Below are 51,128 nucleotides of genomic sequence, written 5' to 3'. Positions count from 1 at the left end.
CCTCTCCCGGATCGTGTTCAACCACCTCACCACCGACCACCAAGCCCGCGCTGCGACTGGACTCGCAGCCGCCGCTTAACATAGGAGAAACACATGAAGCTGACGACCGTCCTCGTGGCGACCTCCGTGCTGACCCTGGCGGCCTGCACCGCTGGCTCCGGCGACGACCCCGCGACGCGGGACGACGCCCCGGCCAGCGGGCAGTCGACCCAGGACGCCGCGCCCGTGACGGTGTCACCCCACGGTGAGGGGGTCTCCTGCTTCAAGGAGCGCGCCCGCGCCGACCGCGACTGGGCGTGGACCGCCGCGCAGGTCCGCGTGCTCGACGACGACCTCACGGGTGTCACGCTCGGGGTCGAGGGCGAGGGCGTGGAGGTCCGTCAGGCCTACGTCGCTCGGCCCACCAACTTCGGCGGCCGCATCGACCACAGCGGCCTGGCGGCGTGGGCCGACCGGCAGGAGCTCATCAGCATCCGGCAGTACTCCCCCGCCGCCGACCTCGAGGCCGACGACTTCTGGGCCCCCACCGAGGGGGAGAACGTCCAGGTCATGATGCGGCTGCGGTTCGACGACGCCGTGCTCGCCGGCGACACGGTCGCGCGGGTCACCGCGGTCACGGCCGAGTGGCAGGGCGAGGATGCGGACGACACCGGGACGGTGCGCGCGGCGACCAACGAGCGCTGGGCGGTCGCCGCGGACTGCGACGCCGTCGTCGAGGCGGAGTGAGCCGCGGGGCTTCCGTCAGCCGTAGTGGCAGACGTACGAGAGCGCCTCGGTGACCTCGATGGCGAAGGACGAGTCGCCGGGCACCGCGAACGAGTCGCCCGCACCGTAGGAGACCCACTCCTCGGAGCCGGCGAGCTTCACCCGGCAGGCGCCGGTGTGGAGCTCCATCACCTCGGGCGCGCCGGTGCCGAACTCCAACGAGGCCGGCAGGATGACGCCCGCGGACTTGCGGGTGCCGTCGGCGGTGAAGAAGGTGTGGCTCACGCAGGCGCCGTCGAAGTAGACGTTGGCGCGCGGGTCGAGCGTGACGTTCTCGTAGGTAGCGGCGTCGGCCATCGGTACCTCCAGGGGTAGGGGTGCGCGCTCAGTGCGCGGCGTCGGCGTCGGACTCGTCGAGCGTGACCGCGGCGTCGGTGTCGACGCCCTCGGCGATCAGCACGGCCGGGGCGAAGCAGGCCATCTCGGCGGAGTCGGGGAAGTCGCTGGCCGCGCAGAGCAGGGTCAGGCCCTCCTCCAGGCGCCAGATCGCGGGCGCGTCGGTGTCGGCGATCGCCTCGACGCTGGGCGCCTCGACGACCTTGACCTGGGCCTGGGTCTCGAGGTCCGCGATCATCAGGTCTCGCGCCTTCTCCGCTTTGGCGGTGTCCATGCCGAGCGTCGGCAGCACGCCCGAGTGGTCGAGCAGGAGCGCACCGGCGGCACCCACGATCGAGAGCACCGCGAAGGCAGCGATGCGACCCGGACCGCCCGACCTCGAGGTGGGCAGGGTGATGAGGCCGGCGAGCAGCATGAAGCCAAGGGCGAGCAGGACGAGCAGCACGGGACAACTTCCTTCGCGACCGCGCGCGGCGGCCTGTCAGTTCGGGGGGACCGCCGGTGAGCCTAACCGCGCCACCTCACACCCTGGTCACCCGCGCCTGCAGCGACTCGGCGCGGCGGCGGTCGAGCGGGGACGTACGCCGGTCCAGACGCCGGTGCAGCCCCTCGCCCGCCTCATCGGGTCGCCCGGCACGCGTCAGCGCGTGGATCAACGTCTCCTCGACGATCTCGCGCTGGGCCGCGGAGCCGCCCGCGCGCACCAGCACGGGCTCCACGTCGCGGAGCAGCTCGACGGCCCGCGACCAGTTCTCGCGCCCGAAGGCGAGCAACGCCTCCACGACCGGCACGACGACGGTCTGGATGACCTCCTCCCCCGAGCCGGCGCAGTGGTGGCGCAGCAGCTCCAACCGGGCGGTGTCGCCGTCCGCGGCCAGCGCGAAGGCCGAGTGCAACGCCACGAAGGGCGTCGCGGGCCGCAGCAGTAGCGCGTCGTCGAGCCCCGTCAGCACGGGCGCGACCGGCGGCGGCGCGGTCTCGCCGGCGAAGGCGGGCGGCACCGCCAGGCCGGAGGTCGCCGTGTCCCAGTCGGAGACGGCGACCCGCCAGCGCCACAGCAGCGACGCCGAGTCGACGAGCGAGCGCACCCCCGTGACCGTCGGCGGCGCGAGCTGGGAGTAGTAGCGGCCGCGCAGCGCCTCCAGGTCACCGAGCGCCAGGTCGTGGAGCGCGGAGTGCCAGGCGAAGTGGGCGCGGTGGGAGGCCGACCGGCCGCTCTCGCGCACCCAGTGGTCGAGCCAGACCCGCCCGGCCTCGTGCTGCCCGGTCTCGTACATCACGTGGGTCAGCGCGTGCACCGCGTGGCCCGACGACGGCTCGCAGGAGAGCGCCGCCTCGGCGAGCAGCCCCGCCTCCTCGGAGCGGCCCTGGTCCTGCCGGGTGAAGGCGAGGAGCGAGATGTACCACCAGTGGTCGCCGTAGGCCGGGGCCAGTCCCTCGACCAGGTCCCACGCCTCGCGCTGCACGTCGACGACGCCGGAGAAGGCGATCGTCGGCACCGCCGCGGAGACCGCCAGGACGTCGCGGGGATAGGTGGCGACGTGGGACATGAGCGCCTGCGCGCCGCTGCGGCGTACGTCCTGGACGCGGCGGGTGATCACGTCGACGAGCGAGGCCTCGCGGTCGTCGCCCCGCCGGCGCACCGCCTCGTGGGCGGCGGTGAGGGAGGCGGCGACGTCGGTGCGGGCGCCGGACTCGTGGCCCAGCATCGCCAGCGCGGCGTGGGCGAGCGCGAAGGTCGGGTCGAGCTCGGTCGCCTCGCGGATCTTGTCCTCGGCGCCGTCCTGCAGCAGCATCAGCCGCTCGAGGCCCTGGTTGTAGGCCGCCGCCGCCTCGGAGGTGGTCGACAGCGGCAGGCCGAGCGGGTCGCGCGGACGCGCCACCGGGTGGTGGCCGCCGACGACGCGACCGTCCTCGAGCCGGCGCGGCAACGGCGCCACGGCGTCGAGCACCTGCGTCGCGACCGCCAACGCCTGCGACCGGATCTCCGGCACGGCGGTCGACTCCCACAGCTCCCCGCGGCGCAGCGCCCCGAGCGTCCAGATCGGGGCGTCGGAGTAGCCGTTGCCGTCGAGCACCCGACCGTCGTCGGTGCGTACGCCCATGCCTGCGGTCGCCGCCGTCGCCAGGGCCGCGCCGGGTCGGGGCCGCAGGAGGTCGTCGAGGAAGGGGTTGCCGAGCAGCCGCACGTCGCCCTGCGGGCCCGTGCAGTTGACGACCCAGCCGACCTCGCGGGTGGTGCCGTCGGAGAGGGTGACCTCCAGGCCGCCGCGGGGCAGCGGCTCGACCTGGAGGACCTCCGCCGAGGTGGTGAGCAGGCGGTCCTGCCCGGTGAGGGCGGCGAGACGCTCCTCGCTGGTCGAGGCCATCTTGTGGCGGGCGACGCCCCAGGCGCCGGCGTCGCGGGCGAGGAACTCCAGCCGGTCCTCCTCGCTCAGCCGCTGCCACAGGGTGGCCACCTGGAAGCGGAGTCCGTCGACGGCGGGGCGCCAGTCGCCGGTGGCCTCGCGGACCCGCTCGACGTGGGCCAGGGCAGCGGCGCGGACCTCCTCCAGCGTGCTGCCCCAGTCGGAGACGTCGGGGATGGTGGCGAGCCGGGGCACGGGCAGGTGCGCCTTGGGCAGCCGGCCGCTGCGCGAGATCGCGTGGAGCACCCGGTCGGGGCGGGCGTCCCGGCCGGAGAGGCTGAGGACGACGTCGACCATGGTGAGGCCCGTGCCGACGATGAGCACGTCGGCGGGGCCGCTGCGGTCGCGGCGCACCACGTCGAGCGCGCCGGGCGCCCACGGGTCCGCCACGAAGAAGGCGCTGTCCCGCAGCTCCTGCGGCGCCCACGCGTGGCCGACGGAGGGCAGCCCGGTGGCGACGACGAGGGCGGAGCCGGTGACCTCGCGGCCGTCGGCGGTGCGCACCGCGACGCCGTCGGCCGTGCGGCGGACCGCGGTGGCCTGCGTACGCACGTGCTGCAGCGACGCAAGCGGGGCCGCGGCCCGGGCGTCGGCCAGGGTGTCGTCGAGGTAGAGCGCGAAGCGGTGGCGCGGCTGGAAGGAGTAGGGGTCGGCTGCCTCGGGCAGCTCGCGGTCGAGCCAGGCGACGAAGTGGCCGGGGTCCTCCGGCAGGGCGCTCATGCCGGCGGCGGTGACGTTGAGCAGGTGCGCGGCGTCGGGCGTACCGAAGGCGGTGCCGCGGCCCCAGCGGTCGGCGGGGTCGACGAGCACCACGTCGATGCCGGTGGAGCGGCGGCCGGCGGTGCGCAGGAGGTGGAGGGCGGTGAGCGTGCCGGCGGCGCCCGCGCCGACGACGACGACCCGGGGACGGTGACAGGTGGTGACCTCACGTGCAGCCATGCTCGCTCCTGAGAGTAGATCCATGTTGTCGAGAATATAACTAGACTTAATGGCCTACGGAACTGTCGTGGCTCACGCCGCCCGGCGTGTGATCCTCCTTGCAGTGGCCCTTCTGGAGGCGGGCTGCGGGGACGCTCAGACCTAGACTCGAACTCATGTCTGAATCCCCCCAGGGCGACGTCTCCGTCGCGCTCTACGAGAGCTTCACCCAGAGCGTCAGGGACCTCGCCGACACGGCCCTGCGCACGAACGCCGGAGCCGACGAGCTGGCTCGCGCGCAGGCCGAGATCGAGGCGATCACCGCCCGCCTGGCCGCCGACCAGATCCCCGGCACCCACGGCGAGCACTGCTCCACCCCCACCGGCGTCAGCGGCTGGGGCAACACCGTCGTCGGCATCCGCAACGCCGCCGCCATGCCGCTGCGCTTCTCCGTCGCCGGGGACGGCATGCGGTTGTGGGCCGACTTCACGCCCGGCGCGCTCTACGAGGGCCCTCCCGGCCACATGCACGGCGGCGTCATCGCGATGCTGCTCGACCAGGCCCTCGGCGAGCTCTCCATGCGCAGCGGCCACCCGGGGCTGACCGCCAACCTGAGCATCGACTACAAGGCCCCCACGAAGCTCAACACGCCGTTGCGCATCGAGGCGTGGTACGACCGCACCGAGGGCGTAAAGACCTGGACCCGCGGCCACATCACCACCGCCGACGGCACCGTCTGCGCGGAGGCGACCGGCCTCTTCATCCTGCCCCGCTGGGTCCGTGACCTGCCGCCCGAGGAAGTGGCCAAGGCCCACCAGCACGACTGAGCGGAACGCACCCCAGCCACGGCGTCATACGGACGGAGCCCTCCAGGGCTCCCACCGTATGACGCCGTGGCGCGGGGCGAAGGGGACGTACGCGCGTCAGCGGGTGTTGATGCCGCGGGCGTTGGCGTCGGTGAGGCGCTGCTCCTCGGCGGCCTGCTGCTCCAGCTCTCGGCGGCGAGCCTCCTCGCGAGCCTTGTCATACTCCCCCGGCTCGGAGACGAGCGCGGCTGCGCCACCGGCGAGCTGCTCGAGCGCCTGACGGGCGAAGATCTGCTGCACCGTCGTGGTGCGCTCCGAGCGACCCCGGCCCAGGAACGAGATCGTCCAGTGCAGCAGGGCGGTGAGGCGGCCCTTGAAGCCGGTGATGTAGATCAGGTGCACGAAGAGCCACATCAGCCAGGCGACGACGCCGCTGAGGCGGAGCTTGCCGACCATCGCGACCGCACGGAAGCGGCTGATGATCGCCATCGATCCCTTGTCGAAGTACTTGAAGGGGCCCTGGGGCGCCTTGCCCTTGAGGCGACCGTCGATCTCCTTCGCGGCGTACTTCGCGCCCTGGATGGCCACCTGGGCGACGCCGGGGAGGTTGTCGAGGCTGATCATGTCGCCGACGACGAAGACCTCGGGGTGGCCCGGCAGGGTCAGGTCGGGGTTGACGGCGATGCGACCGGCCCGGTCGAGGGGCGCGCCCGTCTGCTCCGACAGGGTCTTGGTCAGGGTGGAGGCCTGCACGCCGGCCGCCCAGATCTTGGCGACGGAGTCGATGCGCTCGGTACGTCCGTCCTTGAAGGCGATCGTGAGGCCGCGCTCGTCGACGTCGGTGACCATCGCGCCGAGGATCACCTCGACGCCGAGCTTCTCGAGCTCGCGCTTGGTCTTGTCGCCCAGCTTGGCGCCGAAGGGCGGGAGCACCTGGGGCGCGGCGTCGACGAGGACGACCCGGGCCTCACGCGAGTTGATGGCCCGGAAGTCGTGCTTGAGCGTGCGGTGCGCCAGCTCGGCGATCTGGCCGGCCATCTCGACGCCCGTGGGGCCGGCGCCGACGACCACGAACGTGAGGTGGTGGTCGACGTTGTCGCCACGGGAGGCGCCGAGCTCGGCCATCTCGAAGGCCCCGAAGATGCGCCCGCGCAGCTCAAGGGCGTCGTCGATCGACTTCATGCCCGGGGCGTACGTCGCGAAGTGGTCGTTGCCGAAGTACGACTGGGTGGCGCCCGCGGCGACCAGCAGGGAGTCGTAGGGGGTCACCGTGCGGCGGCCCAGGACCTCCGAGGTGACCAGCTTCTTGTCGAGGTCGATGCCCACGACCTCACCGAGGAGCGTCTTCGCGTTCTTCTGGCCGGCGAGCACCTCCCGGGTCGGCGGCGCGATGGAGCCCTCGGAGAGGATGCCGGTGGCCACCTGGTAGAGCAGGGGCTGGAAGAGGTGGTGCGTCGTCTTGGCGATCACGGTGACGTCGACGTCGGCGTCCTTCAGGCCCTTGGCGCCGAAGAGGCCCCCGAATCCGGAGCCGATCACCACGACACGGTGTCGCTGCGTGGAAGTGTCGGGGGCGGGGGCCATGGAGGAGCCTTTCTCAGGGTCTGTCCGAGGACGGTCACGGACGGTCCAGCTGCCCGAGGACTCGCACGGTGCATGCCCGCCGCCCGGTCGGAACCGTCGTGCGCACGGGGTCTCCGCGCGCACGCCCTCCAGTCTCCCACCAACCCGATCACACCCAAACTCGACGACACGTCACACTCGTCACATCCCCCAGGGGCCGCAAGGATCAGGTACAAAGGAAGTTGCACCACGGGTTTGCCCGCTTCTCGGGAGGGGTAGACGGGGCGTCAGCATGACTCCGTCGCGCCAGCGGCTTGCCTTGCCAGTCTGTCGAACCACCCGAGGACCCACCACGTGCCACTCAACAAAGAAGCACTCCCCCTGGAGCCCACGCCAGCGTCCGTCACCGCGGCGCGCAAGTGGGTCACCACGGTGTGCCTCGAGCTCGGGCGCGACGACTTGGTGGAGTGCTCGGAGCTCGGTGTCTCGGAGCTCGTCACCAACGCCATCCTGCACGGCGACGCTCCCATCCGGTTGAGCGTCCGAGGCACTCGCGACCACCCGCGCATCGAGGTCCACGACGCGTCGCGCCGGCCTCCTGTCCTGCCGCAGGACCCCTTCCGCGACGGGGCGGCGATCGACCTCGACAACCTGGACGAGATCGACGCCTACCTGGCCACCAACGGTCGTGGCCTGGCCATGGTCGCCATGTCGGCGACCGCATGGGGCGCCGCGATCGAGGCCCACGGCAAGGTGGTCTGGTTCGAGCCGGACACCACGGTCAAGGACCACTACGTCGACCCGGTGATGGTCGGCGTGGAGGATCCGGACTCGGAGTGGGAAAGGCTCCCTGACTCGGTGACGGTGCGTCTGGCCGAGGTCGACGTGCAGCTCTTCCAGTCCATGCTCACGCAGTACGGCAACCTCCGCCGAGAGCTCCGCCTGCTGGCCCTGGCGCACGACGGCGACTACCCGTTGGCTGCTGAGCTGACGCACATGTTCAACGCGTTCGAACGTCAGTTCCCGCCCTCGGCCCTGCCCACGCTCGAGCAGTGGTTGCGCGAGGCCGGACCGGTGACCGACCTGGTCTTCGAGGCCTCCGCGCGCTCGACGCACGTCTTCACCCAGATGCTGCAGATGTTCGAGATGGCTGACGACTTCTGCGAGAGCCAGCGCCTGCTCTCGCTCGAGCGGACTCACGAGCAGATCACGCTGCAGCGCTGGATGCTGGAGGAGTTCCTGCGCCAGACCGACGGCCAGGCGCCCATCCCGTGGCCGCTGGTCGTCGAGAGCTACCAGGAGTCCTCGGCCTCTTGAAGGGGTCCGGATGGCCCCAGTGAACCTCGTCGGTGAGTCGCGCGGCTGACGCCTGCCGCACCCCACCGCTGCCCACGGCACGGGCCGTGGCTCAGGCGTACCCCAGCTCGTGGAGTCGTCGGTCGTCGATGCCGAAGTGGTGGGCCACCTCGTGCACGACGGTGACCTGGATCTCCTCCACGAGGTGGTCCCGGTCCTCGCACATCTCCACCAGCGGACGGCGGTAGAGGAAGATGCGGTCCGGCAGCGCGCCCGCGTGGTTGGCCGGACGCTCGGTCAGGGCCCACCCCTCGTAGAGGCCGAGCAGGTCGGGGTCGTCCGGCGCCTCGTCCTGGACGAGGACCACCACGTTGCGCACGAGGCGCGCGAGCTCCTCGGGCACCTGGTCGAGCGCATCGGAGACCAGCGCGTCGAACTCCGCGGGTGAGACCTCACTGAACTCCACGTCGGCGAGCGTAGCCACCCGCCCGAAGCCCGGCTCCCGTGCCGGCGTCGTCAGAAATGCCGAGAGGCCCTCCTGGCTTCCCAGGAGGGCCTCTCGTTCCTGCGACCCTGACGAGACTCGAACTCGCGACCTCCGCCGTGACAGGGCGGCGCGCTAACCAACTGCGCTACAGGGCCATGGTGCTTCAGTACTGCTTCTCGCTCCTTGCGAAGCGAGTGGAACTCTAACCCATCGTCCGCGTCAGTTCCCAATCGGGGGCCTCCGCGGGGTGAAACGTGTCCGGGTCGTACCCCCAACGGGATTCGAACCCGTGCTACCGCCGTGAAAGGGCGACGTCCTAGGCCGCTAGACGATGGGGGCCAGCAACGCGTCACAGCATAGGGGCACCCGACGCCTGCTCCCAAACGGGCCCGCGCCGCACCGGCCCTGGTTTTCCACACCCGCGGCGGCTCATGTAAGGTTTCACCCGCTTGGGCAGGTAGCTCAGTTGGTACGAGCGTTCGACTGAAACTCGAAAGGTCGGCGGTTCGACCCCGCCCCTGCCCACAAGCACCGAAGGGCCCGACTCCGGTCGGGCCCTTCGGCATTCGCCTGGGCCCGGCACAATGGCCGGGTGCTGCCGCCCTTCGAGATCGTCGCCACCCAGCGACCGGTCGACCTCGTCGCGCCGCGCACCGCGGTGCCGTGCCCGCCCGGACAGCTGCACCCGCTCCCCCGCCCCGCGCCGTACGCCGCCCTGCGCGCCGTCGTGGCCGGCGACGTCGCCGTGCAGGAGCGCGTCGACCTCGTGCTCACCAGCGGCGAGGACCGCTTCGTGGGCTGGTGGGACCCGGTCACCGGAACCGTCGGCCTGGAGGTGGCCACCGCCGGGCGGACGACCCGCCACGTCAGCCGTCGCGCCGGCCACGTCACCCACCGCCCCACCGCCCTGGCCCTCACACTGACCGGAACCCACCTCACCCTCTTCTGCCGGAGCGAGGACGGGTGGCAGGCACGCGCACGTCACGACCTCGCCGGACGCTGCGACACCCACACCGAGGGCTGGGCCGCTGCCCTGCACGCCGGTGCCCCGCAGGCCCCGACCGGACTGCTGCGTGACGTCGTCGCGGGCGGGTTCGGCCAGCTCGGGCTGCGCGACCTGCGGTTCGTCTCCACCGCCCGGGGCGACCTGGTGCGTGACGGGGAGCACCTGCTGCTCAGCGCCACCTCCGCCGGCCCCGGATTCTTCGACACCGCGCACACCAGCCTCTGGCGGCTGCACCCCGAGACCCTCGCCCTTGAGCACCTCAGCGACCTGTGGTTCCGCAGGAGCGGCGAGCAGGGGCGTACGGGCGTCTTCGGCGACCACGCCACCCACGTGGTGCGCGACGGCGACACCTGGCTCGTCGCCACGAGCACCTGGGGCGACTTCGACCGCGCCGCGCGACCGGTGCGGGTGGTGCTCGCCGAGACGACCGCGGACCTGACCTCCGGCGAGCACGTCCTCGACGCCCGCGACCTGCCGCTGCCGACCGACGGCTTCCGCTCGGTCGGCGTGTGGGACCCGCACCTGCTGCGCACCGGCGACGGCTGGCGGGTGGGCTACGTCAGCGCCCGCAAGTACTTCACCTTCCACCCGGTGCTCGCCGCCGGGCCCACCCTCGACGACCTGCAGGTCACCGCCGCCGACACCGGTCGCCGCGCCACCGAGGGCACCACCTGGCTCGAGCTCGACGGCCGGCTCCGGGTGCTGGCCAGCGACGGCCGCGACGGCGCGCGCGGGGCGCGGGAGCGCTTCGTGGTCCTCGACGAGGAGCTGCAGGAGGTCGGGACGCTCGACGCGCCCTACTCGACCAACCTGCCGTGGCCCACGCTCGCCCGCCTCGCCGACGACAGCTGGCTGATGGCGACCTTCGACGGCACTCCCGCCGGCGGGGAGATCCTGGGCTACGGCACCCACGGCGACGTCGTGCTGATGCGCTCGACCCCCGACGTCGGGCCGCCCCCGCAGGACTAGGCTGACGTGACGCGGACCACACACCCCGTGGCCGCGCACAGCTCCCGCCACCCGCGGGACCGAACGCCTGGAGGACTGCATGACCGACGGATCCGTCGACCCCTTCACCAGCGACCACGAGCAAGTGGTCTTCGCCCACGACCCCGAGAGCGGCCTGCGCGCGATCATCGCGCTGCACTCCACGGCCCTCGGTCCCGGGCTGGGTGGCACCCGCTTCCACCCCTACGCCAGCACCGCCGACGCGCTGCGCGACGTGCTCGCGCTCTCGCGCGGCATGACCTACAAGAACGCGCTGGCCGGCCTGGACCTCGGCGGGGGCAAGGCCGTGATCATCGGCGACCCACGCCAGGACAAGTCCGAGGCGCTGCTGCGGGCGTACGGCCGTTTCGTCGAGTCGCTCGGCGGGCGCTACGTCACCGCCTGCGACGTCGGCACCTTCAGCGAGGACATGGACGTCGTCGCGCGCGAGTCGCGCCACGTCACGGGGCGTACGCCCGAGCACGGCGGCGCCGGCGACTCGTCCGTGCTGACCGCGTACGGCGTGCACCAGGGGATGCGCGCGTGCTCGGCGCACCTGTGGGGCACCGAGTCGCTCGAGGGCCGCGTCGTCGGCGTCTCCGGTGTCGGCAAGGTCGGTGTGCACCTGGTCGGCCACCTGGTCGACGAGGGCGCCAAGGTGATCGTGACCGACGTGTGGGAGCCGTCGCTCGACCGGATCCGCGACCTGCACCCAGAGGTGGGAGTGGCGTCGTCGACGGAGTCGATGCTGGCCGGGGAGGCCGGGGACCTGGAGATCTACGCCCCCTGCGCCTTGGGCGGCGCGGTCACCGCGGAGGTCGCCCGCACCACCGGGGCGCGCATCATCTGCGGCGCCGCCAACAACCAGCTGGCCGACGACGACGTGGCCCGAGTGCTCACCGAGCGCGGCGTGCTCCACGCCCCCGACTTCGTGGTCAACGCCGGCGGCGTCATCCAGGTCGCCGACGAGCGCGAAGGGTTCGACTTCGAGCGCGCCAGGCGCCGCGCGCACCGCATCGGCGCCACCACCCTCGAGGTCCTGGAGCAGGCGCACCGCGAGGGGGTCACGACGACCGAGGCCGCCGAGCGGCTCGCCGAACGTCGCATCCACGACGTGGCTCGTCTGCGCAGGATCCACCTGCGCAACGGGTGAGTCTGGGGCTCACCCGGACGAACGGGCGGGACGTGCGCGCCTCGCGGCTGGGGACCCGTGGGTCTCTGGTCGCGAAGCGCTCACGTCCCGACGTTCAGTCGCGAGGGTCTGCGTAGTCCGTCCAGTCGTCGACGAAGTCGTCCGACTCGTCCCGGTCGCCACTGCCCTTGTCACCGTGCAGCTCTCGTGCCAGCGCCCCGAAGTCCGTCTCGTGAGTGCGGTACTTCAGGTCGCGAGCGACCTTCGTCTGCTTAGCCTTAGCTCGGCCGCGCCCCATAGGGTCCGACCCCCTCGCACGCTTGGCCGGGGCTCCCGGCGCGAACGCCATGGCACCCGGTCTCTTGTCTGGATACTCGTGGGGGTAACGCTACCTGTTCAGTGGTTGTTCCTGCACACCCCATCGACAATTGGGTCCACCGCCCTGCTCCGGAGCCCGTAGAAAGGCCTCCTCGGCGGGGTCGGCGGCTGCCATACTCCCTACATGACACGGGGGTGGCGGGGTCGAGCCGCGCTGGTGGCAGTCGCAGTGGCTGCCCTGACGGGGACGGCTGGGTGCTCGACCTGGGCGGACCTGACCGCTGAGGCGGAGCCGCCCGAGCTGCGGGCGACGTGGACGATCCCCGGTCTCGACATGAACCCGGAGCACGTCGGCCCCCACCACTGGGCCACGCTGCCGATGCGGCGCAACGGCGTCGGCTGGGGCACCACCTGGACGGCAGGGGCGGTGGCCATGGTCGACGCGCGGACCGGGAAGGCGACCCATCGCCGGCTGCCCGGCGATGGCCGACCCTGCGCCTTCCCCAGGACCATCTCGCCCGACGGCCTGGTGGTCGTGACGCTCCCGTCCGGTAGGGGTCGCATCAACGCCTGCAACCGGGTCATGGGTCTCGATGCGGCCACCGGTCGACCGCGGTGGGTCACCGACGACGTGGACCTCTCCCCGCTGGCCCTGCCCCGGCGCGAGCGCCACGTGGTCCTGGGTGCCGACGACGACGTGGTGGCCCTGGCCCGCATCGACGGGGACGCCGTGTGTCTCGACAGCAGTCACGGTGGGCCCGTGGAGAGCGATGACGCGGCCTGTCGCGCGCTGGCCGACCGGCTCACCCACGCCGACCTGCCCGCCCTCACCGACCTCGACGGGGAGCCGGTGCCCCTCACCGCCGACGGCCTGTCGGACACGACCGAGATCGGCCGCACCGACGAGGTGCTCCTGGTCGAGACGCTCGTGCCCGACGACACGGCCCGCGGCGCGATCGAGGTGGTGCGGGCCCACGACCTCGAGACCGGCGAGACGCTGTGGGAGAAGTCCGACCTCGAGCTCGATCCCCACGGCGACGCCACGACCTGGAATCGGCGTGAGCGCTACTTCGTGGCGCCGTCGGGGATCGCCCGCGTCTCCTACGACTACGTCGAGGGCCCTTCCGAGGATCCCGAGGAGCTCACCGCGAGCGAGGACGCGGAACTGGACTACGACCTCACCGAGTCGCAGGTCAGCGTGGAGGAGCTGACCACGACGCCGATGGTCATCACGGCCGTGGACCCGCGCACCGGGGAGGACCTTGAGACGGTCGCCACGATGGAGGGGGCCTGGTTCGCCGGCCAGTTCAGCGACATGACGGTCGCCCTGACCGACCAGGAACAGCTCTTCCGCTCCACCATCTCCGGCTTCGAGCTGCCGCGATGGTGAACGGGTCCGCACGTCGTCCGGGGCGGCCCACCCAGTGAGGAAGGACGCCTCCCCGGGGCGGCCTGGTCACCAGCCGGGGTGCTGGCCCGTCAGGGTGACCTTGCCGGCCTCGTCGGCGCCCGCCTCACGGACCTCGCCGGCGACCCACGCCCGGATGCCGAACTCGGCCAGGCCGGCGATCGCGGCGTCGACGTCGGCAGGCGCGGTCAGCGAGACCATGCCGACGCCCTGGTTGAGGGTGGCCTCCAGGTCGGGCTGCGGCACGCTGCCGACCTGACGCACGAGGTCGAAGATCGGCTGCGGCGTCCAGGTGCCGCGGTCGATCGTCGCGGTCAGCTCCTTCGGCATCACGCGCTCCAGGTTGGCCGCGAGGCCGCCGCCGGTGACGTGGGACATCGCGTGGGTCTCGGTGCGCTTCGCCAGGTCGAGGCAGGCCTTGGCGTAGATGCGGGTCGGCACGAGCAGCTCCTCGCCGAGGGTGGTGCCGAGCTCGTCGACGTGGCGGTCGAGCTCCCACTTCGCCGTGTTCAGCAGCACGTGGCGCACCAGCGAGTAGCCGTTGGAGTGCAGGCCCGAGGCCTCCATCGCGATGACGACGTCCCCGGCGCGGACCCGGTCGGCGCCCAGCAGGTCATCGGCCTCGACGACACCGGTCGTCGCACCCGCGACGTCGTACTCGTCGGGCGCCAGCAGGCCCGGGTGCTCGGCGGTCTCGCCACCGACCAGCGCCGTGCCGGCCAGGACGCACGCCTCGGCGATGCCCTTGACGATCGCGGCGATGCGCTCGGGCACGACCTTGCCGGTCGCGATGTAGTCGGTCATGAAGAGCGGCTCGGCACCGCAGACCACGAGGTCGTCGACGACCATGCCGACGAGGTCGTGGCCGATGGTGTCGTGCACGTCCATCTTCTGCGCGATCGCGACCTTGGTGCCGACACCGTCGGTGGAGGTGGCCAGCAGGGGCCGCTTGTACTTCGTCAGCGCGGAGGCGTCGAAGAGTCCGGCGAACCCGCCGAGACCGCCGAGCATCTCGGGGCGACGGGCCTTCTCGACCCACTCCTTCATCAGGTCGATGGCGCGGTCGGCGGCCTCGATGTCGACGCCGGCGGCGGCGTAGGCGGTGGGGGCGTCGGTCACGTGGGCTCCTGGTCGGTGCGGGTTCGGGCGCGGGTGGGGGCGTACGTCACGGGCGGTCGAGCGCGTCGGTGGCACCGCCGCCGGCCAGCGAGACCGCCAGCCCGTCGACGTCAGTGGCGACGATCGACGCGGCGTCGACCGGCGACTGCTCGAGCAGGCTCTTGCCGCCGAGGGTCGGGTCGGGCAGGGGGATCGGGTACTCGCCGTCGAAGCACGCGCGGCAGAGGTTCTGCTTCGGCACCGTGGTGGCGTCGACGAGGTCGTCGAGGTCGATGTAGCCCAGCGAGTCGGCGTCGATCGAGCGCTGGATCTCCTCGAGCGTCAGGCCGTTGGCGATCAGCTCAGCCCGGGTCGCGAAGTCGATGCCGTAGAAGCAGGGCCACTTCACCGGCGGCGACGAGATGCGTACGTGCACCTCGCGGGCTCCGGCCTCGCGCAGCATCCTGATCAGGGCGCGCTGGGTGTTGCCCCGCACGATCGAGTCGTCGACGACGACCAGGCGCTTGCCCTCGATCACGTCGCGCAACGGGTTGAGCTTGAGGCGGATGCCGAGCTGACGGATCGTCTGCGAGGGCTGGATGAAGGTGCGCCCGACGTAGGAGTTCTTGACGAGCCCGACCCCGTAGGGGATGCCGGACTCCTCGGCGTAGCCGATGGCCGACGGGGTGCCGGACTCCGGCACCGGGATGACCAGGTCGGCCTCGGCGGGGAACTGACGCGCCAGGCGACGGCCGATCTCGACGCGCACGCTGTGGACGCGCTTGTCGTTCATCAGGGTGTCGGGGCGCGCCAGGTAGACGAACTCGAAGAGGCAGTGCTTGGGGGCGGCCTCGGCGAAACGGTTGGTGCGCAGGCCGTCCGCGTCGACGGCGATCATCTCGCCGGGCTCGACCTCACGGATGAAGGAGGCACCGACGATGTCGAGGGCCGCGGTCTCGGAGGCGACCACCCAGCCCCGCTCGAGGCGTCCGAGCACCAACGGCCGGATGCCCTGCGGGTCGCGCGCTGCGTACAGCGTGTGCTCGTCCATCCAGACGAACGAGAAGGCACCCTTGACCTGCGGCAGCAGCTCGAGGGCGCGCTCCTCGACCGTGATGCCGGGATGGTCGGCGAGCAGGGCGGTCACGACGCTGGTGTCGTTGGTGGAGACCGGCATCCGCTGGTCGGGCTCGACGCCCTGGGCCAGCAGCTCGGCCAGGTCGGCGGTGTTGGTCAGGTTGCCGTTGTGTGCCAGCGCCAGCGACCCGTGGGGCGTGGGGTGGAAGGTGGGCTGGGCGTTGTGCCACGTGCTCGCGCCGGTCGTGGAGTAGCGGGCGTGACCGATGGCCAGGTGTCCGTTGAGGGAGTTGAGCGTCGCGTCGTCGAAGACCTGCGACACCAGACCCATGTCCTTGTAGACGAGGATCTGCTTGCCGTTGCTGACCGCGATGCCGGCGGACTCCTGGCCGCGGTGCTGCAGGGCGTAGATGCCGAAGTACGTCAGCTTGGCGACGTCCTCACCGGGCGCCCACACGCCGAAGACACCACAGGCGTCCTGGGGACCTTGGTCCTGGGGGTCGATGGCGGCCGACAGTCTCCCGTCGCCGCCCTTGCGCATGTTGCTGGCCTGGCCCACGTCTCCCAGTGTAGGGCCGCGTCGGCCGGACGGCTCCCGCCATCGACGACCTCGGACGCACGCGTGGGCGCGAGGAGACGAAGGTCACCCGCATCTCGGCACCACACCCGTTACGTCGGCCCGAAATTCGTATCCCAAATTGGGTATGTCGCCATGTGGCCGCCGCTACTGTGGACTACCAGGACGAGCGTCCGGGCACTCGGGTCCCTGCACGCAGGTCGCGTGGCACAGCACGTGCAACGCGCCAGGAACGACGTACACACCGCCACGCACGTGGCACCGAGGACACCGAGGGGGGAGCATGCGGAGCCCGCACGACGACGCGGCAGTCGCCGACACGCTGCACACCATCCTCTCGAGCGTCACCGACCTGCTCGGGTTCGAGCTGGCGACCATCAGCCTCGTCCAGCCCGACGGGGCACTGGAGACCGTGGCGGTCGCGGGCACTTCCGAGGCGCAGCTTGCCCTCATGGGCCACCGCATCGAGTCCTCCGTGGTCGAGAGCGAGTTGGCCGACGCCGAGGAGTGGGGGCCGCTGCGCTTCATGCCCCACGACCGCATGCGCCTGCCGGCCGAACGGTTCGTGTGGGTGCCCCAGGACGTGGAGCCCACCGACGACCCGACCCGGTGGCACCCCCTCGACGTGCTCGTCGCCCCGCTCCGCGACGAGGAGGGACGGCTGCGGGCCCTGATCTCCGTCGACTCCCCCGAGGATCGGCTGCGGCCCGCCGGCGAGGACCGCAAGAACCTCGAGCGCTTCATCGACCAGACCCGCCCGGCGGTGCTCAACCTCATCGAACGCTCCGAGCTCGCGGCCCAGCTGCGGCTCGCCGACGCGGCGCGCCTGGTGGTGCGCGAGGCCAGCTCGGAGCTCTCCATCCAGAGCATCATCGACGTCACGCAGCACGCCATCACCCGTTGCTTCGACGCCTTCGGGATGTGGATCCAGACCTTCGACGAGGACGGCGACGGCAAGGGCGTGATCCACGCCTCCAACGGTGCCGAGATCCGACTCTCGGAGGACATCCGCCGCATCGCCCGGCCCGCCGCCCGCATGATGTGGGACGCCCAGCTCGTCGCGGTGATCGGCCAGGACTCCGTGCGTCCGGCCGTGCTCACCCCCGAGCACGAGAACCAGATCTTCGACTTCATGCGGACCATCGAGGTGACCTCGATGCTCTTCATTCCTCTCGGCGCCGGCAAGGAGTGCCTGGGCAACCTGGTGCTGACCCGGCACGACGACGCCCGCGCCGACTGGTCCGACATGGAGCAGCGCGTCGCCCTCGACATCGGCCACGACCTCGGCCGAGCACTGCTCAACGCCCGCGCCTTCGAGCGGGAGCGTCGTCTCGTCGATGAGTTGCGCGAGCTCGACTCCTACAAGTCGCGGCTCGTCGCCACTCTGGCCCACGAGCTGAAGAACCCCCTGACCTCGATCCTCGGACACACCGAGATCCTCGGAGCCTCTCCTGACCTGGGTGCGGCGGAACGCACCTCGGTGGGGGCCGTCGAGCGCGGGGCGGCTCGCATGCAGCGCCTCGTCGACGACCTGCTGACGCTGGCCCACGCCGGCGACCCGCACACGCCCTTCACCCCCACCCCCGTCGACCTCCACGCAGCTGTGCTCGAGGCGGTCGACCTGCTCCGGGTCACCGTCAACCACAAGGCGCTCGACGTCGTCGTCGAAGCGCCCGAGGACAGCATCAAGGTGTTGGCCGAGCCCGACGGCGTCGAGCAGATCCTCTCCAACCTGATCAGCAACGCCACCAAGTACACCCCCGAGGGCGGGCGCGTCACCGTGCGCCTCACCCCGATGAAGCGGTACGTCCGGCTCGAGGTCAGCGACACCGGCCTGGGCATCTCGCCCCGCGACCAGGAGCAGCTCTTCTCGGAGTTCTTCCGCTCCACCAACCCCGAGGCCGTGGCACTGCCCGGCACCGGTCTGGGTCTGGCCATCGTGCAGCGCATCGTCGAGCGCCACCGGGGTCGGATCCACTTCACCTCCGAGCTCGGCGAGGGCACCACCTTCACGGTGACGCTCCCCCGCGCCTGACTCGCGGGCGGCCGCGGGAAATCTCATGATGCGGACCCGACGGGTGCGGACGCTCTCGCCGCACCCCTAAGGTGCCGATCACTGTGTTCGAGGACACAGGACCGGGAGGGACACGCAGAGCGTGCCGGTCGCACACCATCAATGGGAGGGACCCCACAGTCATGCCTGAATTCACGCCCAGTCGGCGTAGCGTCATCCGGACCGCCGCGTGGTCCGTTCCTGCAATCACCGTGGCGACCGCCGCGCCGGCGTTCGCCGCCTCGTCGCCTGGAAGCGACCCGGTGTACACCACAGTCACGAAGGACTTCCTCTTCAGTTCCACCAACACCCTGGGGACGTTTGACATCCCCGTGACCGTTGTCGCTGAGAACGTGCCGGTGCTGGCTCCCGCTGGCGCCACCCTTCTCCCCATTACCACCACATCGACTGTGACGATCCCGGCACAGGTTGCACAAGGTCTCGCCTACCTGATCCTTGGAGACTTCAGCAATCCGGCCGCGAAGATTGGTGGGACCTCAGAGTCCACGGTGACGCTCAGCGGGGCAATCAACGAAGACCGCACCACCGACTTGACGATTCCCACGGTGCCGTACGTGACTGGCCAGCCACTCATCACCATCGCTTCCGGCACCAGCGACTCCTTGGTTCTGCCTGCTGGCGCCACGGGTCAGGTCACCATGACCATTGGCTCGCCCAAGTCGATCCTCATGGGCTACAACGCCGACGACACCTCGACGGGTAAGCCTCCGTACAACTCGGTCCTGGACAAGCTGCCCGGCGAGGACTACACGCTGGCTGTGTACACGATCGAGTGACGTTCTCGCTCACACGAGCGCCCCTTGTCGATGACAAGGGGCGCTCGTGATTGAGCGCTTAAGAGGTCCCGACCGGGGCCAGCCTCAGCCCCGAGCGAGGTTCTTCAACAGCAGCATCTCGGCCAGCAGCACCTTCTCCCACTCGGCCAGGTGCAGGCCCTCGTTGGCGCCGTGGGCCCGGGTGTCGGGGTCCTCGACCCCGGTCACGAGCACGCTGGCCTCGGGGAAGGTCTCGAGGAACTCGGCGATGAAGGGGATCGAGCCCCCGACGCCCATGTCGACCGGCGCGGTGCCGCCCCAGGCCTCGGTGAAGGCGGCGCGCGCGGCGTCGTAGGCCGGGCCGGTGGCATCGATCTGGGTCGCCTCGCCGGTGTCGACGACGGTCATGTCGAGCGTCGCGCCCCACGGCACGTGCTTCTCCAGGTGCGCCTGCAGCGCCGCGAGCGCGTTGGCGGAGGTGTCGGCGGGAGACGTACGCAGGCTGAAGCGCGCGCGGGCGGCCGGCACCAACGTGTTGGAGGCGCCCTCGACCTGCGGGGCGTCGAAGCCGGTGATCGCCAGGGCCGGCTTGGTCCAGAGGCGTTCCACGACCGGACCGGAGCCGATCCACTCGACGCCGGGCGCACCGCCGGACTCGGCGCGCAGCCGCTCCTCCGGGTAGTCGACATCGGCCGCCGGCGACGACTTGAGGCCCTCGACGACCAGGTCTCCGGCGTCGTCGAAGCACGAGGAGATCAGCCGGCTCAGTGCCGTGATCGCGTCGGGCACGAGGCCGCCCCACATGCCGGAGTGGACGGCGTGCGAGAGCGTACGCACCTCGACGTCGAGGCGGACCAGGCCGCGCAGGCTGGTGGTCAGGGCCGGCACGCCGATGTCCCAGTTGCCCGAGTCGGCGATCACGATGACGTCGGCGGCGAGCTCGTCGCGGTGGGCCTGCAGCAGCGCGGGCAACGACTCCGAGCCCATCTCCTCCTCGCCCTCGACGAAGAGGACGAGGTTGACCGGCAGGTCGTCGCCGAAGGCGCGAGCCGCCGCGAGGTGGGTGATCACCCCGGCCTTGTCGTCGGCCGATCCGCGACCGTAGAGCCGGTCCCCCCGCTCGGTCGGCTCGAAGGGCGGGGAGTCCCAGTCGGCCGGGTCGTTCTCGGGCTGCACGTCGTGGTGGGCGTAGAGCAGCACCGTCGGCGCGCCCTCCGGCCCCGACTTGTGAGCGATGACCGCGGGCGCGGACCCGTCGTCGTTGGCGGAGACGATCTTCGTCTCGAAGCCCTCGGCGGCGAAGAGGTCACGCACGGCCTCGGCGCTGCGCTGCACCTCGCCGGCCCGCGAGGGGTCGGCGGAGACGGACTCGATGCGGACGAGGTCCTCGAGGTCGCGACGCAGGCCGGGCAGGAGTTCGGTGAGGCGGGCGCGGAGCTGGTCAGTCATGCTCGCCACCTTACGGGCGCCGGTGCGCCCGGTCAGGTGAGCCCTAGGCGATGCGCCCGGGCAGCATCTGGAAGAGCTCGGTCACCGTCTCGGTGGTCTCGAAGCCCAGTCGGCGGTAGACGTTGATCGCGGGGCCGTCGGGGTCGGCGACGATGACGAGCTGTCGGGCGCCGGGGCGGGCGAGCGCCCACTGGCCCATGCGGTGGATGAGCGTCGAGCAGATCCCGCGGCCGCGCTGGCGGGAGTGGGTGAGCACGGCGCGGTAGCGGTAGACGCCGTCGCCGGTGTCGTAGATGCCGGCGCTGGCGGCGAGCCGTCCGTCGACGAAGACACCCCACCGGCGCCCGAGGCCGGCGTCGACGAGCCGCTGCTCGGCGCGAGCCCGGGCGCGCAGGTAGTCGCGGGACTCGCGCTGGCGCCCCTCCTGGCCCATGGCGCCGAGCTCGAGGTCGACCCACTTGTCCCACTCGTCGGAGGTGAGCGGTCGGATGCCGCCCTCCACGAACGGCCGTTCGGGCGCGACGAGCCGCTCGGCGGTCATCACCTCGGCCACCCCGGCCTCCATGCCGGCGGCAGCGAACTCGGCCGTGTCGACCTCGACGCCGGCGTCCACCCCGATCGCGCGGTGGCGGTTGGTCCGGAACCAGGAGTCGAAGGCACCCATCACCTCACGGGCACCCCCCGGCAGCGGCGCCTGCTGGAGCAACATGAAGTTGCCCCACCGGAAGGCCGGGTTGTCCGGCGTGGTCACCAGCAGGTGGGTGCCGCAGTCGGTGACGGTGCTGCCCGACTGCTCGAGGATCGCGATGTCGGTGCGCCACGCCAGCGAGGTGATCTCCATGGGTCAATCCTCCACCAGGGGCAGGTGGGGTGTCAGGTCGGCTCGCTGCCCGCTCGCCGTCACCCGGCCGGAGGCCTCGGCGTCGCCCCAGACGAGCTCACCGGTGGCGAGCGCGATCCACGTCTCGGCGTCCATCTCGACGACGGCCGGCGGCGTGCCGCGCGTGTGGCGTACGCCCTCGATGACCTGCACGGCGGCGAACGGCGGCACGCGCACCTCGACCGACCGCCCCGGCGCCCGCTCGGCGAGCACCGCCATGAAGTGCTTGGTGAGCAGCTTGCTGTCGGCCTTCGTACGCGGGTGCGCGGCGAGGGCGGCAGCCACCGCGGCTGGATCGGCGGGGCGCAGGCGGGGCGGCATGCGGCTCAGGCTAGCCAGCGGCGCGACCGAAGCGGGCGGCCACCTCGCCCACCGCCTCGGCCAGCTCGGGTGGCGACTCGACGGTGAACTCCGCGCCCACCTCACCCAGCACCATCAGCGGCCAGCCGAGGGAGTCGACCTCCATCTCCAGCAGGCAGCCGCCGTCCCTGGCCGACGGTGTGACCTCACCCCAGCGACCCACGACGGCGCGCACCCGCTCTGGCTCGGCGGCGACGCGCACGCGTACGTGGTGACGGACCAGCGAGCGGTGGATGCCGTTCTGGACGAAGCCGACGGCGTCGCCACCGGGCAGCTCACGCGGCCGGAACCGCTGGCCGGTCGGCTCCGGGGCGCTGACCCGGTCGACGCGAAAGGTCCGCCAGTCCTGGCGGTCGCGGTCGTAGGCCACGAGGTACCACCGGCGCCCGAGCGCGACGAGGCGGTGCGGCTCGACCCAGCGGCGGGTGGGCTCGGCGTCGCGGGCGGCGTAGTCGAAGCGCACCGGCTCGTGGTCACGACACGCCTGGGCGAGCGTGCCCAGCACCCCCGCGTCGAGCACCGGCACCCCGGCCCACGGCGCGGGGGTGTCGGTCTGGCTGCCCACTGCCTCCATCTGTCGCCGCAGCCGTGGCGGCATCAGGCCGACCACCTTGGTCAGCGCCTGCAGCGCCCAGTCGGTCCCCCCGCCCACGCTGACCGACGTGCCGGCGGCGCCGCGCAGCGCAACCGCCACGGCGACCGCCTCCTCGTCCTCGAGCAGCAACGGCGCCATCGACCCGCCGGCCCGCAGCTGGTAGCCGCCGGCCACGCCGCGGGAGGCGTCGACCTGGTAGCCGAGGTCGCGCAGCCGGTCGACGTCACGGCGCAACGTCCGCGGGCTCACCTCGAGCCGCTCCGCGAGCTCACCGCCGGGCCAGTAGCGGTGCGTCTGCAGGAGGGAGAGAAGCCGGAGCATGCGGTCGCTGGTTCCCATGTCCCCAGATTAGATGTGATTGAGGACAGGAATTGGCCGCAATGCTCCCTAGCGTCGAAGCCATGACTCCTACGACACCGCACTCCCGGACAGACCGGGCCGCGATCCGCACCCGCGGCCTCACGAAGCGCTACACCTCCCACGGCGCCGTCGTGCACGCCGTCGACGGCCTCGACCTCGAGGTCGGCCAGGGCGAGCTCGTCGCCTTCCTCGGCCCCAACGGCGCCGGCAAGACCACCACCCTGCGGATGCTGACGACGCTCATCCCGCCCACCGCCGGATCGGCCACCGTCGCCGGCTTCGACGTCGTGGCCGAGCAACGGCAGGTGCGCCGCTCCATCGGCTACGTCGGCCAGGGCAACGGCGCTGGCCACCAGCAGCTCGGGCGCGACGAGCTCATCAGCCAGGGACGGGCGTACGGCCTGGGTCGCCGCCGCGCGCACGAGCGGGCCGACGAGCTCATCGCCGACCTCGACCTCACCGCCGTGGCCCGACGCAAGGTCTCCAGCCTCTCCGGCGGGCAGCGCCGCCGCCTCGACATCGCCATGGGGCTCGTGCACCTGCCCCGGATCCTCTTCCTCGACGAGCCGTCGACCGGCCTCGACCCGCAGAACCGCGCCAACCTCCAGGGGCTCGTCGAGCGGCTGCACGCCGAGACCGGCTCGACCGTCGTGCTCACGACCCACTACCTGGAGGAAGCCGACGCGCTGGCCGAACGGGTGGTCGTCATCGACCGGGGCCGGGTCATCGCCGACGACACGGCCTCCCGGCTCAAGGGCGGGCTCGGCGACCACGTCGTGCTGACCTTCACCGACGCCGACGCGGCCACCCAGGCAGCGCCCCGGGTCGCCACGGCCGGCGAGGACGCAGAGCTCACCCAGGACGGTGCGGTGCTGCGGCTGCTGGCCCGGGGGGCCCACACCGAGGTGCCCGGCCTGCTGGTCGACCTGGACCGGCAGCGGCTGGCCGCTCGGAGCGTCGAGGTCACCCGGCCCACGCTCGACGACGTCTTCCTGCAGATCACCGGCCGGTCGCTGCGGGAGGCCAACGAAGAGACTCCCGACGGGACCGACGGCCCCGGCACCCACGAGACGACGAAGGACGGGGTGGCGGCATGAGCGCCCTGACGAGCAGCACCCCGAGCACCCGCGCCGGGGACGGACGTACGACCGACCGCACGGCCCCAGCCGGCTCCCTGCTGCACGACACCTGGATCGTCATGCTGCGCGAGCTCAAGCCCGTGTGGCGCGAACCGATGTCGGTGCTCTTCGCGATGGTGCAGCCGCTGGTCTTCCTGGCGCTCTTCGCACCGCTCCTGCCCGAGATGGCCGGCGGGGCGTCGGCGCTGCAGTGGTTCGTGCCCGGCATCGTCGCGATGACCTGCCTGATGGGCGCCAGCTTCACCGGCGCCAACCTCATGGAGGAGATGCAGACCGGATCCCACGAACGGCAGCTGGTCTCCCCCGTCAGCCGCCCCGCGCTGCTGGTCGGGAGAGCACTGAAGGAGGTCGTGCCGATGCTGATGCAGACCGCGATCATCCTCGTCGTGGTGACGCCGTTCAGCTTCGACCTCCACCTCGGCGGCGTGCTGGTGGCGGTGCTGGTGCTGGCGCTCTTCAGCATCGGGATCGGCGCGCTCTCGTTTGCCCTGGCGCTCGCCGCGAAGGGTCAGGACTGGATGTTCTGGACGGTCCAGCAGACCTTCCTCTTCCCGGTGCTGCTGCTGGCCGGGGTGCTGCTGCCCGTGGACGCGGGCCCGCGGTGGCTGCAGGTGGCCTCCGACCTCAACCCGTTGACCTACGTCGTCGACGCGGTCCGGGCCCTCTTCGCCGGCACCTTCCCGGTCGACACCGTGGCCGCCGGATTCGCGGCCGCCGGGCTGGTGGCGCTGCTGGGCACCTGGGTCGGGGTGCGGTCGATGCGCCGGGCCGACTGAGCCCGGACCGCGCCTCCGGGCCTGTGCGGCAGGTGGGTGTCACCTCGTGGCACCCACCTGCCGCACAGACGCCTTCACCCGAGCGGGCGGCCGGGCCACAAGGTCAGGAGGCTGCGTGGATCTCGACGTCGAGCGCGAGGTCGGCGCGCGAGGTCTCGCCCACCGGGGTGATCGCGACGACGAAGCCGGTCGCGTGGTCGAGCACCACGTCGTACGCCTCGGGGTAGGTCGCCGTCGGCGTCCAGGCTGCTGGGTCGTCGGGGTCCCCGTACTCGTCGCGGTCACTGACCTCGCACCACAGCAACGGGCAGCAGCCACACCGCGGGCCGTACTCCTGGTTCGGCACGCAGCGCGCCGCCCACGCCGGGCGACCGTGGTGGGTCACCTCCCGCACGTCGGAGACGTCGACTCCGCTGCCGAGCTCGCGGGGGTCGAGCATCGCCACCCAGTGGTAGTTCTCGTACATCGGGTCGTCGCGCTCGGCGTGGTCACCCTCGGGCCCGGTCCACTCCTCGTCGTCCGGACGCAGCTGCACCAGTCCGTCCGGTCGGGTGACCGGGGTGATGTCACGGATCCACACGGCTGGTGCGGGCTGACCGAACTCGTTGTTGTCGACCCACCGCCGGGTGCCGCGTTCGTCGCGCGTGGTCAGCCGGCCCGGCCGCTCCAGCCACGCCTCGACAGGGGGTGACCCGACGCCGCGGCGGGTGAAGTGCGCGGTGGTGCAGCGCCAGGGCGCGGAACGGGCGAGGGCGCGGAAGTCGTCGGCGGTCGGCACGCGGCCATTCTGCAACCACCACGTCGGAAGATCGACCAGATTTCAGGCCGACGAGGGCCGATGGGCGCGAACGTCCGACGTGGTGGCGATGCTCCGCCCTCGGTCACCCTTGTCGTGCCGCCCACTCGGCGACCCGGGCCGCGCTCTCCTCCTCCGAGAGGTCCTCGACGCGGCTCATCAGCGACCACCGCACCCCGAACGGGTCGCGGATCGACGCGAAGCGGTCGCCCGAGACGAAGGTGGTCAGCGTCTCACGCACGGTCGCCCCCGCGGCCTCGGCGCGGGCCAGGGTCGCGTCGACGTCAGCGCAGTAGAGCCCGAGCGAGTAGCAGTCGGAGTCGCCGGCCGGGGGCGGCACAAGACCGTAGTCAGGGTTCGGCTCCCCGAGCTGGAGGTGCCCGTGGCCGAGGTCGAGGTCAGCGTGGACGACCACACCGCCCATCTCGGTGACGTCGACGACGCGCGCGCCGAGGACGTCGCGGTAGAACTCGATGGCCCGAGCGGCGTCGGGCACCGCGATGAAGGGGGTCAGGCTCGTGAAGCCGCGCGGGATGCCGTTGGTGGTGTGGGTGCCGGTGACGCCCTGCGAGGATGCGGTCTGTTCGGTCATGTTTCGACCGTAGGGCCGTCGGCCCTCGACGGGCTTGAACATTTGCGACAGCTCACCGACCGGAGGACGACGTGGACACACCGGGTGATCTGGGAGACCGGGCCGGCCCCTCCCTGGACGACTCCCGCGGCATCCTCCGACCGGCCCGACTGCCGACCTTCCACCGCGTCGCGGCGCCCGACGACCTGGCCGACCGGGTGCGGTGGTTCTGGATCCCGCGGTGGCACATCGCCCCGGGCCGCTCGTCGCGCCAGCACGTGCTGCCCTTCCCTGCCTGCAATTTGGTGGTCGACCGCGACGGGGTCACGCTCTCCGGTCCGACGACGGGCGCCTCCCACCGCGACCTCACCAGCACTGGCTGGGCCGTCGGCGCCCTGCTGCGGCCTGCCGGGGTCGCCGCGCTCCACCCGGCTCCACACGAGGTCCGGGACCTCGAGACGCCGTTCAAGGCGCCGCAGCTGCACGCCGCCGTCCTGGCAGCGATGGCGACGGACGACGAGGCCGAGGGGGACGCGCAGGCCGCCGCTGCGTATGCGGCGTGGACCCGGACCCGAGTCGCCGCTCCTGACGAGCAGGGGTTGCTGGCCAACCGGATGGAGGACCTCGTGGCCTCAGACCCCGAGGTCGTACGCGTCGAGCAGGTCGCCGAGCACCTCGCGCTCTCCGTGCGGGCGGTGCAGCGGTTGGCACACCGCTACGTCGGCGTCCCGCCGCTCGCGATCATCCGCCGCTACCGCCTCCAGGAGGCGGCGAGGCGGCTCCGCGAGGATCCTTCATTGCCGGTCGCCCGGGTGGCCGCAGAGCTGGGGTACGCCGACCACGCCCACCTGACCCGCGACTTCCGGCAGGTGCTCGGGATGGCGCCGCAGGCCTACCGTCGCAGCGACTGAGAGGCCGTCCCCCAGCGACCTCAGCCCAGCGACCTCAGCCCAGCGCCGCCGGCAGCGTGGCCGACCAGGCCGACTTCACCTCGGCGACCGGCACCTCGAACTGGCCCTCGACGACCAGCGCATCGCCACCGGTGGTCCCGAGCTCGGTGACCGGTACGCCGTGCTGCGCGGCCAGCGCGTCGAAACGCTCGCGCTGCTCGGGCGTCACGGTGACGAGGACGCGGGCGGTCGACTCGGAGTAGAGCGCCACGAAGGGGTCGGCGTGCACATCCGCCAGGGAGACGGTCGCGCCGATGCCGTGGCGGAAGGACGCCTCGGCCAGGGCGATGGCGAGACCGCCGTCGGAGAGGTCGTGGGCGCTGGTGACGACCTGGTGGGTCGCAGCCTCGGCCAGCAGCTCACCGAGCGCCTTCTCCGCGGCGAGGTCGACCTTCGGCGGCAGACCGCCGAGGTGACCGTGCACCACGTGGGCCCACTCGGAGCCGGAGAGCTCCTCGCGGGTCTCGCCGAGCAGCAGCACCTGCTCGCCGGCCGCGTTGAAGTGGCTGCGGGTGCGCTTGGCGACGTCCTGGATGACACCGAGCACGGCGACGACCGGGGTGGGCAGGATGGCGGTCTCGCCGGTCTGGTTGTAGAGCGAGACGTTGCCGCCGGTGACCGGGATGCCGAGCTCGAGGCAGGCGTCCTTGAGGCCGCGGCAGGCCTCGGCGAACTGCCACATCACGCCGGTGTCCTCGGGCGAGCCGAAGTTGAGGCAGTCGGAGATCGCGAGCGGCACGGCGCCGCCGGTGGCGACGTTGCGGTAGGACTCGGCCAGCGCCAGCTGCGCACCCGTGTAGGGGTCGAGCTTGGCGTAACGACCGTTGCAGTCGGTGGAGAGCGAGACGCCGAGGCCGGTCTCGTCGTCGACGCGGATCATGCCGGAGTCCTCGGGCTGGGCCGAGACGGTGTTGCCGCGCACGTAGCGGTCGTACTGGTCGGTGATCCACGACTTGTCGCAGAGGTTGGGGCTGGCGACCAGGGTGAGCAGCGTCTGCTTCAGCTCCTCCCCCGACGCGGGTCGCGCGAGCGCCTCGGCGCCGTCGGCCTGCAGGGAGTCCTGCCAGTCGGGGCGGGCGTACGGACGCTGATAGACGGGGCCGTCGTGGGCGACCGAGCGCGGCGGGACGTCGACGACGCGCTCCCCGTGCCAGTCGATCTCGAGGCGGCCGGTGTCGGTGACCTCGCCGATGTCGGTGGCCTCGACGTCCCACTTGCGGCAGATCGCCATGAACTCGTCGAGGCGCTCGGGCTCGACGATGGCCATCATCCGCTCCTGCGACTCGCTCATGAGGATCTCCTCGGGAGCGAGCGTGGAGTCACGCAGCGGCACCAGGTCGAGCTCGACGTGCATGCCGCCGTCACCGGCCGACGCCAGCTCGGAGGTGGCGCAGCTCAGGCCCGCACCGCCGAGGTCCTGGATGCCGGAGACCACGCCGGCGGCGAAGAGCTCGAGGGTGCACTCGATGAGCAGCTTCTCCATGAAGGGGTCGCCGACCTGGACGCTGGGGCGCTTGGCGGGGCCACCCTCGTCGAAGGTCTCGGAGGCGAGCACGGAGACGCCGCCGATGCCGTCGCCGCCGGTGCGGGCGCCGTAGAGCACGACCCGGTTGCCGGTGCCGGTGGCGTTGGCGAGGTGGAGGTCCTCGTGGCGAAGCACGCCGATGGCGCCGGCGTTGACCAGAGGGTTGCCGAGGTAGGTCTTGTCGAAGACGGCCTCGCCACCGATGTTGGGCAGGCCGAGGCAGTTGCCGTAGCCACCGACGCCGGCCACGATGCCGGGCAGCACGCGGTGGGTGTCGGGCTCCTCCAACGGGCCGAAGCGCAGCGGGTCGACGACCGCGACGGGGCGCGCACCCATGGCGAGGATGTCGCGCACGATGCCGCCGATGCCGGTCGCGGCGCCCTGGTAGGGCTCGACGAACGACGGGTGGTTGTGCGACTCGACCTTGAAGGTGACCGCGTAGCCCTGGCCGATGTCGATGACGCCCGCGTTCTCACCGATGCCGGCGAGCATCTTGCCCGCAGGCGTCTCCTGCGGGATCTCACCGAACTGCTTGAGGTGCACCTTGGTGGACTTGTAGGAGCAGTGCTCGCTCCACATCACCGAGTACATCGCCAGCTCGGAGCTGGTGGGGCGGCGCCCGAGGATCTCGCGGATGCGGGCGTACTCGTCGTCCTTCAGGCCCAGGTCAGCCCAGGGCTGCTCCCGGTCGGGGTCCTGGCCGGCGACGGCGACGGTGTCGAGCTGACTGGGGGTGCGGGGAGTCTCGGCCACGGGGCCAATCTACCGTTCGACGGCGGGCGCCCCGGGGGCGGTCGTACGCGACGGACAGGGTCTGGCCGGCGCCGTGAACTACACCTCTGTTCTTCCCCGCGAAGCCTGTTACTCGTGTGACCAGTGAGGTTATGGTCGTCGCACTTCCCCCGTTCCACCCGGAGTTCTCCATGCGTCTTCAGCGTCCCGCACGCACCCTCGTACGCCGTCTCACCGCCGCCGCCGGCACCCTCGCCCTCAGCGCCGCGTTGCTGACCACCACGGGCTCAGGCGCCTCACCGGAGGCGTTGAGCGACACGGTGGCCCTGGCCGCCGCGACTGCACAGGCGAAGACGGTGAAGGCGAAGCAGCGCTCGGGCACCAACCCGGTCACCCCCGGCAACTTCACCGGCTTCGGGTTCGACCAGTGCGTGGCGCCCACCCAGAAGGCCATGGACGCCTGGCTCAACCACTCCCCCTACCTCGCGGTGGGCATCTACATCTCCGGTGACTCGCGCGCCTGCCGCGTGCAGCCGAACCTCACCCCCACCTGGATCTCCACCCAGCTGGCCAAGGGGTGGCGCCTGCTGCCGATCGCGCTCGGCCCGCAGGCCTCCTGCCTGGGTCGTTTCCCGCGCTACGACGACGACTTCAAGATCAGCCCCAGGCCCGGCAAGAAGGGTCGCTACCCCAAGGCCCGCGCCCAGGGCCGCGCCGAGGCCGAGAAGAACTCCGCCGACGCCGCCGCGCTGGGCCTCGCGAAGGGCTCGACCATCTGGTACGACCTCGAGGCCTTCGACATGGGCAACAAGCACTGCCGCGAGTCGGCGCTCGCCTTCGTCTCGGCGTGGACCAACAAGATCCAGCAGCTCGGCTGGGCGTCCGGCATGTACTCCAGCGCCAGCTCGGGCATCAAGATGCTCGACGACGCCCGAGTCAACCGCCCCGGCAAGTTCCACCTGCCGACCTACATCTGGCTGGCCCGCTGGGACGGCAAGGCCAACACCTCCTCGTCCTACATCCGCGAGGACGGATGGCGTCCGGGGCGCCGGATGAAGCAGTACTTCGGGGGTCACCACGAGACCCACGGCAAGGTCACCATCAACATCGACAGCAACTACCTCGACCTCGGCGCGACCGCGCGCAGCAGCGACGCGCGCTGCGGCGGGGTCCAGATGAGCTTCAAGAAGTATCCGACGATCACCACCAGCCACCGACCCCGCAAGCGCATGCGCGCCCTGCAGTGCCTGCTGCAGGAGCAGGGGTTCTGGGAGGGCAAGCTGCACGGGAAGTACGGCCCCCGGGTGCGCAACGCCGTCGCCACCTGGCAGACCAGCCGGGGACTGCCCGCCTCGACGACCGTCGACCCGTCGCAATGGATGCGCCTGCTCGCCGTCGGGGAGCAGCCCACCCTCAAGATGGGGTCGTCGGGCGCGGCCGTCCACCGGCTCCAGCAGACGCTGATCGCCGCGGGCCTGCGCACCACCCGCTCGACCGGCGTCTTCGACAGCGAGACCCGCGCCCAGGTCCGCGCCTACCAGAAGCCGCGCAAGATGCGCGCCCACGGCGTCGCCAACCCGCCCACGTGGCGGGCGCTCTCGGCGGGGAACCGCTGAACGAGTAGGGTCCACTCGCCCCACCTCCGACCCTTCGAGGCGCCATGAACACCGACCACCTCGAGATCGCGGCGATCGTGCCGTGCCATGACGAGGAGCTCACCGTCGGCACGGTGGTGCGAGACCTGCGCGAGGCGTTGCCACAGGCGACGATCTACGTCTACGACAACAACTCGACCGACCACACCGCGAAGGTCGCCGCCGAGGCGGGCGCGGTGGTGCGCTTCGAGAGTCGCAAGGGCAAGGGCAACGTCGTGCGCCGCGCCTTCTCCGACATCGAGGCCGACGTCTACCTGATGATCGACGGCGACGACACCTACGACGCCAGCGCGGCGCCGATGTTGGTCGAGACGCTGCTGAGCGGCCCCTACGACCACGTGCTGGGATGCAGGGTCGAGACCCAGGACACCAGCAGCTATCGGCCCGGTCACGCCTGGGGAAACGCAATGTTCAACCGGGTCACCAGCGTCGCCTTCGGCGAACCGGTCACCGACATGCTCTCGGGCTATCGGGCCTTCTCACGCCGCTACGTGAAGTCGTTCCCCGCGAACTCCGAGGAGTTCGAGATCGAGACCGAGCTGACGATCCACGCCGCCAGCCTGCGGGTGCCGCAGACCGAGGTGCCGGTCGGCTTCAAGGACCGCCCCGAGGGGTCGGAGTCCAAGTTGAGCACCTTCCGCGACGGCTTCAAGATCCTCGGCCTGCTGGGCCACCTCCTGCTGCACGAGCGCCCGAGCCTCGTATTCAGCCTCGCCAGCGCGCTCACCCTCCTGCTCGGGCTCGGCCTGGGGCTTCCGGTCGTCGTCGATTTTGCGCAGACCGGCGAGGTCGACCGTTTCCCGACCGCGATCCTGGCCTCGTCGCTGGTCGTGATCAGCGTGCTGCTGGCCGCGATCGGCATGGTGCTCAACGGGGTGTTGCGCGGACGTCAGGAGATGCGGCGGCTGGCCTACCTGCAGCTGCCTGCCCTGCCCCAGTCATGAAGGTCGGGTCGCGCAGCGTCGACCGCTACGTGCTCGTCGGCCTCTTCAACACCGCGCTCGACCTGGCGCTCTTCACGGCCCTGGCCGTCGGCGTGGGCCTCGCGGCCGTGCTCTCCAACGCGATCTCCACGGTGGTGGTGATGACGGTCAGCTTCTTCGTCAACCGCGCGTGGGTCTTCCAGTCGCAGTCGTCGGGGGTCGGGGTCTACCTGCGCTTCGCCGGGGTCACCCTCTTCACCGGTCTGCTGGTGCAGTCGGGGGTGATCCTGGCGGTGCTGTTCCTTGCCGAGGTGGTCGTGCCCGCGCTCTCCACCGACCTGGTCACCCCGGCGGCCAAGGTCGTGGCCATGGGCACCGGGATGGTGGTCAACTTCCTGGGCTACCGCTGGCTGTTCTCCACAGGCGAGCGCTCCGGCTGACGATCGTCGATCGCCATCAGCGCGATGACCACGGCCAGGCCGTAGGTGAATCCCAGCGCGTAGCGCCCGCCCGCAGCCAGCGGTGACATCGCAACGATGCCCACCTGCAGCGCGAAGGGCATGGCCCAGAGCCAGGCAAACCGACGCCGCACCACGATCGCTGCCGCGCAGAGGAGCACCACGGCCACCGTCCGCAGCGAGTGGGAGAGCAGCGGGCGGCATCCCTCGACCTTGAAGCAGGCGTACGCCGCGTCCCGCAGCGCCGGACGGGTCAGGCTGTTGATCTCGACGGGCGCGACCGGGTGCTCCCCCACGACGCGCTCGTAGTCGCCCGACCAGGGCGGGTAGAAGTGGGTGCCCTCGTCGAGGGGGTCGAGGTAGCGGTAGCTCTTGGCGACGAGCGCGTCGACGAAGGTGTCGGGGTGCTCCGCGCCCGCGCGCAACCAGATGCCGGTGAAGGCCTCCCAGTCCTCCGGCTGCACGGTCTTGTAGCGGTAGCTCGCGGTCTTGCGCGAGAACGGTCCCGACGACTTCACCGGGTCGGAGACGTCCTCGTCGTAGGCCGCGGCCATCGCCTCGAGGTCGAAGATCCGGCCCAGGGCCTCGCGGTCGTCGGCCGAGAGCGCGTCTGGGTGCTCCCGCAGGATCAGCGAGAGCTGCTGCAGCTGCACGCCCTTGGTCTCGATCGGATCCGAGGGGATGAGCAGCCCCAACGCCCCTGCGGTCGTGACGGTGCCGTGCACCAGGAGCGCGGGCACGGCCATCACCACCAGCGGGACGAACCGGCCGCGACGCAGCCCGAGCATGACCAGCGCCTGGGCCACCAGAAGGATCCAGCCGAACAGCACCGAGACGGCGAGCCCGGTCGAGACCAGCGCCGTCTCCACCCACCAGCGCCGACCCACCGGTGCGGGCGCGTGGACGAACTGCGCCATCAGGGCGAGCCACCAGACCAGCAGCGCCGCGAAGAGGTGGTTCTTCGAGTGCGACATGCCCCAGAGGCCGATCAGCGGCGAGCCGGCCACGATCCCCACGACGACGGCGCGGACCTTCCAACTCGGCACCAGTCGGCCCAGGATCGAGAACGCGCGACCGAAGGCGACCAGCGTCAGGAGCAGCGACAGGGTGCTGATGAGGAAGATCCCCGGCATCAGGCTGTCGAAGAGCAGGATGCTCAGCTTCGAGATGCCGCCGTAGTAGAGCATCAGGAAGAAGTTGTGGTGGTTCGACCAGATCCGCTCACTGTCGGGCAGCAGGTAGTGCGACGTCGGATAGGCCTCGAACGGCGCGATCACCCCACCGACGAAGTCGGAACGCTGGAGCAGGAACTCGCCGATCGTCCTGGCGAAGTCGGGGTTGGGCTGGCCGGGCCACGACAGCAGGATCCACGGCGACCACGCGACGGCGAGCGCCACCGCGCCGTGCCACCACCGGGCGAAGATCCACGTGGTCAGCCGCTCCAGCCGTTGGGTCCGCGGGCCCCGCGGCGGGGTCGAGTCCACGCCGTGTCGCCAGCGCTCCAGCCCGCGGCACAGGGCGCGGAACCCCAGGGCGTACGCGAGGAGGCAGAGCACCCAGAAGAGCAGCGAGACGACCGGGTGGTCGGCGACGACGGCGGTGAGCAGGAAGTAGGGCGCGTCGTCGGGCGCGAGGAGGCGGGAGACCAGGCCGATGGCGGTCGCGGTGGCCACGACCACCACCGCGAACCACCCCGCCACGGTCGCCACGACGGCGTGGAGGGCGTTCAGGCGAGCGGGCACGGGCGGGAGCCTAGAGGAACCGGGCGCAGCACCTCAGTGGTCGCCACCGGGCGGACCGAGGAGCAGCAGCACGGTGAAGACGACCACGAGCAGCACCGCGGCCACCACGATGCCCAGGCCCGGACGGCGCACCGGGAACGCGGTGACCCGCTCGAGCGCGCCCTGCGGCTCCTCGGAGCGCAGCCGCCACGCGTCGGTCACCAGTCCGTGCTTCTCGATCGACATCTCGAAGGGGATCGTCACGAAGGGCGGCACCGCGCTGAGCAGACCGACGATCCAGCGGCCCACTCGCCAGCGCTGGTCGACGGCCACCAGCGTCGTCACCAGGCAGTAGGCCAGGAAGGCGAAGCCGTGGATCGGTCCGGCCACGGCGATGCCGATGTCGGTCGTCTTCGTGACGTACTTGAGGAACATCCCCGTGAGCAGCATCGTCCACGTGACGACCTCGAGGAACGCGACGGCGCGGTAGAGCTTGCGGGGACTGCCGAGAAGGGCCTTCATCGTCAGGCGAAGACGCGCTGGGCGAGCGAGGTGAAGAAGCCCAGGCCGTCGGTGCCGGGACCGGTCAGCTCCTCGACCGCGTGCTCGGGGTGCGGCATGAGGCCGACCACGTTGCCGCGCTCGTTGGTGATGCCGGCGATGTCGCGCATCGAGCCGTTGGGGTTGGGCCCGACGTAGCGGGCGACCACGCGGCCCTCCCCCTCGAGCATGTCGAGGGTGGCCTCGTCGGCGACGAAGTTGCCCTCGCCGTTCTTCAGGACCACGGTGATCTCCTGGCCCTGCTCGTAGGAGGAGGTCCACAGGGTCGAGGTGTTCTCGATGCGCAGGCGCTGGTCGCGGCAGACGAACTTGCGGGCCTCGTTGCGGATGAGTGCGCCCGGCAGGAGGTGCGACTCGCAGAGGATCTGGAAGCCGTTGCAGATGCCCAGTACGGGCAGGCCCTTCTTCGCCGCCTCGATGACCTCGGTCATCACCGGGGAGAAGCGCGAGATCGCACCGCAGCGCAGGTAGTCGCCGTAGGAGAAGCCGCCGGGCAGGACCACGGCGTCGACCCCCTTGAGGTCGTGGTCGCCGTGCCACAGGGCGACGGCCTCGTCGCCGGCGATCCGGACGGCGCGCTGGGCGTCGACGTCGTCGAGGGTGCCGGGAAAGGTGACGACCCCGACCTTCATCAGGCGTCCTGCTCGACGCGCACGCGGAAGTCTTCGATGACCGGGTTGGAGAGCAGCGTCTCGGCCATCTGGGCGACCTCGGCGAGGACCGCGTCGGTCACCTCGCCCTCGAAGGTCAGCTCGAACCGCTTGCCCTGGCGGACGTCGACGACACCGTCGAAGCCCAGCCTCGGGAGGGCGCCGGCGACGGCCTTGCCCTGGGGGTCGAGGATCTCGGGCTTCGGCATGACGTCGACGACGACTGTGGCCACGGGGCTGCTCCTGTGCGCGGGGGAATCTCCGCGGGGGAGTCTATCGGCTCTGCGGCGGCCGGATCGCCACGACCACCAGTGCGACACCGAGACCGGCCAGGATGGCCCCGGTGGTGCCCCAGAACTGCTCGCCCTCCATGGCCCCGCCCTCGATCCAGCCGAAGGCCCGGAAGGCCACCAGCGCCCCGGCCATGGTCATCACGATGCCCAGCGCGAGTGCGACGTACTTGCCCATGGGCCACAGCCTAGGTGGCCCTCGGCGTCACCCAGCGTCTGGCGTCATACGGACGGAGCCACCGGTGACACCGTCCGTATGACGCGAGCGGCGCGAGCGCCGGGCGTACGCCCTCAGAGCTCGCGCTTGAGGATCTTGCCGGTGGCGGTCATCGGCAAGGAGTCGCGGAACTCGACGATGCGGGGGTACTTGTAGGCCGCCATCTGCTCCTTGCCCCAAGCGACCAGCTCGTCCTCGGTCAACGCGGAGCCCGGGTTCTTGATGACGACCGCCTTGATCTCCTCGCCGTGGGTGTCGTGGGGCACGCCGATCACCGCGGCCAGCGAGACGTCGGGGTGGGTCAGCAGCACCTCCTCGATCTCGCGCGGGTAGACGTTGTAGCCGCCGCGGATGATGAGGTCCTTGGTGCGGTCGACGATGTAGTACCAGCCGTCGTCGTCGACGCGGGCCAGGTCGCCGGTGCGGAACCAGCCGTCCTTGATCGCCTCGGCGGTCGCCTCCGGACGCTTGTAGTAGCCCTTCATCACGTTGGGGCCCTTGATCGCGATCTCGCCGACCTCGCCGGCCGCGACCTCGCTCCACTCCCCCGGCTGCGGGCTGATGAGCTTCATCTCCACGTCGGGGATGACGGGCCCGATGGAGCCGACCCGGGCCGGCTCACCGAACTTCGAGAAGCTCGCCACCGGCGAGGTCTCCGAGAGGCCGTAGCCCTCGAGGATCGTGACCCCGAAACGACGCTCGAACTCGCGGTGCACCTCGACGGGCAGCGCCGCGCCGCCGGAGACGGCGACCCGCAACCGCTCGGCGAGCGCCTGGACGTCGACCCCGGAGTCGTCGAGCACGCCCAGCAGACCCCAGTACATCGTCGGGACGCCGGCGAAGAAGGTGATCTGCTCCTTGGCCATGAGCTGGAGCGCGGCCTCGGCCTCGAAGCGGGGCAGCATCACGATGGTGCCGCCGAAGGCGACGGCGCTGTTCTGGATCACCGTCTGGCCGAAGGAGTGGAAGAGCGGCAGCACGCAGAGGTAGGTGTCCGGGTTGTCCGCGTCGGCACCGAAGAGCCGGTCGGAGGTGAGGGCGTTGGAACGCATGTTGGCGTGGGTCAGCTCTGCGCCCTTGGGCTGGCCGGTGGTGCCGGAGGTGTAGAGGATGACCGCGGTGTCGTCGTCGGCCACCTCCACGGCGGGTACCGGGGCCGACATGCCTTCGCCGATCACCTGCATCAGCGTGGGGTGCCCCTCGAACGGCGAGGCCGCGTTGAGGTCGGCCGTGATGACGACGAAGTGCTCGCAGCCGTCGGTGGCCTCGAAGCCCGCCAGGCCCTCGCGACCCATCGGCAGGTCGTCGGTCCCCTCGAAGCAGAGGTGCACCTTCGCGTCGGAGTCGGCCAGGTGGTAGGCCACCTCCCGACCCTTGAGCAGCACGTTGAGCGGGACGACGGTGCCGCCGGCCTTGAGGATCGCGTAGTAGGCGATCGTGAAGTAGGGCAGGTTCGGGCAGGTCAGCGCCACCTTGTCGCCCGGCCCGACCCCGCGGGCGGCGAGCGCCGCGGCCAGGAAGTCGCTGTACTGGTTGAGCTGGGCGTACGTCAGTCGCATGTCGCCGATGACGATGGCGGTGCGCTCGGGGTGACGGTCGGCGGTGTCGGTCAGCAGGGACGCGAGGTTCGTCATGGCGACGAATCTAGTGGCCCACACCACACTGTTGCCATCCCCGCGCTCGCCGGGGCGAAACGATGCGACGAACGAACAGAAATGGACGATCTGCGGCAATCGAGCGCCCCACGGCGCCGACTTCGCCACAACATCTCGTACGCCGACCCGCGGCTCCCTACGCTCGCGCCATGCCCCAGGCCTCACCCGCCTCACCCGCGCCCCTGCCCGCCGCGACCGTGCGCGGGTACGCCCTGGGCGGTGTCGCCTCCGGCACCTTCGGCACCGTGCCCGGCATCCTGTTGATGCCCTACCTGACCGACGTGATCGGCATCGGCGCCGCCCTGGCCGGTCTGGTGGTCTTCGTGCCGAAGGCGTGGGACTTCCTGCTCAACCCGGTGGCCGGGCGCATCTCCGACCGGTCCACGAACCCGGCCGGTCGGCGCCGGCCCTTCCTGCTGCGCGCCGGGGCGCTGATGGCGTTCGGCTTCGCGATGGTCTTCTCCGGACCGACGACCCACGCCGGGATCGCCACCGCGTGGGTGGTCGGCGTCTACTTGGCGTGCGCGACCGCGTATGCCTTCTTCCAAGTCCCCTACCTGGCGATGTCGGCGGAGATCACCGACGACTACGACGAACGCACCCGGCTGATGACGTGGCGGGTCATCGTCATCACCGTCACGATCATGCTGTCGGGCGGCGGCGCTCCGCTGCTGGTCGCCGCGCTCGACGGCGCGGCAGGCTACCGCTTGATGGCCGCCGTGATGGCGGTGCTGATCCTGCTCGGGTCCGTGGGCGTGTGGTGGGGCACCCGAAACGCCACCCTGACCCGTGACCCGCTGCCCACGGCATCGCTGACCGAGCAGGTCCGGATGGCGCTGGACAACCCGCACGCCCGCACACTGCTGACCGGCTTCGTGCTACAGGCCGTCGCGATGACGATGGTGCTGGCCGGCATCAGCTACACCGCCACCCACGTCATGGAGACCTCCTGGGCGGCGACCGGGGCGATGGTCGCCTTCGTGGCCCCTGCCGTGGTGTTCGCGCCACTGTGGGGCCGGGTCGGGCGGCGCTGGTCGAAGAAGACCGGTCTGGTGGCGACCTCGGTGGTGCTGGTCGTCGGCCTCGTCGGCCTCACCGCTGCCCGCGGCGGATCGATCGCGGCACTGCTCGCCGGGTCGGCGGTGGTCGGGATCGGCTATGCCGGCGCCCAGCTCTTCCCGCTCGCGATGCTGCCGGACGTGGCCGCCCACGACGCCCGGACCTCCGGGCAGAACCGGATCGGCGTGCTCACCGGCACCTGGTCGGGATTCGAGCTGCTCGGCTTCGCCGCCGGCCCCTTCGCCTACGGCCTGGTGCTCCAGCTGGGCGGCTACGAGCCCGGGGCCACCACCCAGGACGCCCAGGCCCTCGACGCCATCGTGGCCGGGGTCACCTGGGTGCCGGCGCTGCTGGTGGCGCTGAGCCTGGTGGCGATCAGTCGCTACGGCCTCGACGCCGAGCTTCGCGCGGCAGCTGCCTCACCAGTCGACGTCGACCTCACCGGTCGACCGGCCTGAGGAGTCGAGCAGGTGGCCGTTGCGCTTGAGCGCCGCGGTCACGGTCCAGCGGTCGACCACCTCGATGCCCGGCCCCCACGCCCGCTCCACCGCGTCGAGCTCGGTCAACGAGGTGAACCGGCAGCTCACCGTCCACTCCGCCGGACCGACCAGGCGCAGGACCCGGTGCACCGACGGGGAGCGCACCAGGACCTCGGGGTCGAAGTCGGGGGTCGCGCGGGCCCGCACCACCACGCCCCGCCCCAGCCCCACGGCCGGCATCGCCACGTCACAACCCAGCCGGACGAGCCCGTGGGCCAGCACCCGCTCGACGGTGCGTCGCGCCGTCGCGTCGCGCACCCCCATCCGGGCCGCCATCGCCCCCCACGTCATCCGGGCGTCCTCGCGCAACAGCGCGGTGACCTCGGCGGCCGCCTCCTCGCCCGGGGCGCGCAGGCCGGGCGTACGGGACTCGGACAGGTCGCGGACCTGGGTGGCGGAGAGCACGCGCAGCCGCCACGACGAGTCGTCGCGGGGCACCGCGGCGGCGTACTCCACGTGGACCGGTCCCGGGTCGTCGACCAGAGCGACGAGGTCGTGGATGCGCTGCTCGAGGGCAGCCAACCCACCGTGACCGACAACGAAGGCCTGGGTGCCGACGCTGGTGCGCTCGACGGCCAGGACCCATGGGGTACGACACCAGGCGTCGGCCGCCTCGGGGGTGATCCGGGCCGCGACCCGCACGAGGGCGGCGTCGCTGCGCGCTGCGTGTCGCTCCGGGGTGGGCCACACCGCGAACCAGGCCGCACCGCGGGCGTTGATCGCCGCCCAGCGACGGGCCGCGGTCGCCGGGTCGACGCCGATCACCTCGGCGATCCGGGCCCACGGGGCGCGGGCGTTGACCTGGAGGGCGTGCACGAGCGCCAGGTCAACCTCCGCCAACAGCTGGTCGCGCGGGTCGCTACTCACCGTCTCCCCGCCGCCATGCACGAATGCTAGCGAGCCAGCGGCCAGAGAGCATGGATTTCTTGCACGCTGAGCCCCCGACCTCATCCAAGTCCTAGGTTGCCGACCATGGACACGCACTCGATCCTCGCCACCGTCCAGGACCTCGTCGACCTCGCACCCCGAGCCACCGGGACCCCCGGCGGCGAACGCGCCGCCGCCTACGTCGCCGACCGCTTCACCCGCGCCGGACTGAGCGACGTCCACGAGATGCACGTGCCGTCGTACGCCTGGCGCGCGACCCGCTGCCACCTCACGGTGGCCGACGAGGACGTGGCCTGTGCGCCCGTCCTGCACTCCGCGCTGCGGGCCACCGACGCCGTCGGGACTCTGCTGGACACCCCCGTCACCGCACCGCTCATCGACGTCGGCACCGCGGTCGGCGAGCACGACGTGACCGGGCGGATCGTGCTCTTCGACCTGACCTTCGACATGACCACGGCCCACCTCCTGCCGCTGGCGGAGTGGCTCCACGACCCGGGTCGACGGATGCTGCGCCGCGAGGTGCTGTCGTCACGCAACCCCTACGTCACCAACCTCAGCCGGGTGGCGCGTGACGCCGCCCGCGGTGGTGCGGTCGGGATCGTCGGGGTGCTGAAGGACTACCCGGAGTCGTTGAGCTACCACAACGAGTACTACCGCCGGACGCTCCTGGAGCTGCCCGGCGCGTGGGTCACCCGCCTGGGTGGCGCCACGGTGCGCGCCGCGATGCGGAAGGCCGACCGCGCCGGGCAGCCCGCCACCGCCACCCTCGACCTGGCCGCCGAGCGCGAGGCCGTCACCTCACGCACCGTGATCGGGGTCCTGCCGGGTCGCAGCACCGAGACGGTGATGGTCCAGTCCCACCACGACTCGATCGGGCCGGGCGCGGTCGAGGACGGCACCGGCACCGCCGAGGTGATCGCCCTGGCCGAGCACTTCGGTGCGCGCGCCGCCACCGGGGAGGTGCGGGAGAAGACGTTGCTCTTCGTCACCTTCGACACCCACTTCACCGGCTACCAGGCCCACCAGGAGTTCGCCCGCCGCTACGCCCTCGACCCCGACAGCCCCTACGACCTCGTGCTCAACCTCACCGTCGAGCACGTCGGCCTGCGCGCCGTGGCCAGCGAGAAGGGCGACGGCTTCGCCACGACCGGGCAGACCGAACCCCGAGGCATCTTCGAGAACCTCTCCCCCAGGCTGGCCTGGCACCTGGCCCGCGGCCTGCGGCGCCACGGCCTGGCCGGCACCACCCTGCTCAACGCGCGCCCCCTGGAGTGGGGTCGCCTCGGCATCCCCACCGACGCCTCCTTCAGCCTGGTGTCGGGCGTGCCGGTCGTCAGCCTGATCTCGGGGCCGCTCTACCTCTACGCCGACGCCGACGACATGTCGAAGGTCGACGTGGACCAACTCCTCCCGGTCGCGCGATACTTCGCCGACGTCGTGGACCGCGTCGACTCGGTGCGCGGAAGCCGCATCGGGTGGCTGCCCCGCGGCGTACGACGTCGGCTGCCCCGCGGGCGCTGGTGAACCACTACGGCGGACGGGAGGGGTGATCCAGATGGACCTGATGCAGCACGGAAGCAGCCAACCGGTCAGCTACCCCTCGACCGACCTCGACGGCGCCCCGGTCACGCTGACCGGGTTGGTCCACCTGCCCCACACCGCGCCGCCCGCCGGTGGCTGGCCGGTGGTCAGCTATGGCCACATGACGACCGGCGCGGGCGCCACCAGCGCCCCCAGCACCGGCTCCCCGGACCACCTCGAGTGGCGGCGGATGTCGCAGGGTGACGCGCTCTGCGACGCCCTGCTGGCCCAGGGCGTCGCGGTGCTGCGGCCCGACTACCTCGGGCTGGGCAGCCCGGGCACCCACCCCTACCTGATCGGGGAACCCCTGGCCCGTAGCGTCGTCGACATGGTCGCCGCCCGACAGACCTTCGACGACCGGATCGGCGACCGGTGGGTCAGCGCTGGTCACTCGGAGGGGTCGGTGGCGGCGCTGCACTCCGCCGTCCAGCCGAGCTGGCCGGTGCCGTTGCTCGGCGTGGCGGCCTTCGCGCCGGTCACCCGGATGGACCGCACCATCGGCCTCTCGGCGCGGCTGCCGGTGGTGCCGCCCGGGTTCGGCGTGGTCAGCGCCCTGATCGGGCTGATGCTGCTGGGGGCCAGCACCGTCTCCGAGGAGGTCGCCGACCTGCTCGCCAGCGACGGCCTGGGGCCGGAGGCCGACGCCCTGTGGCCGCACCTGACCCAGCGCTGCCTCACCGACCTGGCCCGCGACGACTCATGGGGCGCGCTGCCGCCGCGCCGCATCGCCTCCCCGGAGCTCTACCGCGCCCTCTTCGCAGTGATGCGCGACAACGAGGTGGCCCGGCTGGTGCCGCGCGTGCCGGTGCGGATCGACTCCGCGCGTTTCGACGAGGTCGCCCCCGCGCCGCTGACCACCCGACTCGTCGCGGCCTACCGCCGGGCCGGCGTCCAGGTCACGCACCGTCGCTGGCCCACCCACCACTCCGGCACGATGCGACCCGCGTACGCCCCCAGCGAGGCCGTGGACTGGATCCTGGCGCGCCTCGGCTCCTGACGTCCTCAGCCGTCGATGGTGCCGCGGGCCAGACTGTCGCCCGAGTGGGTGGGGTCGCCGTCGTCGGGCTCGTAGGAGATGTCGACGATCCGGTAGCCCTGCTCCAGGAGCCGCTCGGGGAAGTCGAAGTCCCCGGCCTCACCGGGGGGCAGGAGGCCCAGGGAGACCATCCGGCTGCCGTCGACGTTGATCAGCCACACCTCGCGGGTGCCGTCGGGGCCACCCAGGTCGGAGGCCTCCACGTGCAGCACGACGCGGTCGTCGTGGCGGCGCACCTGCGCGGCACCCCGGTCCTCGGCTGCGTCGTCGAGGGTGGTGAGGGCGGCGCTGCCCAGCACCTGGGCCTGCGGGGCGGGAGTCTCCTCGTCGTCGGGCGAGGCGATCATCGCTCCCACCCCGACACCGGCGACCAGGGTGACCGAGGCAGCCACCGCAGCGGCCCAGGCCGGCACCTTGGCGAAGCGGCGCAACGGGGTCACGGTCGCCGTCGGCCCGTCCTCGCCCACCGGGAGCGTGGCGGCACCGGGGGTCGCGCTGGGCGGCGGCGTGGTAGCCGTGCGGGCGGGCGCACCGGCCGCGTGCGCCTGCTCGTCAGCGGCGATCTGGGCCGCGATGCCCTCCCAGACCGACGGGGGCGGGGCGACGAAGGCCTGCTCGGCGCCGCCGACCAGCGCCAGCGTCTCGGAGAGAGCGACGAGCTCGTCACCACAGACGGCGCAGGCGCCGACGTGGTCGCTGACCTCCGCGTCGACCGGCTCGCCCATCGCCATCGCGGCGATCAGCTCCGGGTCGACGTGGGCAGCCAAAGGTCCGTCAGGCGAACTCATGACGCACCTCCTCCAAGGTCCTGCGCAGTTGGGTCAGCCCGCGTCGTAGGTGGCTCTTCACGGTGCCGAGCGGGAGTCCGGTCCGGCTGACGATCTGTTCGTGGGTGAGGTCTTCGTGGAACGCGAGCCGCAGGATCGTACGTCGCGGGTCGCCCAGGTCCTCGATCGTCTGCGCCAGGACGAGGCGGTCGACCACGGCACCGGAGTCGTCGGCGGGGGCGACGACGTCGGCACCGGCGGGGCCGAGGTCACGGGCGGCGACCGAGGCCACCTTGTGGGCCTCGCGGGCCCGTTCGCCGAGCCGGTCGGCGATCCGGTGACGGGTGATCCCGATCAACCAGGCCGGAAGGGCGTGCTCGGTGGGGGTGAGGGTGTGGCGCGAACGCCACGCGGAGATGAAGACGAGCTGGGTGACGTCCTCAGCCTCGTGGTGGGCGCCCAGCTGACGCAGGGCGACGGTGTGCACCAGCGACGACCAGCGCCGGTAGATCTCCTCGAGGCTGTCGCGGTCACCGTCGCGGAGGCCGGCCGCCAGCTCGATGACGGTGGCCTCGTCACCAGTGCGGAGTCTCACGCGGGCCACAGTACAGCCCCGGGGCCGGTCCGCCCCGCGACGTGGTCGTGGCGAGGCGGACCGGGGTCACACGGTCACTTCGGGGCTGGGCTCAGAGGTTGACGGGGCGCAGCACGCGGTCGATGCCGTGCGCGATCTGCTTGTTGCCCTTGTTGATGTCGACCTGCTTGAGGATGACGCGGGGGTTGCGGTCGTCGCGGTCCTTGTCGACCAGGATGATGCGCGGGTTCTTCTTCGGGGTCTTCACCTTGACCTTGACGGTCGCGCCCTGGGCGGTCTCGAGCTTCGCGCCGTCGGCCTTCAGGGCCTTCTTGCTGTTGATGGTGGCGCCGGGGACGACGTGGTAGAGCAGGACCTGCTCGATGGTGTCGACGCCCGCGACCTTGACCAGGCGCTTGAAGATCCGCTTCTCCGACTTCACGGTCTTGCCGGTGAGGTCCTTGAGCAGCAGGCGGAAGGCCTGGTCGTTGGGGATGAAGGCGGTGGCGCGCACGCTGCCGTCGGCGAGCACGGCGACCGGCGACTCGGGCTTCGCCTTCACGACGGCCAGGGCGGCCTCGGTGACGATGTCGTAGTCGCGCTTGTTCTTGTCGAAGTGGTTGCCGTCGGAGGTCAGGACCTCGACCAGCGAACGCTCCTTCGGGGCGGCGTTGGCGGTGGTGGCCGGGGCGACCGCCAGCACGGTGGCGGCAACGGCGAGGGCGGCGAGCGAACCGGTGAAACGCTTCATGGGACTACCTCTTCTTCTCCACGTCGGGCGCCACCGTGGCGCCCTGATGCCCTCTTCTCCGGAGTTCGCCCGCCCTTGGATGCACCCGGGTCGAAAAACTTTGAGAAGTTTTTTCGCGCCCCCTGCCCCGACGTCAGTAGCGGGTGCCGGTGAGCCGCTCGTACGCCTCCACGTACTTCGCGCGCGTCAGCTCGACGACCTCGTCGGGCAGGGCGGGCGGGGGCACGTCGGAGGACTTGTCCCAGCCCGACGCCGGCGAGGTGAGCCAGTTGCGCACGATCTGCTTGTCGTAGGAGGGCTGCGTCTGGCCGGGGCGCCAGGAGTCGGCGGGCCAGAAGCGAGAGGAGTCGGGGGTGAGCACCTCGTCGCCGAGCACCGTGGTGCCGTCGGCGCGGGCCCCGAACTCGAGCTTCGTGTCGGCCAGGATGATGCCCTGCGCGCGCGCCACCTCCTCGGCGCGGGCGTAGATGCGCAGCGTCAGGTCGCGCAGCTCGGCGGCCCGCTCGGAGCCCACGGCGGCCTCGACCGCGGCGTACGACACGTTCTCGTCGTGGTCGCCGACAGCGGCCTTCGTGGCGGGGGTGAAGATCGCCTCGGGCAGGCGGGAGCCGTCCTCGAGGCCGCCCGGCAGCGCGATGCCGCAGACCTCGCCGGTGGCGCGGTAGTCGGCGAGACCGGAACCGGTGAGGTAGCCGCGGGCCACGCACTCGACCGGGTACATGTCGAGCGACTCGCAGACGACGGCGCGGCCGGCGACCTCGGTCGGGACGTCGGTGGAGACGACGTGGTGGGGCACCAGGTCGGCGAGCTGGTCGAACCACCACAGCGACATGCGGGTGAGGATCTCGCCCTTGCCCGGGATCGTCGAGGAGAGCACGTGGTCGTAGGCCGAGATGCGGTCGCTGGCCACCATCAGCAGGCGTCCGGCGTGCTCACCGGCGTCGATCCGGTAGAGGTCACGCACCTTCCCGCTGTGCAGGTGGGTGGCGCCGGGGAGCGCGGGGGCAGCAGGGATGTTGAGGTCAGCCACTCGAGGAGCCTATCGACCTACTCCCGCCTGTCCGGGCCCCGCCGACGCTCGCGGCGAGTGACGAGCCGCTCCACCCGCTGGGCGACCGGGTCCCCGAAGTGCTCGTCGAAGTTCTCCGTGAGCTCCGTGGTGACCTGGGAAGTGACCTGGGAGGCGAGCTGTCCCTGCAGCTCCTCCCGACGTTGGCGCCGCTCCGCCCGCAGCAGGACCAGGTGCTCACTGCGCAGGGCGCGGTAGGTGGCGAAGCAGATGGCGACCATGATGAGGCTGAACGGCAGGGCCGTGATGACGGCCCCGGTCTGCAGCGCGACCAGACCACCGGCGAGCAGGAGGCCGACGGCGACCAGGCCCTCGATGGTTGCCCAGAGCACCCGGCTCCACGTCGGGGGCTCGGCCTCCCCTCCGGACGCGAGCATGGTCACGACCAGGGAGCCCGAGTCCGACGAGGTGATGAAGAAGATCACCACCAGGACGATCGCCACCCCGGAGAGGAACGTGCCCGCAGGCAGTCCCCCGAGGAGGTCGAAGAGGACGTTCTCCGCCGCCACCGCTGGATTGCCGTCGGCGTCCTCACCGACCAGTCCGCCCTCGCCGAACATCTCGCGGTGGAGCGCCGCACCCCCCAGGACGGAGAACCACAAGAACGTGACCATTGTGGGCACCAGCAGCACCCCGGCGACGAACTCGCGCACCGTGCGACCGCGCGAGATCCGTGCGATGAAGACACCGACGAAGGGCGCCCAGGAGATCCACCATCCCCAGTAGAACGTCGTCCAGGACGCCTGCCACCGCTGCCCCTCCTCCCCGGAGAAGGCGCTCGTGCTGAACGACAGGGGGATGACGTCGCGCGCGTAGACGCCGAGGTTCTGCACCCACTCGCGCAGCAGGAAGAGGGTCGGGCCCAGCGCCAGCACCGCCACCAGGAAGACGGCCGCCAGTGCGAGGTTGGCATTGGAGAGCCACTTGATGCCCCGCCCCACCCCGCTGACCACGGAGACGGTGGCCAGCAGCGTGATGACGACGATCAGCACCACCAGCATCTGGTCGCTGACCTCGTCGAAGAGCCCCAGGTGCACGAGTCCGGAGGAGATCTGGGTGACGCCGAGCCCGAGCGAGGTTGCGACGCCGGCGACGGTGCCGACCACCGCCACAGTGTCAATGACGTCGCCCATCCAGCCGCGCACCCGGTCGCCAAGGAGGGGTTCGAGCGCCCACCGGATGGAGACCGGGTTGCCCCTGCGGTGGATCGAGTAGGCCAGGGCAAGCCCGACCACCACGTAGATCGCCCACGCGTGGAAACCCCAGTGCAGGAAGACCTGGGCCATCGCCTTCTGCGCCAGTTCGGGGCCCTCACCGGTCATTCCGGGCTTCACGTCGGTGTAGGTGAACGTGATCGGTTCCGCAGCGCCCCAGAAGACCAGACCGATGCCCATGCCGGCGGCGAAGAGCATGCCGAACCAGGCCAGCACCCCGAACTCTGGCTCTTCCTCGTCGGGGCCGAGCTTGATGTCACCGAACCGGCTCAACCCCATCCACAGGGAGAAGACCACGAAGCCGGCGACGGCGAGCACGTAGTACCAACCGAAGCCTTGGACAATGGTGCCCTGGATCTCGCCCAGCAGGTCCTCCGTGGCTGCTGGGAAGGCGATCGCCAACCCGGCGGCCACGACCAGGGTCGCCACGGCGGGAAGAAAGACCGGCAGGTGGATGCCCGCGGGGCCGCCCGTGGCGTCGGGCGTCGCGTCTGCGTCGGTGCTCGGGTGTGGCACGGAGGCCCCTCTCGTCCTGGACCACGCCGTCTCAGCCACGTCCCAACCAAGAACCAGTTCCCCACCTGATCCCGCTCGAAACGGCCGGTCCGTCCACCCCATCCCACGAGTTCGCCACGCACGGCAGGATCGGCTTCAGTAGCGTACGCCCCATGCGCAGACTCACCGCCCGCCTCGCGGCCCTCACGTCCTCCGTCGCCCTCGCCAGTGCCCTGGCCGTCACCGTCGCAGCGCCGGCCCACGCCGAGCCGCCCGTGGTGGGCGACGACGAGATCACGATGCATGCCAACACGATCGCGATGCCTGACCTGCTGGCCAACGACTTCGACGCCGATGGCGACGAGCTCAAGGTCTGTCGCATCGAGGAGAAGCTCGACCCGCCGGTCGGCTTCTTCGAGTTCCTCGGGATCCACCTGGTCGTCGCCGACGTGGGCGTCGAGGGCACGTTCGAGTTCACCTACTGGGCCTGCGACTTCGAGACCCTCGTGCCGGGCACCCTCACGGTGCACGTCAAGCCCTCGCCGAAGGCCGCGATCACGGTCAAGAAGGCGAAGAAGCCGGGCAAGGTCCGCGTCACCAACAAGAGCAACTTCCCGCTCGACTTCGCCTGGGGCAGCGCCGCCAGCGAGGACCCCGACGGCCAGGTGAAGATCGGCAAGAAGAAGACCCGCGTCGTCACCGTGCGCCGCACCGCCATCACGTGGATGGCCCAGAACGCCAACAACGGCGCCGCCAAGGTGGGCTACCTGCGCGGGATCAAGCTGCCCAAGAAGGGCAAGAAGCTGCCGCCGAGCCCGCGTCCCCGATCTGGCGAGGCGTTCGCCTTCACCGGCGCCCTGAGCGCCCTGGACGATGCCGAGCAGGGATGGCTCTCTCCCCTGCGCGCCGTGGTCGCCCAGCGCAGTTCCTGAAGGACTGGCAGTCCCTGAGGGACTGGACAGTCCCTCAGGGAGTTACCGGGACGGTGGTCTGGACCAGCCCCTCAGGGCTGGGCCCGCCTGCTCAAGACCGCCTTGCTCAGAGGATCGCGCCGGGCGTGTAGGCCGCCGCGGCCGGGTGCCGCTCGGCGAGCTCGGCCACGCGACGTACGACCTGCTGGGTCTGCTGCACGGCCGCACCGGTGAAGGTGATCGGCTCGGCGACGAGGGCGTCGATCTGGTCGCGGGTCAGGCCCAGCTCCTCGCTGGCGGCGAGCTTGGCGAAGACGTCGTTCTCGACCTGGCCGGCGCGCATCGCCAACGCGGTGCCGACCGCCGCCTCCTTGATGACCTCGTGGGCGACCTCGCGGCCCACCCCGTTGCGCACCGCGCTCATCAGGACCTTGGTGGTGGCCAGGAACGGCAGGTAGCGGTCGAGCTCACGCTGGATCACCGCCGGGAAGGCGCCGAACTCGTCGAGCACCGTGAGGAAGGTCTGGAAGAGGCCGTCGGCAGCGAAGAACGCATCCGGCAGCGCGACACGGCGCACCACCGAGCAGGAGACGTCGCCCTCGTTCCACTGGTCGCCGGCGAGCTCACCGACCATCGAGAGGTAGCCGCGGGTGATCACGGCGAGGCCATTGACCCGCTCGCAGGAGCGGGTGTTCATCTTGTGCGGCATCGCCGAGGAGCCGACCTGGCCCTCCTTGAAGCCCTCGGTCACCAGCTCGATGCCGGCCATCAGGCGAATCGTCGTGGCCAGGTTGGAGGGGCCGGCGACCAGCTGCACGACGGCGGAGAGCGCCTCGAAGTCGAGGGAGCGCGGGTAGACCTGGCCGACCGAGGTCAGCACGTGGTCGAAGCCGAGGTGGGCGGCGACCCGGTCCTCGAGCTCGGCGAGCTTGTCGGCATCGCCGTCGAGCAGGTCGAGCATGTCCTGGGCGGTGCCCATCGGGCCCTTGATGCCGCGCAGCGGGAAGCGGGCGAGCAGCTCCTCGATGCGCTGCACCGCGATGAGCATCTCGTCGGCGACGGTGGCGAACCGCTTGCCCAGCGTCGTGGCCTGCGCGGCGACGTTGTGGGAGCGGCCGGCCATCACGGTGGTCTCGTGCTCGGTCGCCAGACGGGCGAGGCGGGCCAGGGTGGCGACCGCGCGGTCGCGCAGCAGCTCGAGGCTCTGCTTGAGCTGGAGCTGCTCGACGTTCTCGGTGAGGTCGCGCGAGGTCATGCCCTTGTGGATGTGCTCGTGGCCGGCGAGGGCGGAGAACTCCTCGATCCGCGCCTTCACGTCGTGGCGGGTGACGCGCTCGCGCTCGGCGATGGCGGCCAGGTCGACGCCCTGCTCCCCCTGGGCGACGACTGCCTCGTAGGCCTCGACGACGCCGTCGGGCACCTCGATGCCGAGGTCGCGCTGGGCCTTGAGCACGGCGACCCAGAGCTGGCGCTCCAGCACGATCTTGTGCTCGGGCGACCAGATCGCGGCGAGGTCGGCCCCGGCATAACGGGTGGCGAGGACGTTGGGGACGGTCATCAGGACTCCTGCGAGGTGAGGGAGGCGCCCTCGACGACTCCGAGGGGTTCGGCGGCGATGTCGGAACGGCGCTGCAGGCCGTCGAAGTCGATGAGGTCGGCGGCGGCGTACGCCTTCGCGCGCGCCTCGGCCACGTCACCGCCGCTGGCACGCACGGCGAGCACGCGTCCGCCCGCAGTGACCAGCCGGCCCTCGGCGTCGAGCGCAGTGCCGGCATGGATGACGTCGACGTCCGCAGCGGCCGCGGCCCGCTCGACGCCGGTGATCACGTCGCCCTTCGACGACGACTCCGGGTAGCCGGCGGAGGCCAGCACCACGGTGACCGCGGCCCCGTCGGAGAAGGTCGGCGCCGGCGCCTCGGCGAGACGACCGGTGGCGGCGGCGTGCAGCAGCTCGCCGAGGCCGGAGGTGAGCACCGCGAGGACGGGCTGGATGTCGGGGTCGCCGAACCGGGCGTTGAACTCGATGACGCGCGGACCCTCGGCGGTCAGCGAGAGACCGACGTAGAGGCAGCCCACGTAGGGGGCTCCGCGCCGCGCCATCTCGTCGAGGGTCGGCTGCACGACGGTGGCCAGCACGGTCTCGGCCAGGTCGGCGGGCGCCCAGGGCAAGGGGGAGTAGGAGCCCATGCCGCCGGTGTTGGGCCCGCGGCCGCCGTCGAAGATGCGCTTGAAGTCCTGGGCCGGCTGCAGTGCGCGGGCGGTCGTGCCGTCGCAGACCGCGAAGAGCGAGACCTCGGGGCCGTCGAGGAACTCCTCGATCACCACCCGGCCGCACGCCTCCGCGTGGGCGAGCGCCTCGGCGCGGTCGAGGGTGACCACGACACCCTTGCCAGCTGCGAGCGCGTCGTCCTTGACGACGTACGGGGCACCGAAGGTGTCGAGCGCCGCCTCGTGATCGGCGGTGGTGGTGCAGGTGCGCGACCCGGCGGTCGGCACGCCGGCGGCTGCCATGACCTCCTTGGAGAACGCCTTGGAACCCTCGAGCTGCGCGGCGGCCGCGTCGGGGCCGAAGACCGCGATGCCCGCGGCGCGTACGGCGTCGGCCACACCCGCGACCAGCGGCGCCTCCGGACCCACGACGACGAGGTCGGCGCCGATCCCGGCAGCCAGGCCGGCGACCGCGGCGGCGTCCATGATGTCGACCGGGTGCAGCGTGGCGACCGCGGCGATGCCGGGGTTGCCGGGCGCCGCATGGACCTCGGTGACCGCGGGGTCGCGGGAGAGGGCCAGGGCGAGGGCGTGCTCACGCCCCCCGGAACCGATCACGAGGGTCTTCACGTGGGGTGATTCTAGGCGCCTCTCACGCCCCTACCGAAAAGGTCGTGATTCGGCGGGCGGGTTCTAGGTAGTCACGCAACACCTCGAGGTTCGAGGAGTTGTTGTCGATGGCGTATTCGTTCGAGGTACGTG

General features: G+C 71.5%; 46 protein-coding genes, 3 tRNA genes and 1 pseudogene. 19 read left to right on the top strand and 31 right to left on the bottom strand.

What is annotated here, in order from left to right; translation table 11 throughout:
• The first annotated feature begins 93 nt into the window (after positions 1-93).
• Entirely contained in the window at positions 94-726 is a 633-nt protein-coding gene (locus tag IEQ44_RS14610; protein ID WP_193639203.1) for a hypothetical protein, read from the top strand.
• Between the two features lie 15 nt (positions 727-741).
• Here IEQ44_RS14610 and ppnP read toward each other — a convergent pair whose 3' ends face one another.
• The 3 genes from ppnP to IEQ44_RS14595 all read right to left on the bottom strand — a co-directional run bounded on the left by ppnP (position 742) and on the right by IEQ44_RS14595 (position 4,448).
• Positions 742-1,062 (bottom strand): pyrimidine/purine nucleoside phosphorylase, encoded by a 321-nt coding sequence (gene ppnP / locus IEQ44_RS14605; RefSeq protein WP_193639202.1) that lies wholly within the window; start codon positions 1,060-1,062, stop codon positions 742-744.
• A 28-nt stretch (positions 1,063-1,090) separates the two neighbouring features.
• On the bottom strand, positions 1,091-1,546 hold the full coding sequence (locus IEQ44_RS14600) for a hypothetical protein (protein ID WP_193639201.1): 456 nt from the start codon (positions 1,544-1,546) through the stop codon (positions 1,091-1,093).
• Between the two features lie 76 nt (positions 1,547-1,622).
• Positions 1,623-4,448, bottom strand: a complete 2,826-nt coding sequence (locus IEQ44_RS14595) for an FAD/NAD(P)-binding protein (protein ID WP_193639200.1) — start codon at positions 4,446-4,448, stop codon at positions 1,623-1,625.
• 155 nt (positions 4,449-4,603) lie between these two features.
• Between IEQ44_RS14595 and IEQ44_RS14590 the strand changes: the two genes are divergently transcribed.
• Positions 4,604-5,254: a PaaI family thioesterase gene (locus IEQ44_RS14590; RefSeq protein WP_193639199.1), complete on the top strand. Its 651-nt coding sequence runs from the start codon at positions 4,604-4,606 to the stop codon at positions 5,252-5,254.
• Positions 5,255-5,350: 96 nt separating this feature from the next.
• Here the strand turns inward: IEQ44_RS14590 and IEQ44_RS14585 are convergent, their stop codons facing one another.
• The gene (locus IEQ44_RS14585) at positions 5,351-6,817 is read right to left on the bottom strand and encodes an NAD(P)/FAD-dependent oxidoreductase (RefSeq protein WP_193639198.1); all 1,467 of its coding nucleotides are present in this window, start codon (positions 6,815-6,817) and stop codon (positions 5,351-5,353) included.
• A gap of 333 nt (positions 6,818-7,150) precedes the next feature.
• Here IEQ44_RS14585 and IEQ44_RS14580 point away from each other — a divergent pair, with 333 nt between their 5' ends.
• A complete protein-coding gene (locus IEQ44_RS14580; protein WP_193639197.1) occupies positions 7,151-8,113 on the top strand; it encodes an ATP-binding protein in 963 nt (320 codons plus the stop codon).
• A 91-nt stretch (positions 8,114-8,204) separates the two neighbouring features.
• On the opposite strand, the gene IEQ44_RS14575 is transcribed toward IEQ44_RS14580, so the two are convergent.
• From IEQ44_RS14575 to IEQ44_RS14565, 3 genes are all read right to left on the bottom strand, one after another.
• Positions 8,205-8,558, bottom strand: a complete 354-nt coding sequence (locus IEQ44_RS14575; protein ID WP_193639209.1) for a metallopeptidase family protein — start codon at positions 8,556-8,558, stop codon at positions 8,205-8,207.
• A gap of 102 nt (positions 8,559-8,660) precedes the next feature.
• Positions 8,661-8,734, bottom strand: a tRNA-Asp gene (locus IEQ44_RS14570).
• Between the two features lie 111 nt (positions 8,735-8,845).
• A tRNA-Glu gene (locus IEQ44_RS14565) sits at positions 8,846-8,918 on the bottom strand.
• A gap of 112 nt (positions 8,919-9,030) precedes the next feature.
• Here IEQ44_RS14565 and IEQ44_RS14560 point away from each other — a divergent pair.
• From IEQ44_RS14560 to IEQ44_RS14550, 3 genes are all read left to right on the top strand, one after another.
• A tRNA-Phe gene (locus IEQ44_RS14560) sits at positions 9,031-9,104 on the top strand.
• A 67-nt stretch (positions 9,105-9,171) separates the two neighbouring features.
• On the top strand, positions 9,172-10,554 hold the full coding sequence (locus tag IEQ44_RS14555; RefSeq protein WP_193639196.1) for a hypothetical protein: 1,383 nt from the start codon (positions 9,172-9,174) through the stop codon (positions 10,552-10,554).
• A gap of 79 nt (positions 10,555-10,633) precedes the next feature.
• Positions 10,634-11,725: a Glu/Leu/Phe/Val family dehydrogenase gene (locus IEQ44_RS14550; RefSeq protein WP_193639195.1), complete on the top strand. Its 1,092-nt coding sequence runs from the start codon at positions 10,634-10,636 to the stop codon at positions 11,723-11,725.
• A gap of 94 nt (positions 11,726-11,819) precedes the next feature.
• Here IEQ44_RS14550 and IEQ44_RS14545 read toward each other — a convergent pair whose 3' ends face one another.
• Positions 11,820-12,002 (bottom strand): DUF3073 domain-containing protein, encoded by a 183-nt coding sequence (locus IEQ44_RS14545; protein ID WP_193639194.1) that lies wholly within the window; start codon positions 12,000-12,002, stop codon positions 11,820-11,822.
• A 204-nt stretch (positions 12,003-12,206) separates the two neighbouring features.
• Here IEQ44_RS14545 and IEQ44_RS14540 point away from each other — a divergent pair, with 204 nt between their 5' ends.
• Complete coding sequence (locus IEQ44_RS14540; RefSeq protein WP_193639193.1) at positions 12,207-13,412, top strand: PQQ-binding-like beta-propeller repeat protein; 1,206 nt, start codon at positions 12,207-12,209, stop codon at positions 13,410-13,412.
• Between the two features lie 66 nt (positions 13,413-13,478).
• On the opposite strand, the gene purM is transcribed toward IEQ44_RS14540, so the two are convergent.
• Together purM and purF are read right to left on the bottom strand one after the other, a co-directional pair.
• On the bottom strand, positions 13,479-14,549 hold the full coding sequence (purM, locus tag IEQ44_RS14535; RefSeq protein ID WP_193639208.1) for a phosphoribosylformylglycinamidine cyclo-ligase: 1,071 nt from the start codon (positions 14,547-14,549) through the stop codon (positions 13,479-13,481).
• A gap of 46 nt (positions 14,550-14,595) precedes the next feature.
• On the bottom strand, positions 14,596-16,146 hold the full coding sequence (gene purF / locus IEQ44_RS14530) for an amidophosphoribosyltransferase (protein WP_193639207.1): 1,551 nt from the start codon (positions 16,144-16,146) through the stop codon (positions 14,596-14,598).
• Between the two features lie 319 nt (positions 16,147-16,465).
• Between purF and IEQ44_RS14525 the strand changes: the two genes are divergently transcribed.
• Entirely contained in the window at positions 16,466-18,217 is a 1,752-nt protein-coding gene (locus IEQ44_RS14525; protein ID WP_193639192.1) for a sensor histidine kinase, read from the top strand.
• Positions 18,218-18,378: 161 nt separating this feature from the next.
• Positions 18,379-19,032, top strand: a complete 654-nt coding sequence (locus tag IEQ44_RS14520) for a DUF6801 domain-containing protein (RefSeq protein ID WP_193639191.1) — start codon at positions 18,379-18,381, stop codon at positions 19,030-19,032.
• Between the two features lie 84 nt (positions 19,033-19,116).
• Here IEQ44_RS14520 and IEQ44_RS14515 read toward each other — a convergent pair whose 3' ends face one another.
• Genes IEQ44_RS14515 through IEQ44_RS14500 form a run of 4 tightly spaced genes read right to left on the bottom strand, consistent with a single transcriptional unit; the run spans position 19,117 to position 22,634 of the window.
• Positions 19,117-20,460, bottom strand: a complete 1,344-nt coding sequence (locus IEQ44_RS14515; RefSeq protein ID WP_193639190.1) for a dipeptidase — start codon at positions 20,458-20,460, stop codon at positions 19,117-19,119.
• Between the two features lie 43 nt (positions 20,461-20,503).
• Positions 20,504-21,301: a GNAT family N-acetyltransferase gene (locus IEQ44_RS14510; RefSeq protein ID WP_193639189.1), complete on the bottom strand. Its 798-nt coding sequence runs from the start codon at positions 21,299-21,301 to the stop codon at positions 20,504-20,506.
• Between the two features lie 3 nt (positions 21,302-21,304).
• On the bottom strand, positions 21,305-21,661 hold the full coding sequence (locus tag IEQ44_RS14505; protein ID WP_193639188.1) for a sterol carrier family protein: 357 nt from the start codon (positions 21,659-21,661) through the stop codon (positions 21,305-21,307).
• Between the two features lie 10 nt (positions 21,662-21,671).
• On the bottom strand, positions 21,672-22,634 hold the full coding sequence (locus tag IEQ44_RS14500; RefSeq protein ID WP_227487533.1) for a helix-turn-helix transcriptional regulator: 963 nt from the start codon (positions 22,632-22,634) through the stop codon (positions 21,672-21,674).
• A gap of 62 nt (positions 22,635-22,696) precedes the next feature.
• Between IEQ44_RS14500 and IEQ44_RS14495 the strand changes: the two genes are divergently transcribed.
• Both IEQ44_RS14495 and IEQ44_RS14490 read left to right on the top strand, forming a co-directional pair.
• Positions 22,697-23,752 carry an ATP-binding cassette domain-containing protein gene (locus tag IEQ44_RS14495; protein WP_193639187.1) on the top strand — a complete coding sequence of 352 codons (1,056 nt, stop codon included), beginning with the start codon at positions 22,697-22,699 and terminating at the stop codon, positions 23,750-23,752.
• On the top strand, positions 23,749-24,570 hold the full coding sequence (locus IEQ44_RS14490; protein WP_193639186.1) for an ABC transporter permease: 822 nt from the start codon (positions 23,749-23,751) through the stop codon (positions 24,568-24,570). Before IEQ44_RS14495 ends, IEQ44_RS14490 begins: the two co-directional genes overlap by 4 nt.
• Positions 24,571-24,673: 103 nt before the next feature.
• Here IEQ44_RS14490 and IEQ44_RS14485 read toward each other — a convergent pair whose 3' ends face one another.
• Together IEQ44_RS14485 and IEQ44_RS14480 are read right to left on the bottom strand one after the other, a co-directional pair.
• Complete coding sequence (locus tag IEQ44_RS14485) at positions 24,674-25,348, bottom strand: hypothetical protein (RefSeq protein WP_193639185.1); 675 nt, start codon at positions 25,346-25,348, stop codon at positions 24,674-24,676.
• A 103-nt stretch (positions 25,349-25,451) separates the two neighbouring features.
• On the bottom strand, positions 25,452-25,958 hold the full coding sequence (locus IEQ44_RS14480) for a VOC family protein (protein WP_193639184.1): 507 nt from the start codon (positions 25,956-25,958) through the stop codon (positions 25,452-25,454).
• A gap of 71 nt (positions 25,959-26,029) precedes the next feature.
• Here IEQ44_RS14480 and IEQ44_RS17995 point away from each other — a divergent pair, with 71 nt between their 5' ends.
• Positions 26,030-26,848 (top strand): helix-turn-helix transcriptional regulator, encoded by an 819-nt coding sequence (locus tag IEQ44_RS17995; protein ID WP_319804693.1) that lies wholly within the window; start codon positions 26,030-26,032, stop codon positions 26,846-26,848.
• A gap of 34 nt (positions 26,849-26,882) precedes the next feature.
• Here the strand turns inward: IEQ44_RS17995 and purL are convergent, their stop codons facing one another.
• Positions 26,883-29,165: a phosphoribosylformylglycinamidine synthase subunit PurL gene (gene purL, locus IEQ44_RS14470; protein ID WP_193639183.1), complete on the bottom strand. Its 2,283-nt coding sequence runs from the start codon at positions 29,163-29,165 to the stop codon at positions 26,883-26,885.
• Between the two features lie 116 nt (positions 29,166-29,281).
• Between purL and IEQ44_RS14465 the strand changes: the two genes are divergently transcribed.
• From IEQ44_RS14465 to IEQ44_RS14455, 3 genes are read left to right on the top strand one after another with little or no spacing between them, the layout of a single operon-like run.
• On the top strand, positions 29,282-30,760 hold the full coding sequence (locus IEQ44_RS14465) for a glycoside hydrolase domain-containing protein (RefSeq protein ID WP_193639182.1): 1,479 nt from the start codon (positions 29,282-29,284) through the stop codon (positions 30,758-30,760).
• A 44-nt stretch (positions 30,761-30,804) separates the two neighbouring features.
• Entirely contained in the window at positions 30,805-31,743 is a 939-nt protein-coding gene (locus IEQ44_RS14460; protein WP_193639181.1) for a glycosyltransferase, read from the top strand.
• Positions 31,740-32,162: a GtrA family protein gene (locus tag IEQ44_RS14455; RefSeq protein WP_193639180.1), complete on the top strand. Its 423-nt coding sequence runs from the start codon at positions 31,740-31,742 to the stop codon at positions 32,160-32,162. The genes IEQ44_RS14460 and IEQ44_RS14455 overlap by 4 nt, the downstream gene beginning before the upstream one ends.
• Here IEQ44_RS14455 and IEQ44_RS14450 read toward each other — a convergent pair.
• The 6 genes from IEQ44_RS14450 to IEQ44_RS14425 all read right to left on the bottom strand — a co-directional run bounded on the left by IEQ44_RS14450 (position 32,123) and on the right by IEQ44_RS14425 (position 37,253).
• A complete protein-coding gene (locus IEQ44_RS14450; protein ID WP_193639179.1) occupies positions 32,123-33,922 on the bottom strand; it encodes a DUF6020 family protein in 1,800 nt (599 codons plus the stop codon). The two genes, IEQ44_RS14455 and IEQ44_RS14450, sit on opposite strands and share 40 nt — an antisense overlap.
• A gap of 33 nt (positions 33,923-33,955) precedes the next feature.
• Complete coding sequence (locus IEQ44_RS14445; protein ID WP_193639178.1) at positions 33,956-34,423, bottom strand: DUF3817 domain-containing protein; 468 nt, start codon at positions 34,421-34,423, stop codon at positions 33,956-33,958.
• 2 nt (positions 34,424-34,425) lie between these two features.
• Positions 34,426-35,094 (bottom strand): phosphoribosylformylglycinamidine synthase subunit PurQ, encoded by a 669-nt coding sequence (gene purQ, locus IEQ44_RS14440; protein ID WP_193639177.1) that lies wholly within the window; start codon positions 35,092-35,094, stop codon positions 34,426-34,428.
• Positions 35,094-35,345, bottom strand: a complete 252-nt coding sequence (gene purS, locus IEQ44_RS14435; RefSeq protein WP_193639176.1) for a phosphoribosylformylglycinamidine synthase subunit PurS — start codon at positions 35,343-35,345, stop codon at positions 35,094-35,096. The genes purQ and purS overlap by 1 nt, the downstream gene beginning before the upstream one ends.
• Positions 35,346-35,385: 40 nt before the next feature.
• Positions 35,386-35,580 carry a hypothetical protein gene (locus IEQ44_RS14430; RefSeq protein WP_193639175.1) on the bottom strand — a complete coding sequence of 65 codons (195 nt, stop codon included), beginning with the start codon at positions 35,578-35,580 and terminating at the stop codon, positions 35,386-35,388.
• A gap of 113 nt (positions 35,581-35,693) precedes the next feature.
• Entirely contained in the window at positions 35,694-37,253 is a 1,560-nt protein-coding gene (locus IEQ44_RS14425; protein ID WP_193639174.1) for a long-chain-fatty-acid--CoA ligase, read from the bottom strand.
• A gap of 170 nt (positions 37,254-37,423) precedes the next feature.
• On the opposite strand from IEQ44_RS14425, the gene IEQ44_RS14420 reads away from it, so the two are divergent.
• Positions 37,424-38,791: an MFS transporter gene (locus IEQ44_RS14420; protein WP_193639173.1), complete on the top strand. Its 1,368-nt coding sequence runs from the start codon at positions 37,424-37,426 to the stop codon at positions 38,789-38,791.
• On the opposite strand, the gene IEQ44_RS14415 is transcribed toward IEQ44_RS14420, so the two are convergent.
• The gene (locus IEQ44_RS14415; protein ID WP_193639172.1) at positions 38,753-39,739 is read right to left on the bottom strand and encodes an Lrp/AsnC family transcriptional regulator; all 987 of its coding nucleotides are present in this window, start codon (positions 39,737-39,739) and stop codon (positions 38,753-38,755) included. The two genes, IEQ44_RS14420 and IEQ44_RS14415, sit on opposite strands and share 39 nt — an antisense overlap.
• A 105-nt stretch (positions 39,740-39,844) precedes the next feature.
• On the opposite strand from IEQ44_RS14415, the gene IEQ44_RS14410 reads away from it, so the two are divergent.
• Positions 39,845-41,284 carry a M28 family peptidase gene (locus IEQ44_RS14410; RefSeq protein WP_193639171.1) on the top strand — a complete coding sequence of 480 codons (1,440 nt, stop codon included), beginning with the start codon at positions 39,845-39,847 and terminating at the stop codon, positions 41,282-41,284.
• Between the two features lie 31 nt (positions 41,285-41,315).
• A complete protein-coding gene (locus tag IEQ44_RS14405) occupies positions 41,316-42,338 on the top strand; it encodes a lipase family protein (protein ID WP_193639170.1) in 1,023 nt (340 codons plus the stop codon).
• A gap of 5 nt (positions 42,339-42,343) precedes the next feature.
• Here IEQ44_RS14405 and IEQ44_RS14400 read toward each other — a convergent pair whose 3' ends face one another.
• From IEQ44_RS14400 to IEQ44_RS14380, 5 genes and pseudogenes are all read right to left on the bottom strand, one after another.
• Entirely contained in the window at positions 42,344-43,165 is an 822-nt protein-coding gene (locus IEQ44_RS14400) for an anti-sigma factor (RefSeq protein ID WP_193639169.1), read from the bottom strand.
• The gene (locus IEQ44_RS14395) at positions 43,152-43,739 is read right to left on the bottom strand and encodes an RNA polymerase sigma factor (RefSeq protein WP_319804692.1); all 588 of its coding nucleotides are present in this window, start codon (positions 43,737-43,739) and stop codon (positions 43,152-43,154) included. Before IEQ44_RS14395 ends, IEQ44_RS14400 begins: the two co-directional genes overlap by 14 nt.
• 91 nt (positions 43,740-43,830) lie before the next feature.
• A complete protein-coding gene (locus IEQ44_RS14390; protein WP_193639168.1) occupies positions 43,831-44,469 on the bottom strand; it encodes a fasciclin domain-containing protein in 639 nt (212 codons plus the stop codon).
• Between the two features lie 145 nt (positions 44,470-44,614).
• Positions 44,615-45,484, bottom strand: a pseudogene (locus tag IEQ44_RS14385) (phosphoribosylaminoimidazolesuccinocarboxamide synthase); the annotation flags it as partial.
• A 32-nt stretch (positions 45,485-45,516) separates the two neighbouring features.
• A complete protein-coding gene (locus tag IEQ44_RS14380; protein ID WP_319804691.1) occupies positions 45,517-47,268 on the bottom strand; it encodes a BCCT family transporter in 1,752 nt (583 codons plus the stop codon).
• A gap of 152 nt (positions 47,269-47,420) precedes the next feature.
• Here IEQ44_RS14380 and IEQ44_RS14375 point away from each other — a divergent pair, with 152 nt between their 5' ends.
• Positions 47,421-48,179, top strand: coding sequence for an Ig-like domain-containing protein (locus IEQ44_RS14375; RefSeq protein ID WP_193639165.1), 759 nt, complete (start codon positions 47,421-47,423; stop codon positions 48,177-48,179).
• 106 nt (positions 48,180-48,285) lie between these two features.
• Here IEQ44_RS14375 and purB read toward each other — a convergent pair whose 3' ends face one another.
• Together purB and purD are read right to left on the bottom strand one after the other, a co-directional pair.
• Entirely contained in the window at positions 48,286-49,716 is a 1,431-nt protein-coding gene (gene purB, locus IEQ44_RS14370; protein WP_193639164.1) for an adenylosuccinate lyase, read from the bottom strand.
• Positions 49,716-50,996 carry a phosphoribosylamine--glycine ligase gene (gene purD, locus IEQ44_RS14365; protein WP_193639163.1) on the bottom strand — a complete coding sequence of 427 codons (1,281 nt, stop codon included), beginning with the start codon at positions 50,994-50,996 and terminating at the stop codon, positions 49,716-49,718. Before purD ends, purB begins: the two co-directional genes overlap by 1 nt.
• Positions 50,997-51,128 lie beyond the last annotated feature (132 nt).

The sequence above is a fragment of the Nocardioides malaquae genome, from assembly GCF_015070385.1.
Taxonomy (GTDB): Bacteria; Actinomycetota; Actinomycetes; order Propionibacteriales; family Nocardioidaceae; genus Nocardioides; species Nocardioides malaquae.
Note: the sequence above shows the minus strand (reverse complement) of the source record. Positions and strands in the feature narration are given on the sequence as shown.

Coding starts and splice junctions, on each gene's coding strand:
- IEQ44_RS14610 (WP_193639203.1), top strand. CDS start 94: ATGAAGCTGACGACCGTCCTCGTGGCGACCTCCGTGCTGACCCTGGCG.
- ppnP (WP_193639202.1), bottom strand. CDS start 1,062: ATGGCCGACGCCGCTACCTACGAGAACGTCACGCTCGACCCGCGCGCC.
- IEQ44_RS14595 (WP_193639200.1), bottom strand. CDS start 4,448: ATGGCTGCACGTGAGGTCACCACCTGTCACCGTCCCCGGGTCGTCGTC.
- IEQ44_RS14590 (WP_193639199.1), top strand. CDS start 4,604: ATGTCTGAATCCCCCCAGGGCGACGTCTCCGTCGCGCTCTACGAGAGC.
- IEQ44_RS14585 (WP_193639198.1), bottom strand. CDS start 6,817: ATGGCCCCCGCCCCCGACACTTCCACGCAGCGACACCGTGTCGTGGTG.
- IEQ44_RS14550 (WP_193639195.1), top strand. CDS start 10,634: ATGACCGACGGATCCGTCGACCCCTTCACCAGCGACCACGAGCAAGTG.
- IEQ44_RS14545 (WP_193639194.1), bottom strand. CDS start 12,002: ATGGGGCGCGGCCGAGCTAAGGCTAAGCAGACGAAGGTCGCTCGCGAC.
- IEQ44_RS14540 (WP_193639193.1), top strand. CDS start 12,207: ATGACACGGGGGTGGCGGGGTCGAGCCGCGCTGGTGGCAGTCGCAGTG.
- purF (WP_193639207.1), bottom strand. CDS start 16,146: ATGCGCAAGGGCGGCGACGGGAGACTGTCGGCCGCCATCGACCCCCAG.
- IEQ44_RS14525 (WP_193639192.1), top strand. CDS start 16,466: ATGCGGAGCCCGCACGACGACGCGGCAGTCGCCGACACGCTGCACACC.
- IEQ44_RS14520 (WP_193639191.1), top strand. CDS start 18,379: ATGCCTGAATTCACGCCCAGTCGGCGTAGCGTCATCCGGACCGCCGCG.
- IEQ44_RS14515 (WP_193639190.1), bottom strand. CDS start 20,460: ATGACTGACCAGCTCCGCGCCCGCCTCACCGAACTCCTGCCCGGCCTG.
- IEQ44_RS14510 (WP_193639189.1), bottom strand. CDS start 21,301: ATGGAGATCACCTCGCTGGCGTGGCGCACCGACATCGCGATCCTCGAG.
- IEQ44_RS14505 (WP_193639188.1), bottom strand. CDS start 21,661: ATGCCGCCCCGCCTGCGCCCCGCCGATCCAGCCGCGGTGGCTGCCGCC.
- IEQ44_RS14500 (WP_227487533.1), bottom strand. CDS start 22,634: ATGGGAACCAGCGACCGCATGCTCCGGCTTCTCTCCCTCCTGCAGACG.
- IEQ44_RS14495 (WP_193639187.1), top strand. CDS start 22,697: ATGACTCCTACGACACCGCACTCCCGGACAGACCGGGCCGCGATCCGC.
- IEQ44_RS14490 (WP_193639186.1), top strand. CDS start 23,749: ATGAGCGCCCTGACGAGCAGCACCCCGAGCACCCGCGCCGGGGACGGA.
- IEQ44_RS14480 (WP_193639184.1), bottom strand. CDS start 25,958: ATGACCGAACAGACCGCATCCTCGCAGGGCGTCACCGGCACCCACACC.
- IEQ44_RS14460 (WP_193639181.1), top strand. CDS start 30,805: ATGAACACCGACCACCTCGAGATCGCGGCGATCGTGCCGTGCCATGAC.
- IEQ44_RS14455 (WP_193639180.1), top strand. CDS start 31,740: ATGAAGGTCGGGTCGCGCAGCGTCGACCGCTACGTGCTCGTCGGCCTC.
- IEQ44_RS14445 (WP_193639178.1), bottom strand. CDS start 34,423: ATGAAGGCCCTTCTCGGCAGTCCCCGCAAGCTCTACCGCGCCGTCGCG.
- purQ (WP_193639177.1), bottom strand. CDS start 35,094: ATGAAGGTCGGGGTCGTCACCTTTCCCGGCACCCTCGACGACGTCGAC.
- IEQ44_RS14430 (WP_193639175.1), bottom strand. CDS start 35,580: ATGGGCAAGTACGTCGCACTCGCGCTGGGCATCGTGATGACCATGGCC.
- IEQ44_RS14425 (WP_193639174.1), bottom strand. CDS start 37,253: ATGACGAACCTCGCGTCCCTGCTGACCGACACCGCCGACCGTCACCCC.
- IEQ44_RS14420 (WP_193639173.1), top strand. CDS start 37,424: ATGCCCCAGGCCTCACCCGCCTCACCCGCGCCCCTGCCCGCCGCGACC.
- IEQ44_RS14410 (WP_193639171.1), top strand. CDS start 39,845: ATGGACACGCACTCGATCCTCGCCACCGTCCAGGACCTCGTCGACCTC.
- IEQ44_RS14405 (WP_193639170.1), top strand. CDS start 41,316: ATGGACCTGATGCAGCACGGAAGCAGCCAACCGGTCAGCTACCCCTCG.
- IEQ44_RS14400 (WP_193639169.1), bottom strand. CDS start 43,165: ATGAGTTCGCCTGACGGACCTTTGGCTGCCCACGTCGACCCGGAGCTG.
- IEQ44_RS14390 (WP_193639168.1), bottom strand. CDS start 44,469: ATGAAGCGTTTCACCGGTTCGCTCGCCGCCCTCGCCGTTGCCGCCACC.
- IEQ44_RS14375 (WP_193639165.1), top strand. CDS start 47,421: ATGCGCAGACTCACCGCCCGCCTCGCGGCCCTCACGTCCTCCGTCGCC.
- purB (WP_193639164.1), bottom strand. CDS start 49,716: ATGACCGTCCCCAACGTCCTCGCCACCCGTTATGCCGGGGCCGACCTC.